This is a genomic window from Paenibacillus sp. FSL H7-0703 (genome assembly GCF_038003485.1).
Lineage (GTDB): Bacteria > Bacillota > Bacilli > Paenibacillales > Paenibacillaceae > Paenibacillus > Paenibacillus polymyxa_B.
Genome location: NZ_JBBOPF010000001.1, coordinates 288358 through 346028, shown reverse-complemented (window position 1 = coordinate 346028; position 57671 = coordinate 288358). Strand labels below are relative to the sequence as shown.

20 protein-coding genes and 5 pseudogenes (2 of these 25 only partly in view) are annotated in these 57671 nt (G+C 41.1%); 21 read left to right on the top strand and 4 right to left on the bottom strand.

Translation table 11 applies throughout. The features are described 5' to 3' along the window. Positions 1 to 2634, top strand: the 3' portion of a protein-coding gene (locus MHB46_RS01440) for a GH32 C-terminal domain-containing protein (RefSeq protein WP_341161365.1). It extends 1368 nt beyond the left edge of the window; 2634 of the gene's 4002 nt are visible here — the last part of the coding sequence; the start codon falls outside the window, past its left edge; its stop codon occupies positions 2632 to 2634. 496 nt (positions 2635 to 3130) lie between these two features. Further along, positions 3131 to 3343 (top strand): hypothetical protein, encoded by a 213-nt coding sequence (locus MHB46_RS01435; protein ID WP_341161364.1) that lies wholly within the window; start codon positions 3131 to 3133, stop codon positions 3341 to 3343. A 14-nt stretch (positions 3344 to 3357) separates the two neighbouring features. On the opposite strand, the gene MHB46_RS01430 is transcribed toward MHB46_RS01435, so the two are convergent. After that, a complete protein-coding gene (locus tag MHB46_RS01430) occupies positions 3358 to 3726 on the bottom strand; it encodes a winged helix-turn-helix transcriptional regulator (RefSeq protein ID WP_341161363.1) in 369 nt (122 codons plus the stop codon). 206 nt (positions 3727 to 3932) lie between these two features. On the opposite strand from MHB46_RS01430, the gene MHB46_RS01425 reads away from it, so the two are divergent. The 6 genes from MHB46_RS01425 (at position 3933) to MHB46_RS01400 (ending at position 9771) form a co-directional block, all read left to right on the top strand. Continuing rightward, positions 3933 to 4901 carry an NAD(P)H-dependent flavin oxidoreductase gene (locus tag MHB46_RS01425; RefSeq protein ID WP_341161362.1) on the top strand — a complete coding sequence of 323 codons (969 nt, stop codon included), beginning with the start codon at positions 3933 to 3935 and terminating at the stop codon, positions 4899 to 4901. A 500-nt stretch (positions 4902 to 5401) separates the two neighbouring features. Beyond that, positions 5402 to 5527: an Imm53 family immunity protein gene (locus MHB46_RS01420; protein WP_081330761.1), complete on the top strand. Its 126-nt coding sequence runs from the start codon at positions 5402 to 5404 to the stop codon at positions 5525 to 5527. A 731-nt stretch (positions 5528 to 6258) separates the two neighbouring features. Next, positions 6259 to 6753 carry a hypothetical protein gene (locus tag MHB46_RS01415; protein ID WP_341161361.1) on the top strand — a complete coding sequence of 165 codons (495 nt, stop codon included), beginning with the start codon at positions 6259 to 6261 and terminating at the stop codon, positions 6751 to 6753. After that, complete coding sequence (locus MHB46_RS01410) at positions 6728 to 7306, top strand: hypothetical protein (protein ID WP_341161360.1); 579 nt, start codon at positions 6728 to 6730, stop codon at positions 7304 to 7306. The genes MHB46_RS01415 and MHB46_RS01410 overlap by 26 nt, the downstream gene beginning before the upstream one ends. Positions 7307 to 7769: 463 nt before the next feature. After that, positions 7770 to 9422 carry a site-specific integrase gene (locus MHB46_RS01405; protein ID WP_341161359.1) on the top strand — a complete coding sequence of 551 codons (1653 nt, stop codon included), beginning with the start codon at positions 7770 to 7772 and terminating at the stop codon, positions 9420 to 9422. Between the two features lies 1 nt (position 9423). Continuing rightward, complete coding sequence (locus MHB46_RS01400; protein ID WP_028541583.1) at positions 9424 to 9771, top strand: hypothetical protein; 348 nt, start codon at positions 9424 to 9426, stop codon at positions 9769 to 9771. A gap of 94 nt (positions 9772 to 9865) precedes the next feature. Here the strand turns inward: MHB46_RS01400 and MHB46_RS01395 are convergent. Further along, a pseudogene (locus MHB46_RS01395) lies at positions 9866 to 10199 on the bottom strand (transposase); the annotation flags it as partial. Between the two features lie 139 nt (positions 10200 to 10338). On the opposite strand from MHB46_RS01395, the gene MHB46_RS01390 reads away from it, so the two are divergent. Further along, the gene (locus MHB46_RS01390; RefSeq protein ID WP_023988778.1) at positions 10339 to 10809 is read left to right on the top strand and encodes a Wadjet anti-phage system protein JetD domain-containing protein; all 471 of its coding nucleotides are present in this window, start codon (positions 10339 to 10341) and stop codon (positions 10807 to 10809) included. Positions 10810 to 11305: 496 nt separating this feature from the next. On the opposite strand, the gene MHB46_RS01385 is transcribed toward MHB46_RS01390, so the two are convergent. After that, on the bottom strand, positions 11306 to 11488 hold the full coding sequence (locus tag MHB46_RS01385) for a hypothetical protein (protein ID WP_341161358.1): 183 nt from the start codon (positions 11486 to 11488) through the stop codon (positions 11306 to 11308). A gap of 132 nt (positions 11489 to 11620) precedes the next feature. Here MHB46_RS01385 and MHB46_RS01380 point away from each other — a divergent pair. The 12 genes and pseudogenes from MHB46_RS01380 to MHB46_RS01325 all read left to right on the top strand — a co-directional run. Beyond that, positions 11621 to 11740, top strand: a pseudogene (locus MHB46_RS01380) (carbohydrate-binding protein); the annotation flags it as partial. Between the two features lie 120 nt (positions 11741 to 11860). After that, on the top strand, positions 11861 to 12268 hold the full coding sequence (locus MHB46_RS01375) for a transglycosylase SLT domain-containing protein (protein WP_230486250.1): 408 nt from the start codon (positions 11861 to 11863) through the stop codon (positions 12266 to 12268). Positions 12269 to 12483: 215 nt separating this feature from the next. Continuing rightward, positions 12484 to 13764, top strand: coding sequence for a diaminobutyrate--2-oxoglutarate transaminase (gene ectB, locus MHB46_RS01370; protein WP_025719505.1), 1281 nt, complete (start codon positions 12484 to 12486; stop codon positions 13762 to 13764). Next, positions 13757 to 22396, top strand: a complete 8640-nt coding sequence (locus tag MHB46_RS01365; protein ID WP_341161357.1) for a non-ribosomal peptide synthetase/type I polyketide synthase — start codon at positions 13757 to 13759, stop codon at positions 22394 to 22396. Before ectB ends, MHB46_RS01365 begins: the two co-directional genes overlap by 8 nt. 42 nt (positions 22397 to 22438) lie before the next feature. Next, positions 22439 to 39757, top strand: coding sequence for a non-ribosomal peptide synthase/polyketide synthase (locus tag MHB46_RS01360; protein ID WP_341161356.1), 17319 nt, complete (start codon positions 22439 to 22441; stop codon positions 39755 to 39757). 29 nt (positions 39758 to 39786) lie between these two features. Further along, the gene (locus MHB46_RS01355; RefSeq protein ID WP_341161355.1) at positions 39787 to 49896 is read left to right on the top strand and encodes a non-ribosomal peptide synthetase; all 10110 of its coding nucleotides are present in this window, start codon (positions 39787 to 39789) and stop codon (positions 49894 to 49896) included. A gap of 23 nt (positions 49897 to 49919) precedes the next feature. Continuing rightward, a complete protein-coding gene (locus MHB46_RS01350) occupies positions 49920 to 50642 on the top strand; it encodes a thioesterase II family protein (RefSeq protein ID WP_023988771.1) in 723 nt (240 codons plus the stop codon). 129 nt (positions 50643 to 50771) lie between these two features. Further along, a complete protein-coding gene (locus MHB46_RS01345) occupies positions 50772 to 51092 on the top strand; it encodes a short-chain dehydrogenase (protein ID WP_023988770.1) in 321 nt (106 codons plus the stop codon). Positions 51093 to 51380: 288 nt separating this feature from the next. Beyond that, positions 51381 to 52588 (top strand): annotated as a pseudogene (locus tag MHB46_RS01340) (IS5 family transposase); the annotation flags it as partial. 426 nt (positions 52589 to 53014) lie between these two features. After that, positions 53015 to 53458 (top strand): annotated as a pseudogene (locus tag MHB46_RS01335) (tyrosine-type recombinase/integrase); the annotation flags it as partial. A gap of 1062 nt (positions 53459 to 54520) precedes the next feature. Beyond that, positions 54521 to 56686, top strand: a complete 2166-nt coding sequence (locus MHB46_RS01330; RefSeq protein WP_341161354.1) for an amidase — start codon at positions 54521 to 54523, stop codon at positions 56684 to 56686. A gap of 189 nt (positions 56687 to 56875) precedes the next feature. After that, positions 56876 to 56999: pseudogene (locus MHB46_RS01325) on the top strand (LLM class flavin-dependent oxidoreductase); the annotation flags it as partial. A gap of 196 nt (positions 57000 to 57195) precedes the next feature. On the opposite strand, the gene ppsA reads toward MHB46_RS01325, so the two are convergent. Next, a protein-coding gene (gene ppsA, locus MHB46_RS01320) for a phosphoenolpyruvate synthase (protein ID WP_341161353.1) crosses the window boundary here: on the bottom strand, positions 57196 to 57671 show its final stretch. Its footprint extends 2137 nt past the window's final position; the window shows 476 of its 2613 coding nt (coding positions 2138-2613); its start codon lies beyond the right edge, outside the window; the stop codon is at positions 57196 to 57198.

Below are 57671 nucleotides of genomic sequence, written 5' to 3'. Positions count from 1 at the left end.
TATATTGAGGTCAATGCAAACGATACTGTGCCTGTAAGCGACGCGTTAACCATCGAAGCATGGGTTGCACCGCGTAGCTATGAGTGGGGAGACGGAAACAAGCTGTCTGCGATCGTAAACCAATCCGATCAGGATAAAGCGGAAGGCTTTTCTCTTGGTATGTATCGGCACGGTACATGGTCGATGCAAGTAGGCATTGGCGGTCAGTGGATTCAGGTATGGGTAAAAGATCACCCGTTGGAAAAATACAAGTGGAATTATGTGGCCGCTACTTTCAGTAAAGAAGATGGAAAAATTAAGTTATATCTAAACGGTGAGGAAGTAGCTTCCCAAGCAACCCCCGTCAACGTTCCGATCACACCATCTACCGAAAGCCTGATCATCGGGAAAAATAATAAACCTGTAGAGTTAGCAGGGGTGTTCTCCTTCAATATGTTCAGCGGACTCCTAGATGAAGTGAAGCTGCATAATAAAGCCCTTACGAACCAGGAGATACTTGCTGGATATGAGAGCGTGAAGGCGCTTCATGGAGGTTCAATTCCGAAAATTCCGAATTCGGACATTGATGAGGATCCAAGTGTGTTTGACGGAGATCAGCACCGTCCCCAGTACCACGCGATGCCTCCGCAAAACTGGATGAATGAAGCACATGCACCGATTTATTATAACGGCAAATACCATTTATTTTATCAGCATAACCCGCAAGGTCCATACTGGCATCAAATCCACTGGGGGCATTGGGTGAGTGACGATATGGTGAACTGGCAAAATGTAAGACCTGCTCTTGCGCCCGAAGCGGGCACCCTAGATCCGGACGGCACGTGGTCAGGCAGTGCAGCGTATGATCGAAACGGCAACCCCGTTCTGTTCTATACCGCCGGCAACGACTCCCTGTCGCCGAACCAAAGAACTGGGCTGGCAACTCCGGCGGATTTGTCCGATCCCTATTTGGAAAAATGGGTGAAATATCCTAAACCAGTAACGGAGCAGAACGGAAAAGGCATTCACAATGAGTTCCGCGATCCATTTGTATGGTACGACAAAGAGGTGGACAAGTGGTATCAGTTAGTGACGTCTGGCCTTCCAGACTTCAGAAGCGGCACAGCTTTGGTGTATGTATCCGACGATATGTACAATTGGGAATATAAGGGGCCATTATACGTTAGTGACAGAAGCCGTTATCCAGAGTTGGGTACGGTATGGGAGCTGCCAGTGTTATTGCCGTTAGGCACGGATAGTACGGGCAAGCAAAAATATATTTTCATGATTAATCCCCATGAAAAGCCGGAACATGTTCCTCCAGCGAACGATGTGCAAAGAGATGTTGAGGTCTTTTACTGGATCGGGACCTGGGACCGGGATAACTTTAAATTTATTCCTGATCAGGAGGCACCCTCCAAAATGGATGTAGGTGACGGCTATTTAACCGCAGAGAGCGGTCTGGTCACACCTGACGGAAGAACGGTCGTATTCTCCATGGTGCAAAATGTAAGAACACCGCAAGCCGAATATCAATCCGGATGGGCTCATAATTTATCTTTGCCGTTTTCCCTAAGCCTCGATAAGCATGATAAATTGCATGTCGAACCGATTAAAGAACTGCAGAGCCTTCGAGGGAAAAAATGGGTTGATTTTTCGGACAAAAATTTGGAGAGTGCCAATCAATTGATTAAAAATGTCAAAGGCGACATGCTAGAGATTGTGATGGAGATTGATCCGCGTGAGGCCCAGAAATTCGGTCTCAAGGTGCGACGCTCGGAAAAAGGCCAAGAAGAGACGCTCATTTACTACGACAAGAAGAACGGGACATTCAATGTGGATCGAACCAAGAGCAGCATTGATCCGGATGTGCGTGTGGACGGCATTCAAGGAGGATATGTAGATCTTGACGGAGAGAACTTGAAACTCCATATCTTTCTCGATCGCTCGGTCGTTGAAGCTTTTGCAAATTACAAGAAAAAGCTGACAACTCGTGTCTATGTAGGCAGATACGACTCCTTGGGCTTGCAGATCTGGGCCGATGGCGATATCACTGTCAAGTCTATGCAAGTATGGGATATGAATGCCTTAACGGGTAAACCGGCTGCTCCGGTCTATGTGCCCGATAACTGGGATAACTCCGTGGATAAGGATATTACAGAGCTGCCTAACCATGATTTTGCTACGGGCGACTTAACAGGATGGATGACGGAAGGAGACGCCTTCCAGAATGTCCATGTGACCAATACCCAGTTCTTCTGGGACAACATTTACTTCAACCCGTCGCATAAAATTCCGGGCGGCTACCATTTGTGGGGCTTCAACGAGCAAGCCGGCGGCGACAGCTTGACAGGAGCGCTAAGATCTCAAAATTTCGTCCTTGGTGGGAACGGTAAGATCAACTTCCTTATCAGCGGCGGCCGGGATATAGACCGTTTGTATGTTGCGCTGGTTCGGGCGTCGGACGGCAAAGAGTTATTTAAAGATACAGCGACCAATTATGAAGAATATCAACGGAAGATTTGGGATGCGTCGGATTATATCGGCGAGGAGCTTTACATTAAGGTGGTTGACCACTCCAAAGGCGGGTTTGGACATATTAACGTCGATGATTTCAACGTACCTGTTCAGGTAAAGAAGAAGACCAACAACTGACCTTGTCAATACAGAACACCCGTGAGTCCTGCAGTCACTCCAAGCAAACCGAATAGTCAGAGCAGCTTGCCATTCGAAATGGCAAAGGAGAACGGCAGGTACTTGTAAAACGAAGCTGAACCAATTTTATTTGGATGGGAGATAAAAATGTATTTAATTTAATGATTCGGTGTATCAAAATGGATATTTCAAAACAAGTTGCTATTGTCAGCGATTCAAATCGAGGTTTAGGCAAACATCTAGCTCTTGAACTTTAGCAAGAGGAGCTAAAGTATACGCTGGTGCGAGGAACCCAGAATCAGTCGATCTGCCTGGTGCTATTCCACTACAACTCATATTACTGATCCGAAATCTGTGGTAGCTGCAGCAGAGATCGCAGGGGATGTTACCCTTCTAATTAAACAACGCTGGTTCAGCAACGGGTGCTTCTCTGCTCACAGGTGAGCTGGATGATATTCATTTGTAATTCGACACTCATGTTTCTGGTACACTTTCAATGATTCGCACGTTCGCACCAGTGATTGAGAAGAATGGAGGGGGTTCGATTCTGAATATCCTATCCGTATTATCTTGGATCAATATAGGCGAAGGAGGGGCATATTCAGCTGCAAAATCTGCTCAATTGGGAGTAACTGTTACCCGATATGTTATGCAATTAGAAGTAGTGGCAAGGCCATTCCTTTTGAGGTGGACTAGAATGACTGGCTGATTAGGGGGTAGCCTTTATCCTTCATCTAATTCAGGCTTCTCCCCATATTCTTTACCGAATTCCTCCATCTTCTTTAGGACAGGCAGCAGTTTGTTTCCTTTCTCTGTCAGCGAATATTCGACCCGTGGCGGAACTTCCGGATACACATCGCGCTGAATAATTCCGTCGTCCTCAAGCTCCTTGAGTTGCTTGGTGAGCGAGCCTTGCGACAAGCCTCTCAGGAAATTTTTTATCTCGGTAAACCGGCGTCTTTCCCCTTCCAGATACCAGATAATGAAATATTTCCATCGCCCCGAAAGTACATTTTGCGTAAAGGCTATTGCGTACATATTTCTTTTTTTATCAATAAACTCTTTTTCAAATCCTTCATTACATCCCCTCATGATATCGCTCCCAGTCTAAAAGTACAAAAATATGTACTACGTTCATTTAAATTGCCTTCTTTGCAAATGAAACGTATGGACTTATGATAGTGCCAAGGCTGCTAACTAATTAGCAAGCTAATGATTATTGTAACAAATCCGGAGAGCAGACCAATTAAGCTTTACAGTATTATGCCAATAATGGTGCTAAAGAAAGGATAATAATTATGAAAAATCGTGTAACAGAAATTCTTGGTATTGAAAAGCCCATTTTACAAGGACCTATGAGTTGGATTACGAATGCTGAATTTGTTGCTGCCGTGAGTAATGCGGGTGGTTTAGGGATTCTTGGTCCGAATGCCGGTCAAACGACAATTACAACCTCTCCAGAGGAAACCGCAGAACGTATGCGCCGCGAGATTCGTAAAACAAAGGAACTGACGGATAAACCATTTGGTACAACTTTGATTACTGATGCAGATATGAAGTTCACTTGGCCAATTTTAGAAGTTGTCATTGAAGAAGGTGTTCAAGTTATTCTTCTTAATGGTGTTGAAGGAACATTGACTGAAAAGATCATTACCCCATTAAAGGAAGCGGGCATTAAGATTGTTTATCGTCCTTTGACTCCAACGATCGAAGATGCAAAGGCTGCTCAAGCTATGGGTGTTGACGTTTATGTTGTTACTGGATTTGATGAGGGTGGAACATTGCCAACAAGTATCATTGGTACGTTTACAATAACTCCTATGATCGTTGATGTGCTTGATATTCCAGTTATCGCTGCTGGTGGAATCGGTGATGCTCGCGGTGTTGCCAGCGCCTTTGAATTGGGGGCAGAAGGTGTCTTTTTAGGAAGCCGTTTTATTCCTACTGTTGAAAACCCCGCAGCACAATCAGTAAAGCAAATGATAGTGGATTCATCTGCAGCAGATTTGTTGTTGTACCGTACTTTACCAGCTTACTACCGTTCGTTGTCTACACCGTTTGCTGAAAAATTGGTGGCTATGGATAACCAGGGCGCATCTCGTGAAGAAATTGCTAAGGTTGGGGGTAGTTCAAGTGTAATCCGTATCGGTATGCTTGAAGGTAACGGCGAAGGTGGTATTATCACTGTTGGTACTGGAATTACGCCAATCAAAAAGATCCAAACTGTACAAGAAGTGGTTGATGAGTTGGCAGCTGGTATTAAGTAAAACGGAGACCCATCCTTTGAATAATACGCTTGAATTACTTCAAAATCATACCTCTGTTCGTTCTTATGCGAATAAACCCTGACGGCGGAACAACGGGAGGCCATCTTTAAGGCAGCTAATCAAACGAATTTACCTAAATATGTGATTCCGTTGGTGGGGCTATGTATCGGTATTCCGTCGGGAGATAAGCCTGCTCTTAAGCCGCGGTTACCTCTAATCCATGGTATTATTTGAAAACCAGTATCAGCCACTCGATAAAGAGCAATTAGAGCCGTCTATGATAATATCAGACTGAAGTATTATGAAGGCCGTCCTATTAAAGCTCCGTTCACCGAATGATTGGATATATCAACTTGGTTACAAGAATGGTATTATTTACACTGCGATGAAGATTGAGAGCATCAAGAACGAATAAAAATAACAACGCTTGATAATCCAGGATGGCAAATTTAAATTAATTTAAAAGAAACAGAACTAGAAACAAAAAATTTAATGCGCTTATAATAGAGAGAAGCGATGATGACTGGATTCACTGCAATATCGAGAGCAGTTTATTTTCTGCAGGGGGCCCAGGAAATCTAGGTGAAATGCTATCTATATTCTATAGATGGGTAAAGTTAGATTAATACTCGGTATCGCAGAGAATGATAAAACAGATGTTAAGCCTTAGAACTTTTTAACCCATGCTTAGGCGGGTTTTCTTAACTGTGGAACCAAGCTAGCTCAAGATAAAGCAGAAGCCAAAAGACTTTGGGTTGAACGTGTGCTGAAAAAAAACAAAATTCTCCTATTCATGTACATCGACACAAAGTTACCTACCAAAGAAACCCTTATTTTATAAGGATTTTTCTGTTTTTAGTAGGCAACTTTGTGTCATTATTTCGTGACACAAAGTTGCCTACTTGACTGGGAAATGACACTAAGTTACCTACTTGACTGGAGAAGTAAAAGTCTTATGCAATAGCATTACTGATACAGCTATGCTTATCTGTTCAGAAACAAACTTTAGAAGATGAATAACGCTTTTCCAACAAACGTTTACATGAAAAAATCCGTTCGATACTTTTTTAGAATTCGACAGAAAAGGTGTTTTTTCAACAAAGGAGTGTTTAATCAAAGATCGAATATATAGAACTATGTCAAACTTCTACAAAATATTGGAGGAAATGCATATTATGTACTCACCAGTCCGAAAGATAGAGAATGAGATGGGGAGAAATAGATTTTATGTTTTAGTAAGAGGCTTGGTAGGGAGGTCAGACTTTATAATTCCCTTCAATATGATCATTGGGTATTAACTGAAACTGACCTTTCTGTCTTGGATTACTGTGAGAGGCCACATAAAATCACAGTTTCTGTGGCTGGTAAAGTTGTAGAAACAGTTTTTGATATGTGGATTAAATCGGCAAATGAGGAAAAGTTTATATTCATAAAATATTCCTCTCAAATAGACCCTGATGACAAACGTTCAAGTCAAAAAGCTATTTATGAAATGTACGCTCAAAAAATTTGGTGTGCAGAAAATAACAAAACTCACTGCGTTTTAACTGAATTAGATATAAGAATTAATCCGATTATAATTTCAAATAAAAAAACTCTCATACCTTATTATTTGCCGGTTAATGATATAAAAAAAGATCTTTACGATCTGATTTTAAAAAATACTATTAATGGGTCTATAACAATACGCGAGTTAGAGAATTGTATACCCCCAACTTTTCATCCTGCCACAACTCGAAATTATATTTATGCACTAATCTATCATGGTATTCTTGTTTGTAACCAAAATGAATGCATAATTTCAAGCTTGACGGAGGTGCATTTAAATGTCAAGAAGACGCATCTGGGATAACGTAAATGTAGACCCTAAAAATAGGGATATCACAAATTGGCCAATTGTTAATATTATGCAACTTAATCCTGAAGATAGATTAGTCTTCAAAAAAAGAGAAGCGGCAATTAAGTTATATATGCAGTCACAACCTACATTAGAAAAAATTAAAGAAAAAACAGGCATAAGTAAAAAAGAACTGATTTCTTTTATGAAAAAATGTTTAGAATTCGATCCTATAACAAATACAATTTGGGGTTTTAGAGCGTTGATTCCTCGTAAAAGAATTAAAAAGTATAACCGAAAATCACCCATAACATTTGAATCTCACCAACAGAATACTAAGTTCAATGGAGCTTTCACTGCATTACTTCAACAATATCCAGATATTGAAGAGAAAATCACAGCCGCTTATTTAAGACGAAAAGGTCCAAATTCACAGATGCATACACTCACCAATGATGGTATCCACCGTTTGTTTATGAGTTTATGCGAAGAAAAAGGCTTTGGAATTCACGATTATCCCTTTAATACTAATGACAAAGCGTATAGGTCATTATATCGTTTTTTTTAAAAACTCGAAAATGAGTTTTTTTCAAAATCTAATCGGTATAGTAGACAACCCAGATTAGAAGAAAAGCAGGAGACCGAACTGCTTTTAACAAAGCCTTATCAAAGAGTTCAATTTGATGGTCATAAAATTGATGCTATTTTTACTATAACATTTAACACTCCTGAAGGAGATACAATTACGGAAGTAATTGAACGAGTATGGCTTCTTGTTATTATTGACGTAGCAACTAGAGCAATTTTAGGTCATCACCTTTGTGTGAATAAAGAATACAACAAAGATGATATTTTACATTGCATTCGAAACACTGTTACTCCCTATCAGAAAATAACTTTTTCAATACCGGGTATTCATACCTTGCGATGAAGCGGAAAGAAGTCTCTGGATAGCCGCGGGAATATATCCAACCCAAACGCCGTTTGAGGAGAGTCTCTATACCTTTGCATTTTCTTACTTGAGGCAACGTGTGAATGATTCAATAACTGATGATTATTACGACGATGAAGGAAATTTACTTTTCAGATACGGTAAAAAAACTATCAGCATAAATTATTGGAAAGCGATAGTCAAGTACATCCGGTATTTTGCAATCAAATGTCGATCAAAAGGTCTTACTGACATAAGCGAGAATTCAATATCAGAAGTATACACAGAGATTTTTGGCCAGATGAAGGGACAAGAAGATAAGACGTTTTTCCGAGTGGCGCTTCGACATTGGCTTAGGTGGCTTATAAGAACTACAAATGCTTCATACAACATAGAACGGATTATGCCAAGACCTAGACGTGTTATGTCAAAAGATCATGGACGAGTATTTAGTATGTCCAAAGCTTATATTCTTGTGCAGACCTTAATGAACGATCAAACTTCTTTAATTAACGAGAACATTCTGATGGACTTTCGTCATAGGCGGGCTTGCCTGTTGATGTTATCAACTGCAGCAAGGCCTCATGAAATAGTTAATTTGCTTCAGAATGCTTTATTTATAGATTCGCAGGATAATTCCTGGATTCGTTTTCACAAAACCAAGACCATTCGCAATCAACCCGATCGAAACGGCTATGAATGGGTTCATCACGCTCTAGTGAAGAGCGATGCTGCAAGATGGTTTAACGAATTGATTCATTTTGCCCCATCAGAACCTATATTTTTTCCAAGAGAGTGGGGTGGGGATGGCCTTACGGAACTTCGTTTACTGGCTTCAAAACATAATGATGGCCCTATACGAACTAGCGGACTGTATAATTTTTTAACTCGCATTCAATCGAAGTTATGGCCTGAACTTAGGAAGCCATATTTCACACCCCATAATCTAAGAGCGCTCCATCTTACTTATCGGCGTATCTTAGGAGACAATGATGAGCTACTAGAGAGGCAGGCCGGACATAGTCATCCTTCCTCAAAAAAGCCTTATACGGAAACAATGTCTGCAGAAGAAGTTGCAAAGTTTGGTCATCTACTTCAAAAAGGCGTTTGGAGAAAGAAACCGGAAGGGGAGGATGCTGATAAGACAGAAGGGGCTGGAATTTCGTCTACTGAATATGTAGCCATTGATGAGATAACCGAAATTTCATCTAAGTTTGAGGTCACGCCTCAAAAGCTAGATGAAGCATATAAATTAACCCAGAAAATTATAGAGGAATCACCACGTTTCCAAGGTAAAGTTATTGATTTGGAAGATGAGTTACACGAGGTTAACGTAGGTGGTTATACGCATAATTGTAATGCACATGTCTTGCTAAACTGTGGTCATACACCCGGGCATTGTAGAGCATGTGATGATTATAGTCCTGATGAGGGTACAGAAGATGCGCACAAGGCCGACATATTTCGTGAAATGTTGCATTATTACTATTGTCTCGATGCAGAGAAAAATTTCAAGTCCACAGGACAACGAAAAATGGTTTTTCAGAAGGCTGAGGATATAAAGGAACGGTTGAACAAAACAGAAAGAAGTCTCTGGGTAAATAAATTTAAAATGCCGCCAAATGAGGCGAAAAAACTGCATTCATTGCTCTTTAAGAAAGCAAAGGCATACTTTCGTGAACAGTCTAAAGAGAAGCCTAATCCAACTAATGCAGAAGTGCTTTGTTATATTTTAAGTGGGGAGTTAAAGTAAATTGGCTCGTCCGGTTTCTTTCAGTAGCAGCGACTTGGCATGGGAATGTGCACAAGTAAAAAGAAAGCTTTTAAATGATGTCAAAAAGGGGCGATTATCGCGTCTTTCAAAATCAGATGTGTACGATATGATTGCAAAACGCCCGCGAATCAGATTGAAAAGCTCGCGAATGTTGTGGACGGGTTCCTATAAGGAATATTTGGAAAAATGGTTCACCAAATTGAATGAGGAAATACAATTAATCCTAGACTCGGCCTCTGAAGGAGAACCAACGATTACAAGTCCTGAGATTGTAGCCCAGGAGCACCGGGAATTGCAAGCCAAGGTTACTCATTTACACAGCTTATAAGTACGTATAAAGATGCTTTGGACGAATTACGCATAGAGAACGGACAGTACCGAGAATTAATCAGCCAGCGTTTCGGAGATATTGACTTATTCTAATGATCCTGAATGTCCCGTGTACTGATACCCTTCGCATACATATGTGCTCCTCAATGCCGGTCACATTCGTTTGATTTTTCTTCACGACTACAGGTTCAAATTCTACATCACCGTATTCGGAGGTTACGGTTTTCTTACTGTTGTAGCCGTCGCGGCTGTTTCTCGTTTGTTTGTTTTTACATCATGTTTCTCATAACCGGGATGCGTATCCAGTTCGGCTTCTAATGCTTCTTGAAGTACATCTGCAAATAATTCCTTTAATGTCCATTGAATATCTTCTGCCGATTGAAAATTATGCTCTTTTACGAATTGACGTAATTCTTGTTTTGACAATAATCCGCTTCAGGTCACCATGTGCTTATTCCTCCAACTTTGATCTAGTAGTCAGTATTGACAAATTTATCTCAGTTGAAGTAAAGATTATGTCCAAACTAAATTGTTACTTCAAGCCTTGTACGGAATTGAATTACAAATGGGTGAATCTCTCCCGGAGCGACTATTCTTTGGTGTGACGGTTCACTCGCAATTAATGAAAGCAGGCCGCGTGATAGATTTGAGGGCTGAACGCATTCTTATCATTGGAAATAAAACTGTATTTCATGAATATATCCAATCGTTATCGAGAATTGGTAATTTGTTAGAGAAGAAGATCATTGTTGTTTATCTTGGAGGTTTTCCAGGACCGGATAAACGATTTTTTCTTCGGCAAATCCAAGATAAATTTGATAAAAATGGTCTTCAGATTGAAGTTCAGTTTTGGGGCGACATCGATTGGGGAGGGTTCCAAATATTCCGGCATTTGCAAAAATCAGTGTTTCCACAACTACGACCCTATCGTATGGATAAGACTACTTTCCATCAGCATTTGGATTGGGCAGAAACCTTCACTGCAGATTATCAAGTCAAATTGGAGCAGCTACTGGAAAACACGGATAATTCCTAGTTTCACGGATTAATTCGAGAGATGTTGTGTACGGGCAAGCGTTTAGAGCAAGAAGCTATACTATTATAAACTGTATTTCAGCCACTGGTTGTTGCCGAATTCTATAAGATTCGTGGTAATACTTTGTATTGACAGTGTATTTCACAATAGCCGCGACTTTTGCGGCTTTTTTCATTTATTGTTATTAGTTGTTTTCTTGGACTGGGACAAAAATCAAAATTGAGCCTTCTATTTTTACCATAAAAATGCAAGTAAATCCGTAACTGGCCGATCAAGGAAACAAGGTTGTTACCAGGTTGGTGTAGAGCAAGGTAACGTCTGGGTATCTTGGCGGCTTATTTAAATGGGGGATGAAGAGCCAGTTGCAGACTACATTCTCAGTTCCCGGCTACAGCAAGCGATCAAAGCGTGATCGTGTGCTGACACCGGCGGTAAGCTTGTCCCTAGACACCAACAATAAACAGCACGCGATTCTCCAAGACCATGACATCTTCTTTTATTTATTCTTTGTACCCCCGGTTGTTTCAAAAATGCCATTTGTAATCCGATAAATCATGCTGATTTCCTCTAAGCTTTTTTGAATTAGCAGTTCCTGAAGCAGTTGAATGACGGTCATTTTATTTGAACGTATGCTGTCTAGTTGAATATTCTCCAATCTTAGTAACTCCAGCATCGTCACATTATCCTCTTCTCCTAAATTCCGCCTTTTGGAGGCGCGAAAAAGATGAGAGTTCTAAAGTTAGAACATGTAGGTGTTCTAACACATAACGAACATTGTTCTTTACGAACAATGTTCGTTATGGTATAAATATTGTATGAACGTCCAAATACTGCATATGCGGTAAATGATACAGTAACATATAGTGGAAGTACTTATACCTGTCTTCAGGCACATACTTCCCTTGTAGGCTGGGAACCATCCAATGTTCCTGCTTTATGGAAGAAAGGCGGCAGCGGAACTACGCCACCTACAACACCCCCAACAACGCCACCAACAGGTCCTTCAGTAACAAAGCCTTCCGAAGTTCCAAGCCACATATGGACATACACAATGAATGCGGGCGATAAATTCGGTAAAGGCGGAGATTTTGCTTTATTGCTGAGTGCTGTGATCAAAAAGGAAAGCAGCTTTGGAGCAGGCTTACCAGGCAGTCCATCAGCCGGCGACGGATTGATGCAGGTAGAACCAAACACACGTAATGCTTATTTATCTCAATTCAGCTCAAAATTTGGCCGTGCTTATAATCACGGCAGTGAACAAGATCAGGTATGCTTGGGCGGACTGATTTTAAATGAAAAGATTACTAGATTCGGCAACATATATAATGGCTTATTACACTATAACGGAGGAGATAACTGGTATCCGGGAGCTACAGACTCTTATGGCCGTCCTATTCTGGCCAATCAATATGCAGATGCAGTTTACGCTACTTATAAGGGCTATGGCGGTAAGAACTAAGATGTTATTTATTTTCCACCCTTGCAGGTTTTACAATCCTACCGTACATGTACACCCAGTTTTGTAAGTAATACCGGGAGTGGGCGGGGGAGGACAAAGGCAACGATGCACATCCACCACAAGCCGGGAGAGAACATGGATGTGCATTGGGCCGGAAAAATAAACTGAAGTTAGTGTTTAAACACTAACTTCAGTTTAAGGGAGGAATTATGAGTATGGAAATTTTTGAGCAGTATGAATCCAACGTAAGAGCATATTGTAGAAACTTCTACGATGTGTTTGACCGGGCTAAAGGTGCACTGATTTATTCAGAATCCGGAAAGAAATTTGTTGATTTTTTTGCAGGAGCAGGAGCTTTAAATTATGGACATAACAACGAATACATCAAACAAAAGATACTCGCTTATCTTGAATCGGACAGTATTACTCATGGGCTTGATATGTACACAAAAGCGAAACGTGAATTTATCGAAAAATTCTCGCAGATCATATTGGAACCCCGAAAGTTAAACTATAAAATTCAATTTTGCGGGCCTACAGGTACAAACGCTGTAGAAGCATCGCTGAAGCTTGCCCGAAAGATCACTAAACGGACTGGTATATTTGCGTTTATGGGAGGATTTCACGGAATGTCGCTGGGGAGTCTGGCTGTTACCAGCAACATTCAGAAAAGATCTTCCTCCGGCATAGCATTATCCGATGTTACCTTTTTCCCATACTCCGAGAGTCCAATTGACTCATTCGATACTATTGAATACATGGAAGCCGTTCTAAACGACGGTCACTCGGGAATCGAAAAACCGGCGGCTATTATATTTGAAACCATTCAGGCGGAAGGCGGCGTAAATATAGCTTCACCCGAATGGATGCTCAGGCTGAGGGAACTTAGCGACAGACACGGTATTCTACTGATTTGCGATGACATTCAGGTTGGCTGCGGACGCACCGGACCGTTCTTTTCATTTGAACGTGCCGGGATGATCCCTGATATTGTACTGCTTTCCAAGTCAATCAGCGGGTATGGCCTTCCCATGTCTATTCTGCTGATGAAACCGGAACTTGATGTCTGGAAGCCTGGTGAGCATAACGGTACGTTCCGGGGAAACCAGCTTGCTTTCATTGGAGCTACAGCTGCGTTGGAATATTGGGAAATGAATAATTTGGAACAGTCTGTGAAATATAAGGAAGCATTTGTAAGAGAATATTTAACCAAGCAGATTTTGTCATTACATAAGGGCCTGACCATTCGGGGTGCAGGTTTGATTTGGGGTATTGATTTTTCCAATGTGGAGGATGAGCGAATCACGCAAAAAGTAGTAGAGGAATGTTACCAAAACGGTTTAATCATCGAAAGCGCAGGAAGAAAAGACAGTGTTATAAAACTTATGCCTCCGTTAACCATCGAGCTTGAACTTTTGCAGCAGGGTTGTTCAATTATCAGACAAGCTATTCAAGAGAATATAAATAAAGTATTGGAGGTCGAAAGTTATGGATAAAATCGCCATTATAGGAATAGGATGCCGTTTGCCAGGAGGAATAAGGGGGCCTGAGGAGTTCTGGGAAGCATTGACTGCGGGAAAAGATATGACTTCCGATTTACCCGAAGGCCGCTGGGATTTAGAAAAGTTTTATGATCCTGACAAATCAAAGCCAGGCAAGCATTACACCTGTCATGGTGGATTTTTAGATAAAATAGATGAGTTTGACCCTTTGTTTTTTGGTATTTCTCCAAGGGAAGCGGCCTTTCTTGATCCACAGCAAAGACTGATGCTGGAGACATCATGGGAAGCAATGGAAGATGGAGGCTTGGATCCGGCCAAGCTAGCAGGAACCAATACCGGTGTCTTTGTAGCGGGCTTCACCCTTGACTATCAAGCAATACAATTTAAAAACGAATCGGTTGAAAGTTTAGATACACATTCGGCAACGGGTATGATGATGACAATGTTGTCCAACAGGATTTCATATATATATGATTTCAGAGGTCCAAGTTTGTCTGTAGATACAGCGTGTTCGGGCTCTTTGGTTGCAACACACCTTGCATGCGGGAGTTTATTGAATAATGAATGTAATCTCGCAATAGCAGGCGGAGTAAGTGTTATAGCTACACCTGAGTATACCATAGCGGAAAGTAAGGGTGGTTTTTTATCTCCCGATGGACGGTGCAAAACTTTCGATTCCAGTGCAAACGGTTATGCAAGAGGAGAAGGAGCCGGCGTTGTGGTTTTAAAACGCCTGTCAGATGCTATCGAAGACGGAGATAGGATTTATGCCGTAATAAGTGGATCGGGTGTAAACCAGGACGGCCACACAGACGGGATTACTGTTCCAAACGGGCAGGCTCAGGAAAACTTAATGAAGGAGGTATACAAAAAGGCAGGAATATCACCTTCAGATATAACATATATTGAAGCTCACGGCACCGGCACTCCGGTTGGAGACCCTATTGAGGCTAATGCAATAGCACGAGTGGTTTCAACAGACAGGCCAAAAGATAAAAAGTGTATTGTCGGATCTGTTAAGACAAACATTGCCCACCTTGAGGCCGCTGCAGGAGTTGCCGCACTGATAAAAGCTTCACTAATCATAAAGCATAAGCAAATACCTCCACATCTGCACTTTAAGAATCCAAACCCTAAAATTCCCTTTGACGATTTATGTATACGAATTCCTCAGACCCTGGAGCCTTTGCCGCAACCCGCATTGGTTGGCATAAATTCATTCGGTTTTGGAGGAACAAATGCCCATATCCTCTTGGAGGAAGCTACAGATCTCCAAAAAGAGGGTACTCCTGAAGTTAATGTAAATACCGGATGGCCATATATGATTCCCATATCTGCGCGCTCAGAAAAGGCGCTAAAAAACTATGCGCAAAAGTATGTTGATTTTATTAATGGAAGTGGAGAAAGTATTTCTTTATATGATATTGGAAGCATGATGAGCAAAAAGCGCACCCATCATGACTATAGACTAGCGGTTTCGGCATCTTCAAAGGAAGAACTTGCAGGAAACCTGGAAGCGTATATTAAAGGACAAGCACGCCAGGGGATGTCTGCGGGAAATGTTGAGGCAGGAAAGTACAATAAAGCTGTTTTTGTATATACAGGTATGGGGCCCATATGGTGGGCTATGGGCAGACAGCTCCTTGAAAAAGACCCTGTGTTTAGAAATATGATAGAAAAATGCGATAAACTTACACGTCAGTATGCTGGATGGTCTCTACTGGAGGAACTTCTCGCCGATGAGGAGAATTCACGTCTGGACCAGCCCCAGTTTGCTCAACCTGCCAATTTTGCTGTTCAGGTGGGTTTGACTGAAGTATGGAAATCCTTGGGTATTATACCCCATGCGGTGGTAGGACACAGTGTTGGAGAAGTGGCTTCTACATATGTTGCAGGAATTTACAGCCTTGAAGATGCCATGTTGGTAAGTATTCACAGAAGCCGTGCACAGCAAAAAGCAGTAAACAAGGGCACAATGCTGGCGGTAGGTTTACCAGAAAAAGAAGTTGTGGCCCTGCTGGATGAGAACATAAAAGGTGTTTCAATGGCAGCAATCAATAGCCCAAATTCGGTAACTTTGTCAGGTGATCCTGGTGCCCTTGAGCAGATCCAAAAACAGTTGCAGGATAAGGGGGTTTTTGCGCGGCTTTTAAAGGTCAATGTAGCGTATCACAGTTACCAAATGGAACCATATGAGCAGGAGCTATTGGAGGCATTAAAAGGAATAAAGTCCCAGCCTGCCGGGATACCGATATATTCCACGGTTACAGGGAAAATGCTGACGGGTACAGAGTGTGATGGACATTACTGGTATAAAAATGTAAGAGAGCCGGTACGTTTTGAAGCAGCAATGTATGAAATGATTTCGTTGAATTATAACTTATTTATTGAGGTGGGCCCTCACCCTGTTTTAGCAGCTTCTATTTCTGATTGTCTGTCAGCTAAAAACGTTGAAGGTAAGAAGTTGTTCTCTATAAAAAGAAATGAAAACGAACAGGTTTCAATACTGGAGAACTTAGGGAATCTATATGCACTGGGATACCCTATAGATTGGAACAAGATTTACCGGTACCAAGGTGAGTTTGTAAGTCTCCCTCTTTATCCATGGCAATGGGATAAATACTGGATGGAAACGCAGGAATCAAGTGAATTTAGGCAGGGAAAAAATAAGCACAAGTTTTTAGGACGCCGTTTGAAAACTTCCAGCCCTATATGGGAGATTGAACTTAATACCACCTATATGACGTATCTTTCTGATCATAAAATACAAGGTATAGAAGTTTTCCCCGGAGCAGGGTATGTAGAGCTGGGAATGGCTTGTGCCAGAAGCTATTTTGGAGAGGGTTTTTATACAGTTGAAGATATAAAGTTTGAAAATGCTTTATTTTTAAATCAAGGAGTATCACCTGTGGTGCAGGTGGTTTTGGATCCAAAAACCGCAAAATTCGAGATTTCAAGCAGGATACCGGGACAAGATAAGACTTGGACATGCAATGCATCCGGCACAATAAGAAAACGGCAAAACATAAAGATCACTGCTAAAGATGAGTTGATTCAAATACTTGGCAATTGTACCAAAGAATACGGAAAAGAAGTATGTTATAAAACCTTCTATCAAATGGGTTTCCATTATGGTCCTTATTTCCAAGGTATAGACAAGATATGGAAAGGTGATAACGAAGCTCTTGGCAGGATCGAGATCCCTAAAATACTGGAGATTGATAGCTCTATCTACGGTCTTCACCCGGCGGTATTGGACGCCTGTTTCCAGGTTACCATTGCGGCAGTTGCACCACTTAATGAAGATGAAAATAACGAAGGCCAATCATTCCTACCTGTAGGAATAGACAGGGTGCAGCTTTATGGAAGGCCGGAGCCTGTCATGCTTTGTCATACGCAGATGGTAGATAGGAAAGATAATAATTTGAACGCCAACATCCGTCTATATAGTGAGGACGGAAATCTAATCGCCGAAATACTGGGCATAAGAACTAAGGAACTTGGAAATAGTGGAGGGTCTGATGCTGGAAGAGTTAAGGATTATCTTTATGAGATAAACTGGGAGCTTCTAAAAAGTGAAGAAGTTGATACCCGCACAGCTGCTGCTAACTCTGGAGCATGGCTTATTTTTGTGGATCATAAAGCAGCAGGAAAAGAACTGGCAAATCTCCTTGAAAAAAGGGGAGAAGAATGCTTTATGGTATATCCTGGTGAGAATTTTGGTTGGCAGTATGAAGAGCGTGAGATATATATAAACCCTCGAAGCATTGAGGATCTTAGAGCGTTGTTTGATGAATTCTCAAAAATTAAAACGAAGCTAACAGGTATTGTATATATGTGGAGCCTCAATATCCTTGAGATCCAGGAAGTTAGCAATACAGCTATAGAAAAAGCTTGTTTTGAAAACCTGTTTGTATTAAAACACCTGGTACAAGCAACCACAAATCTGGGATTAAATTTTAAGCTGTGGGTTATTACAAGAGGAGCCCAAATGATCAACAGGGCTACTCCAAATTCTGCATTCTTACAGTCGTTGGTATGGGGCCTTGGCACCGTCATAGGTTACCATGAGTTGCCTTCAAATTGGGGAGGCCTTGTAGACCTTGACATAGAGGCCAATGCGGGTGAAATGGAAATGCTGTTAAAAGAAGTCTTAGGTAATGGAGAGAACCAAATTGCTTTCCGTAATGGGAATAGACTTGCAGCAAGAATCGATAAACTGCGGATTGATATGCAGCATCAAGTACCCGTACATCTTCGCCCCGATGGAAGTTATGTTATTACAGGTGCTTTTGGTGGCATAGGTATGATTACAGCCCAGTGGATGGTTGCCAAGGGAGCAAGACATCTGGTACTGCTTGGACGCGGAGAATTTCCAAAACGTTCTGAATGGAACAATGTAGAGCCAGGCAGCAGCCTTGCAGAGAGGATTGAGTTTGTTCGTAAGCTGGAGTCCCAGGGGGCAACAGTATATATTGGATCAGTGGATGTAACTGATGAGGAAAAGCTTGCTGGATTTTTTAAAGATTTTGATAAGGAAGAAAGGCCTCCTATTCGAGGTGTTGTACATTCTGCTGGTATTACGGATGATCAATTTCTTGAGGTTAGTAAAGATGAGACTTTTTATAGGGTCCTTTCGCCTAAGGTAAATGGTGCATGGAACCTTCACCGTATGACAGAGGGACGGCCTATTGACTTCTTTATTTTATTTTCTTCAGTTGCTTCTGTATTTGGTTCACCAGGCCAGGGAGCATATGCAACTGGGAATGCCTTTTTGGACTCACTTGCACATTACCGTTTATCGAGAGGACTTCCTGCACTGAGTATCAATTGGGGACCATGGTCAGAGGTTGGAATGGCTGCAAGGTTTATGGAACGTGATCCGGAGTATTATATACAAAAATCCATAGAATCTGTAACGGTAGAAAAGGGAATTAGGGCTATGGAGCACCTTGTTGGAGAAGCTGTTGCACAGTCTGTGGTTCTACCTATACTCTCGTGGCAAACGTTTGGGGAAAAATGGTTCTCACCCATGAGTTCTCCACATGTGCTTAAAACTCTTTTGCAAGATGAGTCAGGACAACAAGAGAATATAAATAAATCAAAGGTGGATGTTAATATCCTGGAGGATATTATTTCATCTCCAATACAGAGCAGGCAGAATATCGTTGAAATGCATATTAAAACAATAGTAGCGAAGGTTTTGCGTTATAATCCTGAGGATCTAAGTACCAAACAACCACTAACTGTTTTTGGGATGGATTCATTAATGGCCACCGAAATAAAAAACAGGATGGAGGTTGCCTTTAAAACACCTGTTTCCATAGTAGAACTTCTTAAGGGTTCCAGCATATACGATCTTTCCGAGCAAATGATATCAAAGCTATACGAATCGGGAAAGATTTCAGAACAGGATTCCCTAAATATGGGTAAGGCTGAGCTTGAAAGAATACCTAAAGTTTCTGAAAAAGAGTACTATGAAACCTCATCTGCACAAAAGATGATGTATATCATTAATAATCTTGAGGGTAACAACATTGGGTATAACATACCTGTGGGAATTTTATTTGAAGGTGGGATTGAAAGGGTTGCCCTTGGGGAAGCATTAAAAACATTGATACAAAGGCATGAAGCATTTAGGACATCCTTTGAGATGATTGATGGGGAGCTTGTGCAAAGGATACAAGATGAAGTTGATTTTACTATAGAATATTTTGAGTCTGAGGAAGACGGAGTAGAGAAAATAATCGATGAATTTGTAAGACCGTTCGATTTAAGCAAAGCACCCTTAATAAGAGTAGGTCTTATAGAAATCCATGCTAGCAGGCAAATACTTTTGCTTGATGTACATCATATAGTCTCGGATGGAACTTCAATAATCAGGACTTTTGATGAAATAGTTTCTATATTAAGTGGTGAAAGCCTTCCGGCAATGGAGGTGCAATATAAGGATTTTGCCCAGTGGCAGAATGGCTTGTTTAGCACTGAGGTTTACAAAAAGCAGGAAGAATACTGGCTTAATAGGTTCAAGGGTGAAATTCCTATCCTTGATATGCCTACAGATTATCCTAGGCCTGTCCTTCAAAGCTTTGAAGGAAATAGGTTGCTATTTGATTTAGACAGTCATTTGATGGATAAATTAAATGTACTTTCCTCCCAAACAGGAGCCACCGTGTATATGATACTTCTTGCGGCATTAAATACACTAATGTATAAATACTCAGGACAGGAAGACATAATTATTGGTACTCCTATAGCGGCAAGAACTCATTTTGATACTGAAAGAATACTGGGGATGTTTATAAATACCCTGGCATTAAGGAATTTCCCAGAGGGAAATAAGGCCTTTACTGAGTTCTTGGAAGAAGTAAAAGAAAGCTCCTTAGAAGCATATGAAAATCAGGAATACAGGTTTGATCAGTTTGTGACAAAACTTAACGTAAAGAGAGATTCAAGCAGAAATCCTTTATTTACTGTTATGTTTAATATTGTTCCTTCTGATGAGCATATTATGGAACATCGTGGTGAATTAAAGTATTCCAAATATCCGGTTGAAAGTAAAACATCAAAATTTGACCTAACATTCCAGTTGATACCAGATGGTCATAATATAATATTATGGATGGAATATGCTACACGTCTGTTTAAGAAGGAGACGGTAGAAAGGCTTGTTCAGCATTACTTTAATATCCTTGAAGAGATAACCTCAAACCCTGAAAAAAAACTATCAGAAATCAATATGTTATCCCAAGAAGAAAAGGAGCGAATAATATACGGCTTTAACGATACGAAGGTTGAATTTGAACATCACCTGACGGTACACCACCTGTTTGAGCAGCAGACGAAAGTACGTCCAGACAATATAGCAGTAGCGTATGAAGGCCGTAGATTTACATATGGCCAGATCAACCAAAGGGCAAACAGGATAGCAAGGTACATGCTAAAGGCTGGCACTGGTAGAGAAGAAGCCGTAGTTGTCATGCTGGAGAGGGGACCCTTATTTGTAGAATCGGTACTTGGTATATGGAAAGCAGGGGGGGCTTACATACCTGTAAATCCAAAATACCCTACACAAAGGGTGCTTGATATATTTAAGGAATCTAAAGCTGCCTATGTGTTGACCTTATCAGATTATGTGACCCAGCAGCTTAGTGAGAACTATAAAGGCCGAATTATATACCTTGACCAGTGTGAAAAAGAGATTGAGGCTGAAAGTGGCGAAAACCTAGATCTAGATATAGACATAAATAGTTTGGCCTATGTTATATATACATCTGGTTCAACTGGTGTACCAAAGGGAGCTATGATAGAGCATCTTGGCATGATAAACCACATCCATGCGGAAATAAAGGAACTTTGTATAACTAACAACAGCATAATATCCCAGAACTCGCCTCAATACTTTGATGTATCTGTATGGCAGTTCTTTGCAGCCCTAACCATAGGAGCTCAAATTATCATCTATCCAGATGAAATAGTAAAGGATGTTGCAAGGTTTACGAATCGGATCATAGAAGATGGCATAACGGTCCTTGAGGTGGTACCTTCATACCTTGCTTTAATGCTTGAGTATGTGGAAAATACAGGGAATAAACCGGAAAAACTTCATTACTTGCTGATAACGGGAGAAACCGTAAAATCCGGCATAGTAAGGAAATGGTTTGACCTATGTCCAAATACTAAAGTAGTTAATGCCTACGGACCTGCAGAGGCAGCGGACGATATTACTCTATATACTATGGAAGCTGCTCATGAAGGAGAGAACATTCCTGTAGGCAAGCCTATACAAAATATGAATCTATATATAACAGATAAAAACATGAACCTGTGCCCTATCGGAGTAAAAGGAGAGATCTGCGTCTCTGGAACAGGTGTAGGAAGGGGTTATTTAAATGACCCTGAAAAAACAGCCCATGTATTCCTTGAAGATCCTTTCAGAGAAGAAAAGGGGATAAGGCTGTACAAAACAGGAGACCTGGGAAGATGGCTGCCTGACGGGAATATCGAATTCCTGGGCAGAATAGACCATCAGGTTAAGATCCGCGGATACCGAATAGAGCTTGGAGAAATAGAAGCTCAGCTTCTAAAACATTCTTCAATAAAAGAAGTTGTGGCAGCAACAAGGGAAGACCCCCAAGGGAACAAGTACATCTGTGCATATATAGTTGGAGAAAGTGAATTGACAATACCGGAATTAAGGGAGTATCTCTCCAAAGATCTGCCAGACTACATGATCCCTTCATATTTTGTACAGTTGGAAAAACTGCCTTTATCAGCGAATGGCAAGGTAGATAGAAATGCCCTGCCTGCCCCTGATGGAAATATTAATACAGGGGTAGACTATGCTGCACCATTCGGTGAAATTGAGGAGAAGCTTGTACTGATATGGAGCCAAATCCTTGGAGTCCAGAAGATTGGAGTAAATGATAACTTCTTTGAATTAGGAGGAGACTCATTAAAGGCAACCAATCTTGTATCAAGGGTTCATAAAGAATTTGACATAGAATTTGCATTAAAAGAAGTGTTTATGGGTCCTACAATTTCGGCAATAGCAAAAAGTATTAAAAATAGACTTAACGATACAGTGGAAATCGAAGAAATTTTAAGCATGATTGAAAATCTATAAATAGGAATTAAAAGAGATGAAATAGAGAAGAGGGACGAAGTTATGGATAATTTGATGAAAAGAATAGAATCTCTTTCTCCAGAAAAAAGAAAGCTATTTGAGACGATGCTAAAAGAAAAAGGAAAAGATGTTTCAAAATATACGCCAAATGCCTTTTCTGGAATACCTTCTGCCAGAGAGCAGGAATTTTACCCTATGTCATCTGCCCAGAAAAGGCTGTATATACTAAACGAGCTTGAAGGAGCAGGTACTGCATATAACATGCCAGGCGTCGTACTGCTGGAAGGAAACATTGATGCAGTACGCTTCGAACAGGCATTCAAGGAGCTAGTAAAAAGACATGAGGCTCTGCGCACATCATTTCATATGGTTGAGGGTGAACCAGTACAAAAGGTTCATGATTACGTGGATTTCAGTATTACGTACCTGGAACTGGATGAAGAAAAAGCAGCAGAAATAGTCAAAGAATTCATAACGCCCTTTGATCTTAGCCAAGTTCCATTACTGAGAGTAGGACTTGTAAAAACGAACGAAGACAGGCGTGTTATGATGTTTGACATGCACCACATAGTATCAGATGGTATATCAGTCAATATACTTATGAGTGAGTTTTTGGATTTGTACCAAGGGAAGACCCTTTTGCCACTACGGATACAGTACAAGGATTTTTCTGTATGGCAGAAGGAGATGTTTGCCGGAGACTCAATAAAGAAGCAGGAAGAATACTGGCTCCAGACATTTAAGGGTGATATACCGGTACTGGATATGCCTACTGACTATCCAAGACCGGCGGTACAAAGTTTTGAAGGAGATGCTGTAAGCTTTGAAATAAACCCTGAACTTTCAGTCAAACTAAATAAGCTTGCAACAGATAATGGAGCTACCTTATACATGGTACTGATGGCTGCATATAACGTACTCCTGTCCAGATACACTGGACAGGAAGACATCATAGTTGGAAGTCCTGTAGCCGGAAGGCCCCATGCTGACCTGCAGGGTATCATTGGTATGTTTATAAATACCTTGGCCATAAGGAACTATCCTGAGGGAGAAAAGACCTTCGTCCAATTCTTGCAGGAAGTAAGGGAAAATGCGTTTTTGGCTTTTGAAAATCAGAACTACCAGTTTGAAGAACTTGTAGAAAAACTTAATCTCATGAGGGACATGAGCAGGAATCCTCTTTTTGACACTATGTTTGCACTGCGCACTTCAAACAAGACAGAATTTGCAGCATCGGGTATAAACTTCAAACAATACAACAACTGGCTGGAAGGCAGAAAGGCAAAATTTGACCTTATGCTTGAAGTGGTAGAGGGTCAAGAAGGTATAACATTTAACCTTGAATATTGTACCAGGCTGTTTAAGAAGGAGACAATAAAAAGGTTTGGAACCCATTACATTACCGTTCTTGAAGAGATAACGGCATGCCCTGAAAAAAGGTTGTGGGAAAGTGATGTACTGTTACAGGAAGAAAAACAGCAAATCCTATATACCTTTAACGCTACAGAGGCACAGTATCCTAAAAACAAGACTATCCATCAGCTTTTTGAAGAGCAGGCAGAGAAGAACCCTGATCATGTAGCTGTGGTATTTGAGGGTAAAAAGCTTACATTTAGTGAACTCAATAAAAAATCAAATGGGTTGGCCCATGTATTAAGGGCTAAAGGAGTCAAACCGGACAGTATCGTAGGTATTCTGGCAGAACGCTCACTTGAGATGATAGTAGCAATCCTAGGGGTATTAAAAGCAGGAGGGGCATATCTTCCCATAGATCCAGATTATCCTGAGGAAAGAATAAGTCATATGCTGGAAGACAGCCGGGCAGTGATCCTGTTGACCCAATCACATTTTATAGACAAATATACATCAATAGGTACAGTAATAAATTTAGAAGATGAGCAGGAATATTCAGATGAACAATATAACTTATCGGAGGTAAATAAACCTTCCGATCTAGCTTACTTAATATATACCTCAGGCTCTACAGGTAAACCCAAAGGGGCAATGATAGAGCATAGAAACATAGTAAGGCTGTTATTTAACAGTAAAATGCAGTTTGATTTTAACGAAAATGATGTATGGACTATGTTTCATTCTATGAGTTTCGATTTTTCCGTATGGGAGATGTACGGGGCGTTGTTATATGGGGGCAGATTGGTGGTAGTTCCTAAAATGACAGCACGCAGCAATGTAGAGTATCTGAGACTTCTAAGGAATGAGAAGGTGACCGTATTAAATCAGACACCTTCAGCCTTCTATAATATAGCCAATGAAGAAGTATCATATGAAGAAAAAGAACTTAAGATAAGATATGTCATATTCGGAGGGGAAGCATTAAAGCCTGCATTGTTGAAGGAATGGAGAAAGAAGTACCCGCAGACTAGACTCATCAATATGTATGGAATAACCGAGACAACAGTGCATGTCACATATAAAGAGATAGAAGAGGAAGAAATTAGATCTAATGTGAGCAGCATAGGAAGGCCTATACCAACCCTTACAACATATGTAATGGATAAGAACATGAAAGTTGTTCCCATTGGAGTAGCCGGAGAGCTTTGTGTAGGAGGAGACGGAGTTTGCAGAGGATATCTTGGAAGACCGGAGCTTACAAAGGAAAAGTTCGTTCAAAATCCGTACAAGCCGGAAGAGAGGTTATATAGATCTGGAGACCTGGTCCGGTTATTATCTGATGGAGAAATGGAATACCTGGGTAGAATAGACCACCAGGTAAAGATAAGAGGCTTTAGGATAGAGCTTGGTGAAATAGAAGCACAACTGCTAAAGCATCCTTCAATTGAGGAATCTTTGGTGATTGCAAAGGAAGACCATCAGGGCAGTAAATACCTGTGTGCATATATAGCGGGAGAAAATGAGCTGACAATATCAGAACTAAGGGAGCATCTCTTAAAAGAACTGCCCGAATACATGGTACCATCATACTTTGTGCAGCTTGAAAAAATGCCATTGACAGCTAATGGCAAGATAGACAGGAAGGCATTGCCTGAACCCGAAGGTAATATAAATACGGGAATAGAGTATGAAGCGCCTATAGGCGAATTTGAAGAGAAGCTTGCACTGATTTGGCAAGACATCCTTGGAATTAAGAAGATAGGAAGAAATGACAACTTCTTTATGTTAGGTGGACACTCTTTAAAGGCTACAAGCCTTGTAGCGAGAATTCACAAAGAGTTCAATATAGACATGCCTCTTAAGGAAATATTTAAGGCTCCAATTATAGCGGAAATAGCAAGGTATATGAAGGAAGCAAAGGAGAGTATATATCAATCCATCCAAACTGCTAAAGAGATGGAATACTACCCTATGTCATCAGCCCAAAGAAGGCTGTATATATTAAATCAGTTTGAAGGAGCAGGGACAGCATACAATATGCCAGGCAGCTTGCTGGTTGAAGGCAGTATTGATCTGGAGCTTTTTCAGAAGACCTTCCAACAGCTTATAAATAGGCATGAGACCCTTCGAACATCTTTCCATTTCATAGAGGGTGAACCCGTCCAGAAGATCAATGATCCTGTGGGTTTTAGTGTAGTGTATCTAGAATCTGACGAAGAAAAAGTGGGGGAAATCGTAAAAGAATTTATAAAGCCGTTTGATCTTGGAATTGCTCCGCTGCTAAGAGTAGGCCTTGTGAAAACGGGAAAAGACAAGCATGTCATGATGTTTGACATGCACCATATCATATCTGACGGTACGTCCATGGATATACTGGTACATGAGTTCATGGATATGTATGGAGGAAATAACCCTTCTTCCCTCCGTATACAGTACAAGGACTATTCTGTTTGGCAGAAGGAACTATTTGCTGGGGACAAAATAAAGAAGCAGGAGGAATACTGGCTCCAGGAATTTAATGGAGAAATTCCTGTGCTGAATATGCCAGTAGATTACCAAAGGCCTGCGGTTCAAAGCTTTGACGGAGGTTTTATCCGTTTTGAAGCAGGCAGTGAGCTTACGGGAAAACTTATTAAGCTTGCAAGGGATAATGGGGCTACTCTTTACATGACATTGCTTGCTTCATACAACATACTGCTGTCTAAGTATACGGGGCAGGAAGATATTATAGTGGGAAGCCCTATAGCTGGAAGACCTCATACAGATTTACAAGACATAATAGGTATGTTTGTAAATACTTTAGCCATGAGGAACTATCCCCAGGGAGAAAAGACCTTTGCTGAGTTTCTAAAGGAAGTAAGGGAAAACTCTATAAGGGCTTATGAAAATCAGGACTACCAGTTTGAAGAACTGGTGGAAAAGCTTAATGTAAAGAGGGATATGAGCAGGAATCCTCTTTTTGATACTATGTTTGTATTGCAAAATACCGGCTCATCAGAATTGAAGATAGATAGGCTTAAGTTTATACCCTATACAAATGAATTTAGAATATCCAAATTTGACTTGACATTAAATGCTCGGGAAACCCAGGAAGGTATTGCATTTGATTTGGAATATGCCACAAGGCTGTTCAAGAAAGAGACTGTAGAAAGGTTTGCAGCCCATTACCTTAATGTTCTGGAAGAGATAACGGTTTATCCTGGAAAAAGGTTGTCAGAAATTGATATGCTTTCACAGGAAGAAAAGCAGAAAATACTATATGACTTTAACGATACAAAGGTCCGGTATCCTAAGGATAAGACTATACATCAACTGTTTGAAGAGCAGGTAGAAAAGACACCCAATAATATTGCTGTAGTGTTTGAAGATAAACAGCTGACTTATAAGGAAGTAAACGAAAAGGCAAACCAACTGGCCAGAAAATTAAGAGAAAAGGGAATAAAACCTGATAGTGTAGTGGGAATTATGGTAGAACGTTCCCCGGAAATGATCATAGGGATCATGGCTGTCCTAAAAGCTGGGGGGGCTTATTTACCCATAGCTCCTGAATACCCTGAAGACAGGATCCAGTTTATGCTTGATGACAGTGGCAGCCAAATTATTCTGATACAGGATAAATTTATAAATGCTAAAGGTAGTTACAGAAATGCTGAATTTATTAGCATAGAAAATCAGGAACTATTTACTGGGGATGTATCAAATCCAAAGTTAATTAGTAAACCTGAAAACTTGGCTTATGTAATATATACATCCGGTTCTACCGGCAAACCCAAAGGGGTAATGATAGAGAACTACTCCGTAATCAACCGTATCAACTGGATGCAGAAGCAATACCCGATAGCTGAAGGTGATGTGATCCTGCAGAAAACTCCCTATACCTTTGACGTATCGGTATGGGAATTATTGTGGTGGAGCTTTACTGGGGCCAAAGTCTGCCTGCTGATACCGGGAGGAGAAAAAAATCCGGAAGAAATCGTGAAGGCAATCGAAAAAAATAAAGTTACCACAATGCACTTTGTACCATCCATGTTGAGTGTATTTTTAGAGTATGTAGAGGAAAAGGGGATAATAGAGGAAATAGCAAGCTTAAAGCAGGTATTTGCCAGTGGAGAAGCACTGAACCTGAAGCAAGTAGAAAAGTTCAACAAGCTGCTGTACAAAGAAAAAGGAACAAGCCTGCATAACCTGTACGGACCAACAGAAGCAACAGTAGATGTATCCTACTTTGGCTGCTCTACGGAAGAAGAATTGGAGCTTGTACCTATAGGAAAGCCCATAGATAACATTAAGTTGTATGTTGTGAGTAAGGAAAAGGGCCTGCAGCCGATAGGAGTAGCGGGAGAACTATGCATAGCAGGGGATGGACTGGCAAGAGGGTACTTGAACAGACCGGAACTTACAGAAGAAAAATTCGCAGCAAACCCATTCGCACCGGGTGAAAGGATGTACAGGACAGGTGACCTGGCAAGGTGGCTGCCTGACGGCAACCTAGAATATCTGGGCAGGATCGACCATCAGGTAAAGATAAGAGGCTACAGGATAGAACTGGGTGAAATAGAGAACCGGTTATTAAAGCATGAAGCAATAAAAGAAGCGGTGGTATTGGACAAAGAAGGAGCTGACGGAAATAAGTATCTTTGTGGATACGTCGTACCGGATCAAGAAATAACCGTACAGGGGATGAGGGAACACTTGTCAAAAGAGCTCCCGGACTACATGATCCCTTCCTACTTTGTGCGGATGGAAAAGCTGCCATTGACCCCTAATGGAAAAATAGACAGGAAAGCATTGCCTGTGCTCGATAGCAATGTTAATACCGGCGTAGAATACGTAGTACCTTCGGGAGAAATAGAGGAGAAACTTGCGCTGTTGTGGCGGGATATCCTTGGAATAGAGAAGGTAGGAAGAAATGATAACTTTTTTATGCTTGGGGGACACTCGTTAAAGGCAACAAGCCTTGTAGCAAGAATTCACAAAGAGTTCAATATAGACATACCTCTTAAGGAAATATTCAAGACACCAACCATCTTAGAAATTGCCAGATATATTAAAGACTCAAAGGAGAGCCTATATCAGTCAATCCAACCGGCAGGAGAAATGGAATACTACCCTATGTCATCTGCACAAAGAAGGCTGTATATACTAAACCAGCTTGAAGGGGCAGGGACAGCATACAACATGCCTGGTATTATGCTGCTGGAAGGAAGCATTGATACAGCGCGTTTCCAGGAAGTCTTCAGGCAGTTGGTAAAAAGGCATGAGACTCTTAGAACATCGTCCCACATGATCGATGGTAACCCGGTCCAGAAGGTTCATGACCATGTGGAATTCAGCGTGATGTACTTTGAAACTAACGAAGAAAAAGCCGCAGAGTATGCTGGGGAATTTGCCAGACCTTTTGATCTTGGCAAGGCTCCTCTGCTAAGGGTAGAGCTTGTAAAAACGGGAGAAGACAGGCATCTTATGATGTTTGATATGCATCACATTATATCCGATGGTGTCTCCATGGACATACTGATTCGTGAGTTTATGGATCTTTATGAAGGAAACAACCCTCCAGCACTTCGGATACAGTACAAGGACTACGCTGTATGGCAGAATAAACTGTTTGATGAGGGCGGAATTAGCAGCCAGGAGGAATACTGGCTCCAAGCATTCCAGGGAGAAATACCTGTACTGAATATGCCGCTAGACTATCCAAGGCCTGTAATACAAAGCTTTGAAGGGGATTTTTTTAGCTTTGAAGCAGGCAGTGAGCTTACGAATAAATTAAACAAGCTTGCAAGGGATAATGGGGCTACGCTTTACATGACACTGCTCGCGGCATACAACATATTGCTGTCTAAGCACACCGGACAGGAAGACATAATCGTTGGAAGCCCTATAGCCGGAAGGCCACATTCAGACCTGCAGGATATCCTTGGTATGTTTGTAAATACCTTGGCTATGAGAAATTACCCCAAGGGAGATAGTACCTTTGTAGAATTCTTGAATGAAGTAAGAGAAAACGCTCTAAGGGCTTATGACAATCAGGATTACCAATTTGAAGAACTGGTTGAGAAGCTTAACTTGAAGAGGGACATGAGCAGAAACCCACTGTTTGATACTATGTTTACCATGCAAAATGCCTCTAAGGTAGAATTTGCAGTACCTGGTATAAGCTTCAGACCTTTTAATAACGGGCTAGAGTATAGAATATCAAAATTTGACCTATCCATTGATGCAATAGAGCGTGAAGATGGTATGGCTTTTAGCTTTGAATATTGTACTCGGCTTTTCAAAAAAGAGACTATAAAAAGGTTGGCGGCTCATTACCTTAACGTGTTGGAAGAGATAACCGCAAATCCGTTTAAAAGGTTGTCGGAAATAAATATGTTGTCCCAGGAGGAAAAACAGCAAATAATCTATGGCTTCAATGATACAAAAGTAGAATATCCTAAGGATAAGACCATACAAGAGCTATTTGAAGAACAAGTGGAAAAGACGCCTGATAACATAGCAGTAGTATTTGAAGATAAATACTTGACTTACGGAGAACTTAATGAAAAGGCCAATCAACTGGCTTGGATCTTAAGGGACAAGGGATTAAAACCTGACAGTGTAGTAGCTATAATGGTAGACCGGTCCATAGAAATGATAATAGGTGTAATTGCTGTATTTAAAGCAGGAGGCGCGTATTTACCCATAGACACCGAATATCCTGAAGAACGAATCAGATATATGATCGATGACAGCTTGGCTAGAATTATTCTTACGCAAGAACATCATAAAGAAAAAATTAAATTTGATCTTGATATTATAAGCTTTGATGACTGTGTGAATTACAACGGGAGAACAGAAAATCTTCCTGTCATTAATAAATCTTGTAATTTAGCATATGTCATTTATACATCAGGAACCACAGGAAAGCCAAAGGGGATCATGATAGAGCATAGAAGTCTTGTCAACATATCTTACGCATGGAAAAAGGAATATAGGCTTGCGGATATGGATGTAAAGCTGTTGCAAATCGCAAGTTTTTCTTTTGATGTATTTGTGGGAGATGTTTCGAGAACGCTGCTCAACGGAGGCCAAATGGTTATTTGTTCATCCGAGGAGAGATACGATCCTGCACGATTATATTCACTTATTAAAACCCATAAAATAACCATCTTTGAATCCACACCGGCACTGATTATTCCTCTTATGGATTATATCCATGATAATGCTTTGATTATTGATAGCCTCAAGTTGCTTATACTTGGATCAGATACTCTCTCTGTGGAAGATTATGGAAGATTACAATCCTGGTATGGAGAGAAACTGCGGGTTGTTAATAGCTATGGGGTTACTGAGTCCACCATAGATTCCAGTTATTACGAAAAGAGACTGGGAAGCTATTTGGAATCCGGGAGTGTACCTATCGGAAAGCCAATGCAAAATATAAAATACTACGTTGTTGACAAACACTTGAGACCTCAGCCTACAGGGGTTTTGGGTGAGTTGTGCATAGGGGGAGAAGGGCTTGCAAGGGGATATCTAAACCGGCCCGAACTGACAGCTGAAAAATTTGTACCTAACCCGTTTATATCAGGGGAAAGGATGTATCGTACAGGGGATCTGGCCAGATGGCTGTCTGATGGGAATATGGAATTTTTAGGAAGAGTAGATCATCAGGTAAAGATAAGGGGATTTAGAATAGAGCTGGGGGAAATAGAAGCACAACTGCTAAAGCACGTTTCAATAAAGGAAGCAGTGGTTATTGCAAGGGAAGATCAGAAGGGAAACAAGTATCTGTGTGCCTATGTGGCAGGGGAAAATGAATTAACAATAGCAGAACTAAGGGGACATCTCTTAAAGGACCTTCCAGACTATATGATACCATCCTATTTTATGCAGTTAAAAAAGCTGCCGCTGACTCCCAATGGCAAAATAGATAGGAAGGCATTGCCCGAACCTGACGGCAATATCGATGCTGGAATAGAGTATGTCGCACCCTTGGGTGAAGTGGAGGAGAAACTTGCGGGGTTGTGGCAGGATATCCTTAGTATAGAGAAAGTGGGAAGAAACGACAATTTCTTTGAGCTGGGGGGACATTCCTTAAGGGCAGCAAATCTTATTGCCAGGATTCACAAAGAGTTCAATGTAAACATACCGCTTAAAGAAATATTTAAGAGCCCAAATATGTCTGAAGTTGCCGAGTGCATCAAGATTGCAAAGGAGAGTGTATTTCATTCTATTGGGCCGGCTGGGGAGATGGAGTACTATCCAATTTCATCCGCCCAGAAAAGGCTGTATATTCTAAACCAGCTTGACGCAGTTGGGATGGCATACAACATGCCTGGTATTATGCTAATTGAAGGCAAACTCGATAAACTGCGCTTTGAACAGGCTTTTAGGGAGCTTGTTGACAGACATGAGTCTTTCCGTACCTCATTCCATATGATAGATGGTAAACCGGTACAAAAGGTCCATAGCAATGTGGATTTTAGTGTTATGTATATGGAAACCGATGAGGAAAGAGCTGCGAAAATAGCCAGTGAATTTATTAGGACCTTTGACCTTGATGAGGCTCCTTTACTTAGGGTTGGGCTTATAAAAGTTGGAGAAGACAGATATATTATGATGTCTGATAAGCACCATATTATATCTGACGGGGTGTCTGACGACATACTGGTAAGAGAATTTATGAGCCTGTATGAAGGTAAGGAACTTCCGGAACTTAAGATTCAGTACAAGGATTTTTCCGTATGGCAGAACAGGCTGTTTGCTGATGGGACAATTAGTAAGCAGGAAGAATACTGGCTCCAAGTATTCAAAGGAGAAATTCCTTTGCTTAATATGCCGCTAGACTACCCTAGGCCAGCTATACAGAGTTTTGAGGGAGATGTGATCAGTTTCAAAGCAGGCAAGGAGCTTGCTGTTAAACTGAACAAACTTGCAGTGAATAATGGTGCCACGCTCTACATGGTACTTTTAGCTTCATACAATGTCCTTTTATCCAAGTACACCGGACAGGAAGATATTATAGTTGGAAGTCCCGTTGCAGGAAGGCCGCATACTGATCTTCAGGACGTTATTGGTATGTTTGTAAACACGCTAGCCATGAGGAATCACCCTCAAGGTGGAAAGACTTTTGTGGACTTCCTTAATGAAGTAAGAGAAAACTCCTTAAGGGCTTACGAAAACCAAGATTACCAATTTGAAGAACTGGTAGATAAGCTTAACCTGGAAAGGGATCTGGGCAGAAATCCACTTTTCGATACTATGTTTGTACTGCAAAATATCGAGGCATCAGAAGTGAAGATGGATGGGCTAAGGTTTATGCCCTATGACAGTGAAGTAAGAATATCCAAGTTTGACTTGACTTTAAACGCTGAGGAAACAGAGGACGGTATTGCATTTGAATTGGAGTATGCTACCAGGTTGTTTAAGAAAGAGTCAGTTATAAGGCTTATTGCCCATTACCTTAATGTATTGGAAGAGGCAGCAGCCTTTCCTGAAAAAAGGCTATTAGAAATTGATATGCTGTCACAAGACGAAAAACATCAAATATTATATGAATTTAATAATACAAAAGCAGGATACCCTCGGGAAAAGACCATCCATCAGATTTTTGAGGAACAGGTGGAACGGACACCCAATAATATTGCTGTAGTGTTTGAAGATAAACAGCTGACTTATAGGGAGCTAAACGAAAAGGCAAACCAACTGGCCAGAAAATTAAGAGAAAAGGGAATAAAACCTGATAGTGTAGTGGGAATTATGGTAGAACGTTCCCCGGAAATGATCATAGGGATCATGGCTGTCCTAAAAGCTGGGGGGGCTTATTTACCCATAGCTCCTGAATACCCTGAAGACAGGATCCAGTTTATGCTTGATGACAGTGGCAGCCAAATTATTCTGATACAGGATAAATTTATAAATGCTAAAGGTAGTTACAGAAATGCTGAATTTATTAGCATAGAAAATCAGGAACTATTTACTGGGGATGTATCAAATCCAAAGTTAATTAGTAAACCTGAAAACTTGGCTTATGTAATATATACATCCGGTTCTACCGGCAAACCCAAAGGGGTAATGATAGAGAACTACTCCGTAATCAACCGTATCAACTGGATGCAGAAGCAATACCCGATAGCTGAAGGTGATGTGATCCTGCAGAAAACTCCCTATACCTTTGACGTATCGGTATGGGAATTATTGTGGTGGAGCTTTACTGGGGCCAAAGTCTGCCTGCTGATACCGGGAGGAGAAAAAAATCCGGAAGAAATCGTGAAGGCAATCGAAAAAAATAAAGTTACCACAATGCACTTTGTACCATCCATGTTGAGTGTATTTTTAGAGTATGTAGAGGAAAAGGGGATAATAGAGGAAATAGCAAGCTTAAAGCAGGTATTTGCCAGTGGAGAAGCACTGAACCTGAAGCAAGTAGAAAAGTTCAACAAGCTGCTGTACAAAGAAAAAGGAACAAGCCTGCATAACCTGTACGGACCAACAGAAGCAACAGTAGATGTATCCTACTTTGGCTGCTCCACGGAAGAAGAATTGGAGCTTGTACCAATAGGAAAGCCCATAGATAACATTAAGTTATATGTTGTGAGTAAGGAAAAGGGCCTGCAGCCGATAGGAGTAGCGGGAGAACTATGTATAGCAGGGGATGGACTGGCAAGAGGGTACTTGAACAGACCGGAACTTACAGAAGAAAAATTCGCAGCAAACCCATTCGCACCGGGTGAAAGGATGTACAGGACAGGTGACCTGGCAAGGTGGCTGCCTGACGGCAACCTAGAATACCTGGGCAGGATCGACCATCAGGTAAAGATAAGAGGCTACAGGATAGAACTGGGTGAAATAGAGAACCGGTTATTAAAGCATGAAACAATAAAAGAAGCAGTGGTATTGGACAAAGAAGGAGCTGACGGAAATAAGTATCTTTGTGCGTACGTCGTACCGGATCAAGAAATAACCGTACAGGGGATGAGGGAACACTTGTCAAAAGAGCTCCCGGACTACATGATCCCTTCTTACTTTATGCAGATGGAAAAGCTGCCATTGACCCCTAATGGAAAAATAGACAGGAAAGCATTGCCCGAGCCTGACGGAAGTATGAGTACGGGAACAGAATATGTAGCGCCGCGGAATGAAGTGGAAGAGAAACTGGTTGAAATATGGCAGGAAGTGCTTGGAGCAAAACAGGTAGGAATAAGGGACAACTTCTTTAAAATAGGCGGAGATTCTATACGTGCAATATCATTAGTCAGCACAATATGCAAAAAGTTGGATATAAACATCCAAATCAGGGATATATACATGAATCCTGATATTGAGAGATTGTCTGCATTCTTAAAAGTAAAAGATACGGAAGCTTTTAACAGTAAGATGGGTAAAGCAAGGGAAGAACTGGAGTTATTTAAACAGCGAATATTGATGAATGAAACTCTCTCAGAAAAGTTACCTTCGGACATGGAAGATATATATCCGATGAGTCACATAGAGCTGGGTATGATTTATCATTCCAAAAAAGACTATGAAAATGCAGTTTATCATGACCAATTTGCATTTCATCTGAATGACAAAGACTTTGATTTCCCAGCATTTAAAGAAGCGATGCTTCTAATGACGTCAAAACATGATATTTTAAGGACGGTTTTTAATTTAGAGGATTTTGAAACTCCTGTGCAAATTGTTTACAAGGGCAGTAGTCTTGATATTGAGCAGATAGATATCATGAATTTTAGCAGGACAGGGCAGGTTGAGTATATAAACAAATATTTGGAAAATGACAGAGCGAATCCGTTTGATATATCAAAGCCCCTTTGGAGGATAAGAATATTCAAACTTGACGCAAACCATATTTGTCTGGTTCTGATATTCCACCATGCTATCCTGGATGGCTGGAGTGTTGCTTCATTGATTACGGAAGTTTCAAACCTATACTCTAAGCTTAAGCAAGAAAAAGATTATATACCAACACGGCTTAAATGCAGCTATAAAGATTATATAGCAGACCAAATGACAATTAAGGACAACCAGGAAGTAATTAATTATTGGAGAGAGGAATTAAGTGAATATAAAAGGTTGAATATGCCTGCAAATATTCATGGAAAAACAAAAAAATCTTATAAAGTAGACCATGTAACACGCCATTTAAGTCAGGAATTTTTAGGTGATTTAAGAAGTACTGCCAGAAGATATGATGTAAGCTTAAAGACACTTTGCTTTGCTGCATACACTTATATGCTCAATATGCTTTCATACGAGGATGACTTTGTCGTAGGTTTGGTAGAAAATAACAGACCTGTATGCGAAGATGGAGATAAGATGCTGGGGTGCTTCTTAAATACGGTTCCCGTCAAAATGTGTTTTGATAAAATCGATATATGGGAGGAATTGATAAAAGTTGCAGAAAAGAAATTAATAAACTTAAAGCTTTATGGAAGACTGCCTTTATTTGAGATCATAAATATCCTGGGCGGAAAAGAAAACAAAGAGGAAAATCCTTTATTTGATACCATATTCAATTATGTGGATTTTCATATATATAACGAGATAATAAACAAAGAAATCGGTGATGTTAAAGATAGAATTTCAGTTGATGAATATGAAGCAACCAATACAAGTCTTGACTTTACAGTAAGTAATACATTCGATGATCTTAATATAAGCTTGATCTACTCGGACAAAGTATTGGAAAGAAAACAGGCAGAAGAGTGTATAGACTATTTTATTAATATTTTAAATATGTTTATCCATAACCCCAAAGGGTCAGTTGACAAGCTTATTATATTAAGTCATGAAGAAAGAAAGCAGTTGCTGATAGACTTTAATGATACTAAGAAAGACTATCCGCAGGACAAAACCATACATGAGCTGTTTGCTGAGCAGGTGGAAAGGACACCTGACAACATAGCTGTGGTATATGAAGACAAGCACTTGACTTACAGGGAATTGAACGGAAAGGCAAATCATTTGGCCAGAGTATTGAGGAACAAAGGGGTAAAGCCTGACCGTATTGTAGGAATTATGGCCGAACGTTCATTTGAGATGATTGTGGGGATATTTGCCATATTGAAAGCTGGAGGGGCGTATCTGCCGATAGATCCTAATTATCCTGATACAAGGATAAAGTATTTGTTGGACGATAGTGGTTCCCAGATCCTTTTGACCTCCAGGACCTTTATGGAAAATAAGCAGATTGATGCGGATATTATATATCTGGAGGAAGAATATTTAAATGAAGAGAACTCAAAGCTTGAAAATGTAAACAAACCCTCGGACCTTGCGTACGTCATTTATACATCAGGTTCGACAGGGAAGCCCAAAGGTGGAATGATTGAGCATACTAGCGTTGTAAACATAATTACAGCCCTCCAGGCCATGTATCCGCTTAAAGCGGAAGACGCTTTTCTATTTAAAACAACTTATACCTTTGACGTATCCGTAGCTGAGATATTTGGCTGGTTCCTCAACGGAGGAAAGCTTGTAATATCACGCCAAGGTGTGGAAAAGGAAGCTATGGAGTTAGTAGAGGTAATAAACAAGCATAAGATAACCCATGTAAACTTTGTACCATCAATGCTGAATATAATGGTACATACTTTAAAAGATAATGGTATAAAACTGCCATCAACTCTCAGGTATATTTTTGCTGCTGGAGAAGCGCTGCCCAAAAAGCTTGTCCATGAGCTTTTCGATGTCTCAGAGAACACATCTCTGGAAAATATCTATGGGCCTACAGAGTCCACGATATATGCAGCGGGTTACAGTATAACAAAGAAAATAGCAGAAGAACTTATAACAGTACCTATAGGGAAAGCTTTACAGAATGTATACCTTTATATACTGGACAAGCACAACCAATTAACTCCTGTAGGAGTGGCCGGTGAACTTGTGATAGGTGGAAGCGGTCTTGCAAGGGGCTATTTGAATAGACCTGAACTGACAGCAGAAAAATTTGTACCTAACCCGTTTATTCCCGGCGAAAAAGTGTACCGCACAGGGGACTTAGTAAGGCGGCTTCCTGATGGGAACATCGAATTCATGGGCAGGATCGACCACCAGGTAAAGATAAGAGGCTTTAGAATAGAGCTTGGAGAAATTGAAGCACATCTGGTGAAGCACACTGCTATTAAGGAAGCAGTGGTTATTGCAAAGGAAGAGCAGCAAGGGAAGAAGTACCTGTGTGCATATATTGTAGGGGAAAATGAATTGACCATTTCCGAGCTAAGGGAGCATCTCTTAAACGAACTACCTGACTACATGGTACCAGCATATTTCATGCAGCTGGAACAGCTGCCATTTAATGCCAACGGTAAAATTGATCGGAAAGCATTGCCTGAACCACAGGGGAATATTAATACCGGAGTAGAGCATGTAGTTCCTAGAAACGAAAGAGAAGAAATACTGGCCAAAGTATGGGAAGACGTACTAAAAACTGAAAACATCGGGGTAAAAGATAATTTCTTCAGCCTTGGAGGAGACTCAATAAAAGCCATACAGGTAATGTCGCGTCTTAACGTCCATGGGCTAAAGCTTGAAATGCGGGACTTATTCAAACATCCTGTAATTGAGGAACTCGTCGAATATATACAATCTACAAGCCGAAGAATTCATCAAGGCCCGGTAGAAGGCATAGTACCGATAACACCTATACAAAGATGGTTGTATAAACAAGACAGCAAGGATATCCATCATTTTAATCAGGAAATAATGATATATGGGCGTAACGGATTTGAAGAAGCTATTATTCGAAAAGTATTGTCAAAGCTTGTAGAGCACCACGATATTTTTAGAACAGTGGTAAAAATAGAGGATCAAAATATACTCCAATACAACAAAAACCTTGAAGGTGAACATTTTTCATTGGAAATTGTAGACCTTAGGGACAGCTATAATTACCGGGAAAAAATAGAGCTGGAAGCGTCGAGGATTCAGAGGAGCATGGACTTGTATAACGGTCCTTTAGTTAAGGTTGGTCTGTTTAAGACTAAAGAAGGGGACCACCTGCTAATAGCTATTCACCACCTTGTAGTTGATGGGGTATCGTGGAGAATCATACTGGAAGATTTGGACATAGGATACAGACAGGCGCTAAACAATGATGAAATAAAATTCAGCAACAAGACCGACTCTTTCAAAGATTGGGCACAGAGGCTTGATGAGTATGCCAATAGCCCTGAACTATTAAAAGAAATAAATTACTGGACCAATTTGGAAAAAACTGAAACAATACCGCTTCCAAAAGACCGAGAGATTGAAGAAAGAAGGTATATGAATAACAATAGCGTCAAGATCGAGCTGAGTATTGAAGAGACTGAGAAGATGCTAAAGCGGGTAAACCATGCTTATAACACAGAAGTAAACGACATATTGCTTACCGCCTTGGGATTAGCAGTGAGGGAATGGACCGGAAATGATAAGGTTCTGATCAGTCTGGAGGGGCACGGCAGGGAGGAAATCATTAAAGACATTGACATAAGCAGGACCGTGGGATGGTTCACCACCCAGTATCCCGTGGTGTTAGATGTCAGCGGACAACTCGATATTTCCCGCATGATCAAATCGGTAAAAGAAAACATCAGGCAGATACCTAACAAAGGGATAGGTTACGGCATACTAAAATATCTTACCTTGCCGGAAAACAAAGCCGATTTAAACTTTAATCTAAACCCTGAAATAAGCTTCAATTACCTCGGTCAATTCAACCAGGATAATGTAGACAATTTATTTGGAGTGTCTGATATTCCTGCCGGAGAGTCTACAGGACCAAACTATAAAAGTGAGTATTGTATTGATATTAACGGCGGAACTGTAGAAGGCGGGAAGCTGGAATTAAACTTTAGCTACAACCAGGGCGAGTATGAGAAGAGTACTATTGAAGGGGTAGCGGTGAGTTTTAAAAAGCATTTAGTAAACATAATAACCCATTGTGCAGAAATGGACTATTCAGAAGCTACACTCAGTGATTTTACAGTAGACGATCTGAATATGGATGAGTTTGAAGACGTATTGAATAACTTCGAATAAAAAGAGTTTGTATTTAAGGAGGAGTACTTATGAGTGATTTGAAGAAACAAAACATAAAAGATATGTACCGGCTCACTCCTATGCAGCAAGGGATATTGTACCACTATATGATGGATAAAAATTCAGACGCCTACTTTGAGCAGATATCACTTTCTATAAAAGGCATCCTGGACATTGATTGTGTTGAAAAGAGCGTTAATATCATTATTGAAAAGTATGACGCTTTGAGAACAATTTTTTTGTATGAAAATGTAGCCAAGCCCTTACAAGTAGTCATGAAGGAAAGAAAGCTGTCTGTCAGCTATGAGGATATTACCTCCCTTGCCGAAGAACTAAGGGATAGGTATATAGAAGAATACAGGGTTAAAGACAGAAAAAAGGGCTTTGACTTATCAAGGGATATTTTAACAAGATTAAGTGTAATTAAAACAGGCTACCAATCTTATAACATGGTATGGAGCTTTCATCACATCATTATTGATGGGTGGAGTCTCGCAAATATATTTAGAGAATTTATGGAAAACTATGAAGCCCTGATGAATAGCCGGGAGCCGGAGTCAGGAAAGGTATATCCTTACAGCCGCTATATCAAATGGTTGGAAGGCAGAAATCAGAACGAGGCCGCAGATTACTGGGAAACCTATCTTAAAGGTTACGAGCATCAGACAGTCCTTCCCCAAAACGGCAGGTCTGCAAGTGATGATTTCAGGATTGAAGAAACGGAGTTTAAAATATCTGAACAAATAACTAGCGATCTTGAGAAGTTTGCAGCCAAAAACAATACAACCATGAGTACCATTATAAAGACCATATGGGGGATATTATTACAGCGGTATAACAATACCGATGATGTGGTGTTTGGTGAGGTGGTATCGGGAAGGCCTCATGAAATACAGGGAATTGAGAGCATGGTGGGTTTATTTATAAATACCGTTGCAGTAAGGGTGAGTTGTGATGAGGATAAAACTTTTACCGAACTGATCAAAGAGATGCAGCAATCGGTGCTTGAATCTGACCGGTACAGTTTCTATCCTCTGGCGGATGTGCAGTCAAAAACATGCTTGAAAGATGCCTTGATACATCATGTCATGGCTTTTGAAAATTACCCTATGGATGAAGCGGTTAATGCTTCATCCAGTAATGGCATTTTAAATGTAGTTGGAATGGAAATATTCGAGCAGACGAATTATGATTTTGGGATACTCGTTGATGGCGGTAAGGAATTATCTATTAAATTCAGTTACAACTCACTGGTATATGATGGTAATTTCATAGAAAAAATCAAGGGACATTTTCAGTCGGTAATAGAAATTGTAACCGATAATCCCGATATGCATATTAGGAATATTGATATACTCACCGAAGTGGAAAAGAAAGAAATAGTACACTGCTTCAATAATACAACGGAGGAATACCACAGGGAAAAGACCATTCACCAACTATTTGAGGAACAAGCGGTGAAGACACCTGACAATGCGGCAGTGGTGTTTGAGGGTAAGCAGCTAACCTATAGGGAACTCAATGAGAAGTCAAATCAGCTTGCAAGAGTGTTGAGGGATAAGGGAGTTAAACCAGACAGCATAGTGGGTATTATGGTAGAACGCTCACTGGAGATGGTCATAGGTATATTTGGCATACTTAAAGCCGGAGGGGCATATATGCCTATAGATCCTGACTACCCTAAGGCAAGACTCGAATATTTACTCGAGGACAGCGAGATAGGGGTGCTGATTTCCCAAAAGCAATTCCTGGAGAAAGTGGAGTTTTACGGGAAGTATATAGACATAGAAGATGAAAGCCTTTATGCCGGAAACCCTATGAACCTGGAAGTGGTATGTTCACCGCAAAATTTGGCATATATCATTTATACATCTGGGTCTACAGGAAAACCTAAAGGGGTTATGGTAGAACATAAAGGGGTAGCAAATCTGGAGGCGTTTTTCAAGACCCGCTTAAATGTAAGTGAAAGCGATAGGATTATTCAATTTGCATCAATTTCATTCGACGCTGCAGTTTGGGAAATATTTATGGGACTATTGGCAGGAGCAACACTATATATATCTTCAAGCGATATTATCAATGACTATCGAAGATTTGAAGAATACCTAAATGAAAATGAGATAACTATTGCTACTTTACCACCTCCGTATCTGGCAAATCTGGACCCGGAAAAAGTAACTTCCTTAAAGAAGGTAATTGCAGCAGGTTCGGCTTCCACTCCCGAACTTTTAAAGAAATGGAGCAACAGGATTTCATATATAAATGCTTATGGACCTACTGAGACAACCGTATGTGCAACGGTATGGAAAGCAGATGATTGTGAGACGGCCGATAAGTCGGTACCTATTGGTAAACCTATTACCAATACCCGGGTGTTTATAGTTGATGAAAACAATAATCTTAAGCCCATAGGTGTTGAGGGTGAACTCTGTGTTTCCGGGGCAGGATTGGCGAGAGGATACTTGAAAAAACCGGAACTTACCAGGGAAAAGTTTGTACCGAACCCATTTATGCCTGGAGAACTGATGTATAAAACAGGAGATCTTGCAAAGTGGCTTCCTGACGGGAATATTGCATTTGCCGGCAGAAAAGACCACCAGGTTAAAATAAGAGGGTATAGAATCGAGCTTGAGGAAATAGAAGCAGCCCTTTTGAAGCATGCTGATATAAATGAGGCGGTGGTCATTGACCGGGAGGATTCAAGTGTAGGCAGGTATCTTTGCGCTTATATAGTGTCTGACCGAGAAGTGACAGTGACCGAAATAAGGGAGCTTATATCTAAAGAGCTGCCCGATTATATGATTCCATCCTATTTTATGAGGATAGCAAAAGTACCGTTAACCATAAATGGAAAATTGGACAGAAAGGCGCTGCCGCTGCCTGATGGAAGAATAAATACAGGAACAGAGTATGCAGCGCCTTCAGGTGAAGTGGAGGAAAGGCTTGCGCTGCTGTGGCAGGACATCCTTGGAATAGAGAAGGTAGGAAGAAATGATAACTTCTTTATGCTCGGAGGACACTCGTTAAAGGCAACAAGCCTTGTAGCAAGAATTCACAAAGAGTTCAATGTAGACATACCTCTTAAGGAAATATTCAAGACACCAACCATCTTAGAAATTGCCAGCTACATTGAAGACTCAAAGGAGAGCCTATATCAGTCCATTCAACGTGCTGGGGATATGGAATATTATCCCATGTCATCCGCCCAGAAAAGACTATATATATTAAACCAGCTTGAAGGAGCTGGAATCGCCTACAATATACCTGGCATAATATTGCTGGAAGGTACTGTTGATAAAGCACGTTTTGAGCAGGCTTTTCATAGTCTGATAGAAAGGCATGAGAGCTTTCGAACCTCCTTCCATATGATCGAGGAAGAGCTGTCTCAGAAAGTCCATGACAAGGCGGACCTAAGTATCATGTACCTGGAAACCAGTGAAGAGAAGGTTCCCGAAATAGTGGAGAAATTCATAAGGCCCTTTGACCTTGGAAAGGCTCCACTATTAAGAGTTGGACTTGTAAAGATTGGAGAAGCCAGACATATTATGGTGTTTGACATGCATCATATCATATCGGATGGAGTGTCCAACGACATACTGGTAAGAGAGTTTATAAGCTTATATGAAGGGAAAATACTTCCTCCACTGCGTATACAGTACAAGGACTACTCAGTTTGGCAGAGGGAATTGTTTGCAGGAGCTGCCATAAGTAAGCAGGAGGAATTCTGGCTCCAGACCTTTCAGGGAGAGATCCCTGTGCTGGATTTATCCACCGACTACCCAAGACCCGCAGTACAAAGCTTTGAAGGAGACTACATCAGCTTTGAAGCTGATAGCGAGCTTGCGGTTAGACTTAACAAGCTTGGATCAGACAATGGAGCTACATTATATATGACGCTTCTTGCTGCATACAATGTGCTGTTATCTAGATACACTGGACAGGAAGATATTATTGTGGGAAGTCCTATAGCTGGAAGGCCTCATGCTGACCTTCAAGACATCATAGGTATGTTTGTAAACACTCTGGCCATGAGAAACCACCCGCAAGGAGAAAAGACTTTTATTGAATTCTTGAAAGAAGTTAAAGAAAATGCTTTGAAAGCATACGACAATCAGGACTATCAGTTTGAAGAATTAGTGGATAAGCTGGACATAAGGAGGGATATGAGCAGGAATCCCCTCTTTGATACCATGTTTGCCATATACAATGTTGGAAAAGCAGAGCTCATAACGTCTGATCTAAGCTTCAAGCCGTACAACAAAGGGATAGAAGGCAGAATATCAAAATTTTACATCACCTTAAATGCATTTGAGACTGAGGATGGTATAGCCTTTGAACTCGAATACTGTACAAGACTGTTTAAGAAAGAAACAGTTGAAAGACTTGGGGCTCATTACATCAATTTGCTGGAAGAAATTGCAGCATACCCCGAAAAAAGGCTTTATGAAATCGAAATGTTATCACAGGAAGAAAAACAGCAAGTATTATACAGCTTTAACGATACTGCTCTCGAATATCCCCTGGATAAAACCATACACCAAATGTTTGAGGAGCAAGTGAAAAAGACTCCTGATCATATTGCAGTGGTTTTTGAAGGTAAACAATTAACCTACCGAGAACTGAATCAAAAGGCAAACCAATTGGCCAGGGCATTAAGAGAAAAGGGAGTAAAGCCTGATGATATTGTAGGCATAATGGTGGACCGCTCGCCTGAAATGGTTATAGGTATAATGTCAGTAATCAAGGCTGGGGGGGCGTACCTTCCTGTAGATCCTAATTATCCATTGGAAAGAAAAAGGTATATGATGGAGGACAGCAAGGCCAAAATTTTACTCACCCAAAATCATCTTATGGATCGTGATGATTTCGATGGTGAGATTATTGATTTATCTGATTATGATTATAATTTTATAAACGATGTGAATATAAAATGTATAAATAAGCCTGGTGATACAGCGTACATCATCTATACCTCTGGCTCAACGGGAAACCCTAAAGGTGTTTGCATTGATAATAAGAGTGTATTAAACCTGGTAGAGGGTCTGTTCCAGAGAATATATAGCAAATATGAATCACCGTTGAATGTTTGCCTCATTGCCCCTTATGTTTTTGATGCTTCGGTGCAGCAGATTTTCGCAGCACTGCTAATGGGGCATGCATTGTACATTGTACCGGAGGAAGCAAGGAAAGACGGTAAAAAGCTGCTGGACTTCTATAGTGAAAATAGGATTGATATTTCGGATGGAACGCCCATACACGTAAATATGATGTTAAATTCTCCTCCTATAGATAATAACCTAAAAGTGAGACATTTTATTATAGGCGGAGATGCTCTTCCATTTGATGCAGTAAAAGACTTCCTAAGCAGATTTGAGGATGTGCAACCTTGCATCACAAATGTTTATGGTCCTACCGAATGCTGTGTGGATTCTACGGAATATTTGATTACTGCGGCGGGGCTTAGTAGATTGGATAATATCCCCATAGGCCGTCCTTTGCCAAACACCAGAGCATGCATACTTGGTAAGAAATTAGAAGTAAATCCTATAGGTATCGCTGGGGAATTATATATATCTGGGGATGGTCTTGCCAAAGGCTATTTAAACAAGACGGGGCTTACTGCAGAAAGATTTGTATCTAACCCGTTTATAAAGGGAGAAAGAATGTATCGTACTGGGGACTTGGCAAGATGGCTGCCTGACGGGAATATAGAATTTTTAGGCAGGATGGACCACCAGGTAAAGATAAGGGGATTTAGAATAGAACTTGGAGAAATAGAGGCTCAGCTATTAAGACATGCTTCAATAAAAGAAGCTGTGGTTATTGTAAAGGAAGACCAACAGAAGAACAAGGATCTGTGTGCATATTTCGTTGGGGAAAATGAACTGACAATAACTGAACTAAGGGAATGCCTTTCAAAAGAATTGCCCGAGTATATGATCCCGGCATACTTCATGCAGCTGGATGAAATGCCTTTGACAGCCAATGGTAAGATAGACCGGAAGAACTTGCCCCACCCTGCTGCTCATTTAAATACTGGAGTAGAGTATGAAGCACCTTCAGGTGAAGTGGAAGAGAAGCTTGTACAATTGTGGCAGGATATCCTGGGGGTTGAGAAAATAGGGAGAAATGATAATTTCTTTGTGCTTGGGGGGCACTCATTAAAAGCAATAAACTTTGCAGCCAAAATTCACAAAGAGTTCAATGTAAATATATCTCTTAAGGAGATATTCAAGCTGCCGACAATTGCAGAAATTGCCAAGTACATCCAGGAAGCCCAAGAGAGTATTTATCAATCTATCCAGCCCACTGGAGAAATGGAATACTATCCTATGTCGTCTTCCCAAAGAAGGCTGTATATATTAAATCAGCTTGAAGGAGCAAGGGTGGCATACAATATGCCAGAGTTTATGTTGTTAGAAGGCAGTATTGATATAGAACGTTTTGAGAAAGCCTTAGATCAGCTGGTAAAAAGGCATGAGGCTTTCCGGACCTCCTTCCATATGGTAGATGGTGAACCGGTGCAGAAGGTCCATGATGAGGTGGAATTTAGTATCATGTACATGGAAACCGGCGAAGAAAAAGCCTCAGAAGCAGCAAATGAATTCATAAGGCCATTTGACCTTGGCAAGGCTCCTTTACTAAGAGCAGGGCTCGTAAAAATTAGAGAAGACAGGCATGTCATGATGCTTGATAAACACCATATCATATCTGACGGGGTGTCGGATGAAATACTGGTAAGAGAATTCATAAGCTTGTATGAAGGAATGAATCTTCCAGCACTTCAGATTCAGTACAAGGACTATTCCGTATGGCAGAATAAATTGTTTGCTGACGGCACAATCAGTAAACAAGAAGAATACTGGCTCCAGGCATTTAGGGGAGAAATACCAGTACTTGATATGCCGGTAGACTACCCAAGGCCGGCTATACAGAGTTTTGAAGGCGATATGGTCAGTTTTGAAACAGGCCGGGAACTTGCACATAAACTGAACAAGCTTGCCGTGGATCATGGAGCAACACTGTATATGGTGCTTCTAGCTTCATACAATGTGCTTCTTTTCAAATACACCGGACAGGAAGATGTCGTAATTGGAAGCCCTATAGCAGGAAGGCCACATACAGATTTGCAGGACATCATAGGCATGTTTGTCAATACCCTAGCTATGAGGAATTACCCTCAAGGTAAAAAGAATTTCAGCGAGTTTTTGATGGTAGTAAAAGAAAATGCTCTAAGGGCTTATGAAAACCAGGATTACCCATTTGAGGAACTTGTGGAGAAGCTTAGCATTAAGCGGGATTTGAGCAGAAATCCGCTGTTTGATACTATGTTTGTCTTGCAAAATAAAGAGGCATCAGAATTTAAGATGAATGGGCTAAGGTTCATGCCCTATGATAATGAGTTCAGGGCGTCCAAATTTGATTTGACCCTAAACGCCCAAGAGACCCAGAATAATATTGTATTTGGGTTAAAGTATGCTACTCGTCTGTTTAAGAAAGAGACAATAGAAAAACTTGGGGTCCATTTCATCAATGTACTGGAAGAGATCACAGCTTACCCCGAAAAGATGCTGTCCGAAATAAATATACTATCTCAGGATGAAAAACAGCAAATACTAAATAGTTTTAATGATACAAAGGCAGAATACCCTAGGGATAAGACTCTACATGAGCTGTTCCAAGACCAAGTGGAAAGGACACCTGATAATGTAGCTGTAGTGTTTGAGGACAAGCAATTAACCTACAGGCAGCTCAATGAAAAGGCAAATCAGCTTGCCAGAGCACTAAGAAGTAATGGTGTAAAGCAAAACAGCATAGTTGGAATAATGGTAGAAAGATCCGTAGATATGCAGGTTGGAATACTGGGAATTTTAAAAGCAGGAGGTGTCTATTTACCAATTTCAACCAAACTTCCTGAACTAAGAATAAAAAAATTACTGGAAGATAGTAATGCAACTATGCTGTTGACGCAATCACATTTAGCGGATAAAGCAGAGTTTTACGGTAATATATTACTGCTTGATTCCCCTGAAATATACATTGGAAGTGCTGAAAACCTTGATAAAATAAATAAACCAGAGGACTTAGCTTATATCATTTATACATCGGGATCTACTGGAGTTCCGAAGGGTTCAATGATAGAGCATCGAAGTGTAGTTAACTTGGTTTATGGACTAAGAAAGCTTGTCTATGAAAATTATGATAATTATTTAAATGTTGCCCTTGTGTCCCCTTACTTTTTTGACGCATCTGTAAAACAAATATTTGCGGCTTCTCTCCTTGGCCATACGCTGTTTATAGTTCCTGAGGATACAAGGCTAGATGGTGAGGGCCTTCTAAAGTACTATAACAGGAATTCAATTGCTGTTTCAGACGGAACACCAGCACATATAAAGCTTTTAACAGATACTGCCAGGCCTGGCGAAAGTCTTTCAGTTATGCAGTTTATTATCGGAGGGGAAGAACTTTCATGTAAAGGTATACAAGGTTTCTATGATCGGTTTAAAGATAATAACCCTACTATAACAAACGTTTATGGTCCAACAGAATGCTGCGTAGATTCAACTTATTACCATTTAAGCCGTGAGAAGGTGAGAAATCTAACAAGTATACCTATAGGTATGCCATTGCAGAATTATAAGATATATATACTTAATGAAGACATGAATATCTTACCGGTTAATACAACTGGTGAAATATATATATCTGGAGATGGGCTGGCAAAAGGCTATTTGAACAAACTTGAATTGACTACGGAAAAATTTGTAGCTAATCCTTTCAGCTCTGGAGAAAGAATGTATCGTACCGGTGATCTTGGAAGGTGGCTTCCTGACGGAAACATCGAATTTATAGGCAGAGTAGACCATCAGGTAAAGATTAGGGGCTTTAGGATAGAGCTTGGGGAAATAGAAGTGCAGCTATTAAAGCATCCTTCAATAAAAGAAGCTGCGGTAATTGCAAAGACAGACCAGGAGGGCAACAAGTATTTGTGTGCTTATATAGCAGGGGAAAGTGAATCTACAATATCAGATTTAAGGGCGCTTCTCTTAAAAGAACTTCCCGATTACATGATACCACAATACTTTGTTCAGCTGGAAAAGCTGCCTTTGACAGCCAATGGCAAAATAGATCGGAATAATTTACCCCAAAATGACGGTACTTTAGCTACATCAGTAGAGTATGTAGAGCCTTGCGGTGAAGTTGAGGAGAAGCTTGCACTGCTGTGGCATGATGCCCTTGGAGTACAAAAAATTGGTGTGAATGATAACTTCTTTGAACTGGGAGGATACTCACTGAAGGCAATATCCCTTATAAGCAGAATTTATGAACAGTTAAATGTTGAGGTACCACTAAAAGACTTTTATATGGCCCCAACCATAAAGGAAATTGCCCGTTTTATTCACAATACGTACGCCAATGATTATATTACACCAAGTCCGGCAATTCATTTTAATTCAGCAATGGAGAGTCTTATGTTTGCATTCCCTCCAGGAGGAGGAAATGGAATAGCTTATGGTAGTTTATCAAAACAAATGAATGCTTATTCCATATATTCCTTTGACTTTATAGAAAATGAGAGCAGGATGGAGGAGTATGTGAAGGCAATTACTTCTGTCAAACCCGAGGGCCCATATATTCTATTTGGTTACTCGGCAGGAGGTAATCTGGCATTTGAAGTTGCTAAAGTATTAATTGAAACTGGACATCATGTATCCGATATAATCTTTCTGGATTCGGCTAAATCATTTGTCCTTATTGAGGAAGAAAGCGAAGATGCTAAGAAACTTGCTGAGCAACAGGATAAAGAATTTATAGAAGAAAATGAGAAACTTATAAAAGGCATGTTTGGAGATAACCAGGCAGTTATTGAAAAGGCCATTGAAAGAATGAGAAATTATCATAAATACACTAGAAGTGTTATAAACTCGGGACAGATAAACTCCAATATCCATCTTATTATATCACAGCAGCAAGACAATGAAGGTGAAGCTGATTTATGTGAAGGATGGAGAGAGGCAACAACGGGAGAGTTCAAAGTATATAACGGATTTGGCAGTCATTTTGATATGTTAAGTACAGGATATATAGATAAAAATGCGGCTATTATTAAAGAAATATTGGAAGAGATCAACCAATAGTTCAGATATAAGGGGTAGATATAATGGATAAGATTAAATTGTTTTGTCTGCCGTATGCAGGAGGTTCTGCAGCAGTATATAAATATTGGGAACAATACTTGCATGATAGGATTGAGCTTTTCCCGATTGAGCTTGCGGGAAGAGGCAGCAGGATTGGTGAACCGTTTTACGGAAGTGTTGAGGAAGCGCTTGAAGATATACACCGTATTATCATAAGCAACCTTGAAGAACAACCTTATGCGTTGTTTGGCCACAGTATGGGCAGTGTACTTGTATATGAACTTGCCTATAGAATAAAGGAGCTCGGACATCCATATCCTGTCCATATGTTTATTTCCGGCAGATATCCTCCGGGTTTTGTAAGTAAGAAGAAGGTACTCTATGATTTGCCGGATAAGGAGTTTGTGGATGAGGTATTTAAGCTGGGAGGCACGCCCAAAGAGGTTCTGAAAAGCAATGAATTAATGGAGTTGTTTTTACCGATACTCAGAGAGGATTTTAGAATTACTGACACATACAGGCACATTGAAAAAAACGCTAAGCTTGACTGCGATATAAGTGTATTGTGGGGAAAAAGAGAAAAGGGAGCCACTATTTTTGACGTTGCAAAATGGCATGATTATACGTCCAAAAGTTGTAAAATTCATATGTTTGACGGGGATCATTTTTTTATACACGATTACAAAAAGGATGTAGCAGCAATAATAAATAGTAGTCTCATCGACTTTGCAGACAATGGTATGTGAAGACTGAAGTTTATTTAAAATTTAATATGAAATCAAGAGGCTAAGTTTTTAGGTTGACTTTAATGACCTGTAGACTTAGCCTCTTTCCAGTCTAATCAAAAATTTCAAGAAAGTAGAACCTACGTCCTATTGGAATTATTTTCATGTTTCTGTATTACGACGAAAGCAGCGCTCCATTCCTATACGCTATCCCAACGGTACATGCTTAAAGACACATCGGTGAAAATCCTGGAAATTGCGCCGCCAGGGGTTCAAACGTATTTCAATAACGATCCGAGCTCTATGCTACTAGCATCATTCATTGATGAAACGATGAAGGTACTTGGTACGGATGCGGACGAGGTTCTAGTGGAAGAAGCGAAAGTATTTCGAAACAACCCGGGCCCGAACGAAGGTATTTTTGTGAACCAGTTAAACAATATGATGTTTGAGCCGCCAAAGGGTCATTAATCCGTTTAATACTTAGCGTATATTTTCGTTAATTATCTCAACTCGCTTTTAGAAAATCCTTGATTATCAAGGGCGTGTACATCGAAGACATGTAAACAACGTATTCGCCTTGACAATGAGCCTCGCGGCATCGGAGTCTAAACACGTGCGCCGATGCCCATAGGACACGGTTTACCTAGGGCTTGCTGAACGAATCAAAACTCCAACAGGCACAAGGGTTTAGGGCCTCTTATGTCGAAGGAAAACGGGGCAGCCCCGTGAAAAACCGTGCACTTGGAGGCGTCAGGATTGTATCAGCGAACCGAGAACCAGATGAACCTGCCCGTCGACTTTTTTCTGCCGTTCGGCGGAAAGCTCGCAGAAGATAACCGCTGGGTGCTGCTGGCCCAGATGATTCCGTGGTGGATGCTCGAAGAGAAGTATGCGAAAAACTTCAAGAAAAGCCTCAAGGGCCAAAAAGCCGTTTCGATCCGTATCGCGCTCGGCGCACTCATCATCCTGGAGCGGCTTGGCACCGATGATCGGGAGACACTTCGTCAGATTCTGGAGAACCCGTATCTGCAGTACTTCCTCGGTCTGCCGGAATATCGGTACCGCCGTCCGTTTCATCATTCTCTCATGACGCATTTCCGCAAGCGATTGGGTGGCGAAATTCTGGATGAAGTGAATGAATGGATCGCTCTGGAAGAAGCGCGCAAGTGTCGGATGATTCATCGGACGACGATGAACCTGGCAGCGGAACTGACGCAGCGTCCGGTAAGCCTTCAGAAACGCAGCCACAGCAGATGGAACTGACGAACGAGGGCGAACTGCTGCTGGACGCTACCTGCGCGCCGGCGGATATCGCCTACCCGACGGATTTGTCGTTACTGAATCAGGCCAGAGAAAAGCTGGAGAAGATCATCGACATCCTGCACGAACCGGAACGTGGAAAGACCCGCAAGCCCAGAACATACCGAGAGCGTGCCCGCAAAGCCTATCTGGCGGTTGCCAAGCAGCGGCGCGTGAAGCCGCGCGCGATACGAAAAGCGATCGGCAAGCAGCTCAGGTTCGTTTCCCGTGATCTGCGCATGATCGCCGAACTCGCCGATATGACGAGCGGCCTGCCGCGGCGTTTGTACAAGGAACTGCTGGTCATTCAAGAGCTTTATCGTCAGCAGCAAACGATGTATGACAAGCGGACACACAGCATATCGGATCGGATTGTCAGTATCGCACAGCCACATGTCAGACCGATCGTGCGCGGCAAAGCCAGGGCAAACGTCGAGTTCGGAGAGAAGCTGGCGATTAGCGTGGTGAACGGCTACGCTTTCCGCGAGCATCTGTTGTGGGATAGCTACAACGAAGGGCAGACATTGCAGGACGCCGTAGAGCGTTACCGCGCCAGATTTGGTTATTATCCCAAAGCGGTGCTGGCCGACCAGATCTATCGAACCCGCGACAACTTGCGCTTCTGCAAAGAGGGAATTCGCTTAAGCGGACCGCAGTTGGGTCGTATTAATAATGGTTTCGCATTTTCAATAACCTTAGATATAGTCGAGCTATTTCATAACTACACTCACCTAAAATCACTTTGCGATGATTCGCTGCTCTCATCAGTTGGAGTAACTACAGACAATCTCTTTGTATTAGCAAAGTTAACATCAATTAAAGACTTTATGAGATTATTAATAAATTTACGCCGACCAATCGGAATTATTGGTTCGATTTCAACTTTACGGGAATACGGGTTTCTCAGTTATGAATCTGTTAATTCAATGGACATTACGATATATCCGATTAAAAGTGAAACAAGCAATTTTTGGAACACAATTCCAGAAAATCCAATTAACCAGTGTGCAAATCATTTAAGATTATATATTGATGGTGATGGTTATATTTATCCTTGCTATGGACTAGTGGGGCTGAGAGAGTTTTCTTTGGGTAACAACATTGAAGATTTAGATATGAACAAAGCTTTGGTGCGTGTTATACGAAAAGGCAATAAAGAACAATACGTGTATTTCAGCAAGCAAGCGTTACTAGATTTAGAAAATTATCTGCAGATTAGAGAATCCAGATATATCCCAGAAAAAAACGAAAGCTTTTTGTTTATTGCAGCTTCCATAGGTCGTAAAGGAAAAAGCCGACGTTTAACGCAGCGATCTATTGAAAAACTAATCGAAAAGTATGCTTCAGCTTTTGGAAAACCAGCATTAACCGTGCATTCTCTAAGACATTCATTTGCAACGCGCTATCATTTAGAGAACAATGATGTGCCTAGATTGAAAAACCAATTAGGACATTCCTCAATACAAACAACCATGATCTATACACATTTAACAGATGAGGAAATGAGGAAGGCAGTCAATAATATGGATAAGTAATGTAGAGCGCGTCAAGTAAGTGACACTAAATTGCCTACCTGACTGGGAGAATGACACAAAGTTACCTACTTGACTGGGTGAGTGACACAAAGTTACCTACTTAGCTTGATAAATAAAAAAAATTACCTCATTCGCTTGAAGAAAAAGAACTAAGTCACTCAAAAGTATGATTTAACTACTAAAGTAGGGAACTTTGTGTCATTTTAGTAGGGGATTTTGTGTCAATGTACACATTCATAGGGATACCCGCGTTGCTATACGGGTTTTCTAAGACATCTTCACAAAACCCGTATTTTGTACATATGTATATAAAAGCTGTATAATACCTCCAGGTTACTATATTCTATTTGATGTCATACACATATAACCCCTTTTATCATATTAATAATAGCAACTATCCACAACCAGTTAGGTGAATTGAACAAGCTGGACAAGCTGTAGTAATGTTTGTGCAGCTCTTTATCCTTTGTATGGACTTAAGTTATTAACCTGAAGAATCATCTTAAGATACTTATGTAAATTGCCTCAACTAATTCAGAAATTTTTATCAAATTGGAGAAGCTGGTTTTTGATCATTAAGTCCAAATATATCAATGTTAATCCATTTATTTTGTTCATCGCCTCGTTTCATGACTGTAAAATAACCCACAATGCTTTTGAAGAGCTAATGCTGGATCAATATTTTCCTGCAGTATTCTTTCATCTTTTGCTTCTTACACGGCGATGTAGCCCATAGTGGCGGCTTGGGGCAGTCATTCGGGATTTTGAGATTGGCAGCGTGTATATGCCAATAATCTCCTCCAATACAGAAATGTTTGTGATAAAGGTTTGAAAATCTAAAGTCAAAGCTGAAGTACCCCCTATCGCACGATGATACAGTGAAGGCACAATTACTAGATTTCACATTAAAAGTAGCGAATTCCCTTGTGTTTCTCATTACAAAAATTGACATTTCATATGAAAATAAGTAATATAATTAGAAACATTTATACTGTAATAGGACCTTTCTCATCCCCCTCTTTTTAAATTCCTGATCCTACCTAATTTAAGGAGTGAAATGCTATGTGCGCACGAACGCTAAAAGCGAATACAAGGAATGTAATCGGTAACTATTGCAAATGGATCACAGTTGGTATGATTTTAACTTTCACGGGATGCCCGCTTGCATCCGCCGCTCCTTCACCCTCATCCTCTAGTAAAACTAGTGAACCCTCCTCTTCCCTAGTTACATTTCAATTGCAAGAGGCTACGATTGCTCAAATGCAGGAAGCGATGAAGTCAGGGGCACTGTCAAGTGTCGAGCTCACTGCTCTGTACCTTAACCGGGTATATGCCTATGATTCTAGTGGCATTCGACTGAATTCCATCCCTATTCTGAACCCCGACGTACTAAAAGAAGCTGCTCAAGCTGATCAACTAAGGGCACAAGGTATTAAGACTGGTCCTCTGCAAGGCATCCCCTACACGGTTAAAGACAGCTACAAGGTTAAGGGACTCACTGTCGCTTCTGGATCTCCGGCTTTCAAAAACCTGATGGCAAAGGACGATGCCTTTACAGTAGAAAAGATACGCAAATCCGGTGGGGTGCTCATTGGTAAAACCAATATGCCGCCAATGGCAGCAGGGGGAATGCAAAGAGGCGTTTATGGCCGTGCTGAAAGTCCGTACAACCCAGATTATTTGGCTGCAGCCTGGTACTCTGGCTCCTCTAACGGATCTGGCGTATCAACAGCCGCCAACCTCGCTGCCTTCGGTATGGGGGAAGAAACGGTATCCTCTGGAAGATCACCAGCATCTAACAATGGTTTAATTGCCTACACGCCATCGCGGGGCCTAATCTCCATTCGGGGGAATTGGCCGCTCTTCCCTATACGTGATGTCGTTGTCCCACATACGAGGACTGTCGAGGACATGCTCCGCTTGCTTGACGTGATCGTTGTAGAAGATAAGATCACCAAGGGCGATTTCTGGCGAGAGCAGAAAGCCGTTCGGCTCCCTTCTGTCAACAGTGTCCGTCCCAAATCCTATTTAGAGCTGCGAGACATTCAAGCTTTGAAAGGCAAACGCATTGGCGTTCCGAAAATTTATATCGGTAAGGACCATGAAACCACAACTCCGATCAAATTCAGACCTTCGATACAGGCATTATGGGAAAAAGCTGTAAAGGATTTAACTGCTCTTGGAGCTGAGGTTGTGGAAGTTGACTTCCCCTTGCAGGCGAATAGTGAGAAGGACCGGCCAACAGCGAAAACACCTGAAGAGCGTGGTTTGATGCCGGCAAAGTGGGCTGAAAAGGAATTCGGGTTGCTTAATCCTTATGCAGCTGAGGAATTCCTTAAAAGTGTGGGCGATCCAAATTTCCCGTCATGGGCAAATATCGACCCTGCAACCGTCTTCCCGAATCCGCCCGGTTCGGTAGATGCCAAACGTGGCAGAGACCTTGGCCACTATGACGTATTCATTGAAACCATAAAGAAAGGCGTCACCCCTTACGAACAAATTCCTCAGTTTCAGGAAGGTCTGAGGGGGCTTGAAAATGTACGAAAGATTGATTTTGAAGATTGGATGAAGCAAAACAACCTTGATTTTATTGCATTCCCGGCAAATTCGAATATCGGCAAAGCTGACTCCGATGTGAATGAAACGTCCTACGAGGAGGCTTGGGAGAATGGCAACTATTTCTCCAATACGAATTTCATTCTACGCGAGTACGGGATCCCAAGTGTGTCTGTGAGTATGGGCGCTATGAAGGATACCGGTATGCCCGTTAATCTGACGATGGCAGGTGCCGCATACAGCGATAATGACCTGCTTCGTTACGCTTATTCCTATGAGCAGGCGACCAAAAACCGTCCTATTGCAGCACGTACGCCAGCGCTTGAGGATGAAACCTTTTCCTATAACCCGCAAACCACTCTCCCACCCTTTAAACGCAAGGAAACAGGAACCCCTGTACTTAAGTTGAATGCTTCGATCACGGATGATGTTCTCGCTTTGGAAGGTTCAGTCACAGATCAAAGTGATATCGCGCAGCTTAAAGTTTATGTCAATGGCATTCGTGTCGTTATTACAGAAGATAAAGCCAATTGGTCAGCAACGCTTCCAACTACTAAATACAAACAGGATGGTGCCTCCCAAGCTGATACGCTGCATATTCTCGTGCTGGCCAAGGATATTTACGGAAATACCTCTGCTCAAGTCAAGTCTGTCAATTTACCCCAACGATAAAGGACATCATAGAACTGACTATAATTGTGGGTTCCCTGACCGTAAGATTATCATTAGAAAAGCTATCGCTGCAGCTAGCCTGAGCGACGGGATAGAGTGTAATATCCTAATTCCTATTGCTGTTGCAATCCCGCTTCCATATAATTGGTATTTGAAGGGAGCGGGCTGTAAGCTATCACCAAATAACTTGACGTATTGAACGATATTTTTGAGCGGTTTGAGGCTGGGGCTATTGACGGATTTGTTGGTTGAAAGAGGCTTGTTCAGAAGCGAATATGCAGGTTCGACTCTGAGGGCACACTTGGGTATTTAACACCTGATACTGTCGAGGACAAGGACTTGTACCTATTGCCGTAAGGACAAGAGATTTAGATTATCGGGTCAGCTATGTATAAATCATTTTGTGTCATGGATAAAAGGACGAACAGGGTAACCGCCCTTTTATCCATGACAGGTTGCATTTAATACTGTCCATTATGACAGAGGCTATTACTTAGCGCATTCAGCCATTACAATATTTCGATATACCCTTCTGTTCCATGCACACGAATTCGTTGCCCATCTTTTATCAGTTTGGTAGCATTCTCCACTCCGACAACTGCGGGTAAGCCATATTCACGTGCGATAACGGCTCCATGAGTCATCAGTCCACCAACTTCGGTGACTAGGCCTTTTATGGATACAAACAATGGTGTCCAGCTGGGGTCAGTAAAGGCGGTGACTAATATATCTCCATCTTCCAGATCAGCATCTTCCATGTTTAAGATGACACGTGCTCGTCCCTCTATAACTCCGGTAGAAACAGGCAGACCTACAATCGCTTCGGCTGGGAGATTTTCTCGTTTGTACTCACCCGCAATGATTTCACCATCAGACGTGATTACACGCGGGGGAGTTAGTTTTTCATATAATTTATAATCGTCTTTTCGTTTACGGATGATCTGATAATCCAGTTTATTTGTGCGTACGACTTCGTGAAGTTCTT

Coding starts and splice junctions, on each gene's coding strand:
- MHB46_RS01350 (WP_023988771.1), top strand. CDS start 49,920: ATGGATAAGATTAAATTGTTTTGTCTGCCGTATGCAGGAGGTTCTGCA.
- ectB (WP_025719505.1), top strand. CDS start 12,484: ATGGAAATTTTTGAGCAGTATGAATCCAACGTAAGAGCATATTGTAGA.
- MHB46_RS01430 (WP_341161363.1), bottom strand. CDS start 3,726: ATGAGGGGATGTAATGAAGGATTTGAAAAAGAGTTTATTGATAAAAAA.
- MHB46_RS01355 (WP_341161355.1), top strand. CDS start 39,787: ATGAGTGATTTGAAGAAACAAAACATAAAAGATATGTACCGGCTCACT.
- MHB46_RS01425 (WP_341161362.1), top strand. CDS start 3,933: ATGAAAAATCGTGTAACAGAAATTCTTGGTATTGAAAAGCCCATTTTA.
- MHB46_RS01360 (WP_341161356.1), top strand. CDS start 22,439: ATGGATAATTTGATGAAAAGAATAGAATCTCTTTCTCCAGAAAAAAGA.
- MHB46_RS01410 (WP_341161360.1), top strand. CDS start 6,728: ATGTCAAGAAGACGCATCTGGGATAACGTAAATGTAGACCCTAAAAAT.
- MHB46_RS01375 (WP_230486250.1), top strand. CDS start 11,861: ATGAATGCGGGCGATAAATTCGGTAAAGGCGGAGATTTTGCTTTATTG.
- MHB46_RS01390 (WP_023988778.1), top strand. CDS start 10,339: ATGGGTGAATCTCTCCCGGAGCGACTATTCTTTGGTGTGACGGTTCAC.
- MHB46_RS01330 (WP_341161354.1), top strand. CDS start 54,521: ATGTGCGCACGAACGCTAAAAGCGAATACAAGGAATGTAATCGGTAAC.
- MHB46_RS01435 (WP_341161364.1), top strand. CDS start 3,131: ATGATTCGCACGTTCGCACCAGTGATTGAGAAGAATGGAGGGGGTTCG.
- MHB46_RS01365 (WP_341161357.1), top strand. CDS start 13,757: ATGGATAAAATCGCCATTATAGGAATAGGATGCCGTTTGCCAGGAGGA.